49 protein-coding genes and 1 riboswitch (1 of these 50 only partly in view) are annotated in these 56,004 nt (G+C 71.0%); of the genes, 17 read left to right on the forward strand and 32 right to left on the reverse strand.

Going from position 1 to position 56,004, the window contains the following annotated elements; genetic code table 11:
* Positions 1-200: 200 nt before the first annotated feature.
* From ABZV42_RS14585 to ABZV42_RS14605, 5 genes are all read right to left on the reverse strand, one after another.
* Positions 201-1,154 carry an ROK family glucokinase gene (locus ABZV42_RS14585; protein WP_355989371.1) on the reverse strand — a complete coding sequence of 318 codons (954 nt, stop codon included), beginning with the start codon at positions 1,152-1,154 and terminating at the stop codon, positions 201-203.
* A gap of 54 nt (positions 1,155-1,208) precedes the next feature.
* Positions 1,209-1,694 (reverse strand): DUF5304 domain-containing protein, encoded by a 486-nt coding sequence (locus ABZV42_RS14590; protein ID WP_355989373.1) that lies wholly within the window; start codon positions 1,692-1,694, stop codon positions 1,209-1,211.
* A gap of 92 nt (positions 1,695-1,786) precedes the next feature.
* Entirely contained in the window at positions 1,787-2,956 is a 1,170-nt protein-coding gene (locus ABZV42_RS14595; protein ID WP_355989376.1) for an ArsA-related P-loop ATPase, read from the reverse strand.
* Between the two features lie 598 nt (positions 2,957-3,554).
* Positions 3,555-3,995, reverse strand: coding sequence for an SRPBCC family protein (locus ABZV42_RS14600; RefSeq protein WP_355983698.1), 441 nt, complete (start codon positions 3,993-3,995; stop codon positions 3,555-3,557).
* A 124-nt stretch (positions 3,996-4,119) separates the two neighbouring features.
* Positions 4,120-4,917 (reverse strand): metallophosphoesterase, encoded by a 798-nt coding sequence (locus ABZV42_RS14605; RefSeq protein ID WP_356052103.1) that lies wholly within the window; start codon positions 4,915-4,917, stop codon positions 4,120-4,122.
* A 296-nt stretch (positions 4,918-5,213) separates the two neighbouring features.
* Here ABZV42_RS14605 and ABZV42_RS14610 point away from each other — a divergent pair, with 296 nt between their 5' ends.
* Positions 5,214-7,010, forward strand: coding sequence for an AMP-dependent synthetase/ligase (locus tag ABZV42_RS14610; RefSeq protein WP_356052105.1), 1,797 nt, complete (start codon positions 5,214-5,216; stop codon positions 7,008-7,010).
* Positions 7,011-7,400: 390 nt separating this feature from the next.
* Here ABZV42_RS14610 and ABZV42_RS14615 read toward each other — a convergent pair whose 3' ends face one another.
* Entirely contained in the window at positions 7,401-8,543 is a 1,143-nt protein-coding gene (locus ABZV42_RS14615; protein WP_356052107.1) for a glycosyltransferase family 4 protein, read from the reverse strand.
* A 144-nt stretch (positions 8,544-8,687) separates the two neighbouring features.
* On the opposite strand from ABZV42_RS14615, the gene ABZV42_RS14620 reads away from it, so the two are divergent.
* Positions 8,688-9,929, forward strand: coding sequence for a glycosyltransferase family 87 protein (locus ABZV42_RS14620; protein ID WP_355983694.1), 1,242 nt, complete (start codon positions 8,688-8,690; stop codon positions 9,927-9,929).
* Here the strand turns inward: ABZV42_RS14620 and ABZV42_RS14625 are convergent.
* Positions 9,890-11,209: an MATE family efflux transporter gene (locus ABZV42_RS14625; RefSeq protein ID WP_356052239.1), complete on the reverse strand. Its 1,320-nt coding sequence runs from the start codon at positions 11,207-11,209 to the stop codon at positions 9,890-9,892. The genes ABZV42_RS14620 and ABZV42_RS14625 overlap by 40 nt on opposite strands.
* A gap of 253 nt (positions 11,210-11,462) precedes the next feature.
* Between ABZV42_RS14625 and ABZV42_RS14630 the strand changes: the two genes are divergently transcribed.
* Complete coding sequence (locus tag ABZV42_RS14630) at positions 11,463-12,005, forward strand: PadR family transcriptional regulator (RefSeq protein ID WP_355983693.1); 543 nt, start codon at positions 11,463-11,465, stop codon at positions 12,003-12,005.
* Positions 12,006-12,068: 63 nt separating this feature from the next.
* On the opposite strand, the gene ABZV42_RS14635 is transcribed toward ABZV42_RS14630, so the two are convergent.
* The 5 genes from ABZV42_RS14635 to ABZV42_RS14655 all read right to left on the reverse strand — a co-directional run bounded on the left by ABZV42_RS14635 (position 12,069) and on the right by ABZV42_RS14655 (position 17,661).
* A complete protein-coding gene (locus ABZV42_RS14635) occupies positions 12,069-13,265 on the reverse strand; it encodes a hypothetical protein (RefSeq protein WP_356052109.1) in 1,197 nt (398 codons plus the stop codon).
* A gap of 76 nt (positions 13,266-13,341) precedes the next feature.
* A complete protein-coding gene (locus tag ABZV42_RS14640; RefSeq protein ID WP_355983691.1) occupies positions 13,342-14,364 on the reverse strand; it encodes an NlpC/P60 family protein in 1,023 nt (340 codons plus the stop codon).
* A 238-nt stretch (positions 14,365-14,602) separates the two neighbouring features.
* Positions 14,603-15,637, reverse strand: a complete 1,035-nt coding sequence (locus tag ABZV42_RS14645) for an NlpC/P60 family protein (RefSeq protein WP_355983690.1) — start codon at positions 15,635-15,637, stop codon at positions 14,603-14,605.
* A gap of 399 nt (positions 15,638-16,036) precedes the next feature.
* On the reverse strand, positions 16,037-17,386 hold the full coding sequence (locus ABZV42_RS14650; RefSeq protein WP_356052111.1) for an NYN domain-containing protein: 1,350 nt from the start codon (positions 17,384-17,386) through the stop codon (positions 16,037-16,039).
* 35 nt (positions 17,387-17,421) lie between these two features.
* Positions 17,422-17,661, reverse strand: coding sequence for a hypothetical protein (locus ABZV42_RS14655; RefSeq protein ID WP_261706939.1), 240 nt, complete (start codon positions 17,659-17,661; stop codon positions 17,422-17,424).
* A 153-nt stretch (positions 17,662-17,814) separates the two neighbouring features.
* Between ABZV42_RS14655 and ABZV42_RS14660 the strand changes: the two genes are divergently transcribed.
* Entirely contained in the window at positions 17,815-18,570 is a 756-nt protein-coding gene (locus ABZV42_RS14660; RefSeq protein WP_355983704.1) for a rhomboid family intramembrane serine protease, read from the forward strand.
* A gap of 42 nt (positions 18,571-18,612) precedes the next feature.
* Positions 18,613-18,894, forward strand: a complete 282-nt coding sequence (locus ABZV42_RS14665; protein ID WP_326788250.1) for an Lrp/AsnC ligand binding domain-containing protein — start codon at positions 18,613-18,615, stop codon at positions 18,892-18,894.
* A 39-nt stretch (positions 18,895-18,933) separates the two neighbouring features.
* On the opposite strand, the gene ABZV42_RS14670 is transcribed toward ABZV42_RS14665, so the two are convergent.
* The 6 genes from ABZV42_RS14670 to ABZV42_RS14695 all read right to left on the reverse strand — a co-directional run bounded on the left by ABZV42_RS14670 (position 18,934) and on the right by ABZV42_RS14695 (position 26,173).
* A complete protein-coding gene (locus ABZV42_RS14670; RefSeq protein WP_356052113.1) occupies positions 18,934-20,295 on the reverse strand; it encodes an aminotransferase class V-fold PLP-dependent enzyme in 1,362 nt (453 codons plus the stop codon).
* A 190-nt stretch (positions 20,296-20,485) separates the two neighbouring features.
* Positions 20,486-20,602: riboswitch (SAM riboswitch) on the reverse strand.
* Positions 20,603-20,720: 118 nt separating this feature from the next.
* A complete protein-coding gene (gene trpD / locus ABZV42_RS14675) occupies positions 20,721-21,785 on the reverse strand; it encodes an anthranilate phosphoribosyltransferase (protein ID WP_355983687.1) in 1,065 nt (354 codons plus the stop codon).
* Positions 21,786-21,968: 183 nt separating this feature from the next.
* Positions 21,969-23,609 carry a cytochrome bc complex cytochrome b subunit gene (locus ABZV42_RS14680; RefSeq protein ID WP_355983686.1) on the reverse strand — a complete coding sequence of 547 codons (1,641 nt, stop codon included), beginning with the start codon at positions 23,607-23,609 and terminating at the stop codon, positions 21,969-21,971.
* Positions 23,606-24,682: a Rieske 2Fe-2S domain-containing protein gene (locus tag ABZV42_RS14685; protein ID WP_355983685.1), complete on the reverse strand. Its 1,077-nt coding sequence runs from the start codon at positions 24,680-24,682 to the stop codon at positions 23,606-23,608. Before ABZV42_RS14685 ends, ABZV42_RS14680 begins: the two co-directional genes overlap by 4 nt.
* On the reverse strand, positions 24,679-25,488 hold the full coding sequence (locus ABZV42_RS14690; protein ID WP_355983684.1) for a c-type cytochrome: 810 nt from the start codon (positions 25,486-25,488) through the stop codon (positions 24,679-24,681). The genes ABZV42_RS14685 and ABZV42_RS14690 overlap by 4 nt, the downstream gene beginning before the upstream one ends.
* A 64-nt stretch (positions 25,489-25,552) precedes the next feature.
* A complete protein-coding gene (locus ABZV42_RS14695; RefSeq protein ID WP_339128935.1) occupies positions 25,553-26,173 on the reverse strand; it encodes a heme-copper oxidase subunit III in 621 nt (206 codons plus the stop codon).
* A 202-nt stretch (positions 26,174-26,375) separates the two neighbouring features.
* On the opposite strand from ABZV42_RS14695, the gene ABZV42_RS14700 reads away from it, so the two are divergent.
* Complete coding sequence (locus ABZV42_RS14700; protein ID WP_356052115.1) at positions 26,376-26,777, forward strand: hypothetical protein; 402 nt, start codon at positions 26,376-26,378, stop codon at positions 26,775-26,777.
* A gap of 64 nt (positions 26,778-26,841) precedes the next feature.
* Here the strand turns inward: ABZV42_RS14700 and ABZV42_RS14705 are convergent, their stop codons facing one another.
* The 4 genes from ABZV42_RS14705 to coxB form a co-directional block, all read right to left on the reverse strand.
* Entirely contained in the window at positions 26,842-28,113 is a 1,272-nt protein-coding gene (locus ABZV42_RS14705) for an Ig-like domain-containing protein (protein ID WP_356052117.1), read from the reverse strand.
* Positions 28,114-28,243: 130 nt separating this feature from the next.
* Positions 28,244-28,642, reverse strand: coding sequence for a cytochrome c oxidase subunit 4 (locus ABZV42_RS14710; RefSeq protein WP_355983681.1), 399 nt, complete (start codon positions 28,640-28,642; stop codon positions 28,244-28,246).
* Entirely contained in the window at positions 28,639-30,375 is a 1,737-nt protein-coding gene (gene ctaD, locus ABZV42_RS14715) for a cytochrome c oxidase subunit I (protein WP_355983680.1), read from the reverse strand. Before ctaD ends, ABZV42_RS14710 begins: the two co-directional genes overlap by 4 nt.
* Complete coding sequence (gene coxB / locus ABZV42_RS14720; protein WP_355983679.1) at positions 30,372-31,337, reverse strand: cytochrome c oxidase subunit II; 966 nt, start codon at positions 31,335-31,337, stop codon at positions 30,372-30,374. The genes ctaD and coxB overlap by 4 nt, the downstream gene beginning before the upstream one ends.
* Positions 31,338-31,646: 309 nt before the next feature.
* Between coxB and ABZV42_RS14725 the strand changes: the two genes are divergently transcribed.
* Positions 31,647-33,029 carry an aminotransferase class V-fold PLP-dependent enzyme gene (locus tag ABZV42_RS14725; protein ID WP_355983678.1) on the forward strand — a complete coding sequence of 461 codons (1,383 nt, stop codon included), beginning with the start codon at positions 31,647-31,649 and terminating at the stop codon, positions 33,027-33,029.
* 197 nt (positions 33,030-33,226) lie between these two features.
* Here ABZV42_RS14725 and ABZV42_RS14730 read toward each other — a convergent pair whose 3' ends face one another.
* Entirely contained in the window at positions 33,227-34,201 is a 975-nt protein-coding gene (locus ABZV42_RS14730) for a carbohydrate kinase family protein (RefSeq protein ID WP_355983677.1), read from the reverse strand.
* 133 nt (positions 34,202-34,334) lie between these two features.
* Here ABZV42_RS14730 and ABZV42_RS14735 point away from each other — a divergent pair, with 133 nt between their 5' ends.
* Together ABZV42_RS14735 and ABZV42_RS14740 are read left to right on the forward strand one after the other, a co-directional pair.
* On the forward strand, positions 34,335-34,556 hold the full coding sequence (locus tag ABZV42_RS14735) for a hypothetical protein (protein ID WP_355983676.1): 222 nt from the start codon (positions 34,335-34,337) through the stop codon (positions 34,554-34,556).
* Between the two features lie 208 nt (positions 34,557-34,764).
* A complete protein-coding gene (locus ABZV42_RS14740) occupies positions 34,765-36,777 on the forward strand; it encodes a hypothetical protein (protein ID WP_356052119.1) in 2,013 nt (670 codons plus the stop codon).
* A 191-nt stretch (positions 36,778-36,968) separates the two neighbouring features.
* Here the strand turns inward: ABZV42_RS14740 and erpA are convergent, their stop codons facing one another.
* Entirely contained in the window at positions 36,969-37,325 is a 357-nt protein-coding gene (gene erpA / locus ABZV42_RS14745) for an iron-sulfur cluster insertion protein ErpA (protein ID WP_355983703.1), read from the reverse strand.
* A gap of 334 nt (positions 37,326-37,659) precedes the next feature.
* On the opposite strand from erpA, the gene nadA reads away from it, so the two are divergent.
* Complete coding sequence (gene nadA, locus ABZV42_RS14750) at positions 37,660-38,844, forward strand: quinolinate synthase NadA (RefSeq protein ID WP_356052121.1); 1,185 nt, start codon at positions 37,660-37,662, stop codon at positions 38,842-38,844.
* A 156-nt stretch (positions 38,845-39,000) separates the two neighbouring features.
* On the opposite strand, the gene ABZV42_RS14755 is transcribed toward nadA, so the two are convergent.
* From ABZV42_RS14755 to ABZV42_RS14775, 5 genes are all read right to left on the reverse strand, one after another.
* Positions 39,001-42,132: an efflux RND transporter permease subunit gene (locus tag ABZV42_RS14755; protein ID WP_355983673.1), complete on the reverse strand. Its 3,132-nt coding sequence runs from the start codon at positions 42,130-42,132 to the stop codon at positions 39,001-39,003.
* Positions 42,133-42,287: 155 nt separating this feature from the next.
* Positions 42,288-42,968 carry a response regulator transcription factor gene (locus tag ABZV42_RS14760; RefSeq protein ID WP_356052123.1) on the reverse strand — a complete coding sequence of 227 codons (681 nt, stop codon included), beginning with the start codon at positions 42,966-42,968 and terminating at the stop codon, positions 42,288-42,290.
* Positions 42,965-44,239: a histidine kinase gene (locus ABZV42_RS14765; protein WP_355983671.1), complete on the reverse strand. Its 1,275-nt coding sequence runs from the start codon at positions 44,237-44,239 to the stop codon at positions 42,965-42,967. The genes ABZV42_RS14760 and ABZV42_RS14765 overlap by 4 nt, the downstream gene beginning before the upstream one ends.
* Before the next feature lie 426 nt (positions 44,240-44,665).
* Positions 44,666-44,944, reverse strand: a complete 279-nt coding sequence (locus ABZV42_RS14770; protein ID WP_355983670.1) for a hypothetical protein — start codon at positions 44,942-44,944, stop codon at positions 44,666-44,668.
* 30 nt (positions 44,945-44,974) lie between these two features.
* Positions 44,975-45,769 (reverse strand): PspA/IM30 family protein, encoded by a 795-nt coding sequence (locus ABZV42_RS14775; protein ID WP_355983702.1) that lies wholly within the window; start codon positions 45,767-45,769, stop codon positions 44,975-44,977.
* 246 nt (positions 45,770-46,015) lie between these two features.
* Between ABZV42_RS14775 and ABZV42_RS14780 the strand changes: the two genes are divergently transcribed.
* Together ABZV42_RS14780 and ABZV42_RS14785 are read left to right on the forward strand one after the other, a co-directional pair.
* Complete coding sequence (locus tag ABZV42_RS14780; RefSeq protein ID WP_355983669.1) at positions 46,016-46,642, forward strand: DUF3043 domain-containing protein; 627 nt, start codon at positions 46,016-46,018, stop codon at positions 46,640-46,642.
* Between the two features lie 83 nt (positions 46,643-46,725).
* Positions 46,726-47,427 (forward strand): methyltransferase domain-containing protein, encoded by a 702-nt coding sequence (locus ABZV42_RS14785; protein ID WP_355983668.1) that lies wholly within the window; start codon positions 46,726-46,728, stop codon positions 47,425-47,427.
* Between the two features lie 131 nt (positions 47,428-47,558).
* Here ABZV42_RS14785 and ABZV42_RS14790 read toward each other — a convergent pair whose 3' ends face one another.
* Positions 47,559-47,771, reverse strand: a complete 213-nt coding sequence (locus tag ABZV42_RS14790) for a hypothetical protein (protein ID WP_355983667.1) — start codon at positions 47,769-47,771, stop codon at positions 47,559-47,561.
* 113 nt (positions 47,772-47,884) lie between these two features.
* On the opposite strand from ABZV42_RS14790, the gene ABZV42_RS14795 reads away from it, so the two are divergent.
* Positions 47,885-49,084 (forward strand): bifunctional adenosylcobinamide kinase/adenosylcobinamide-phosphate guanylyltransferase, encoded by a 1,200-nt coding sequence (locus ABZV42_RS14795; RefSeq protein WP_355983666.1) that lies wholly within the window; start codon positions 47,885-47,887, stop codon positions 49,082-49,084.
* A 128-nt stretch (positions 49,085-49,212) separates the two neighbouring features.
* Here ABZV42_RS14795 and ABZV42_RS14800 read toward each other — a convergent pair whose 3' ends face one another.
* Complete coding sequence (locus tag ABZV42_RS14800) at positions 49,213-50,280, reverse strand: class I SAM-dependent methyltransferase (RefSeq protein ID WP_355983665.1); 1,068 nt, start codon at positions 50,278-50,280, stop codon at positions 49,213-49,215.
* 122 nt (positions 50,281-50,402) lie between these two features.
* Here ABZV42_RS14800 and cobT point away from each other — a divergent pair, with 122 nt between their 5' ends.
* The 3 genes from cobT (at position 50,403) to ABZV42_RS14815 (ending at position 54,569) form a co-directional block, all read left to right on the forward strand.
* Complete coding sequence (cobT, locus tag ABZV42_RS14805) at positions 50,403-51,605, forward strand: nicotinate-nucleotide--dimethylbenzimidazole phosphoribosyltransferase (protein WP_356052125.1); 1,203 nt, start codon at positions 50,403-50,405, stop codon at positions 51,603-51,605.
* Between the two features lie 422 nt (positions 51,606-52,027).
* Positions 52,028-53,824, forward strand: a complete 1,797-nt coding sequence (locus tag ABZV42_RS14810; RefSeq protein ID WP_356052127.1) for a phosphatidylglycerol lysyltransferase domain-containing protein — start codon at positions 52,028-52,030, stop codon at positions 53,822-53,824.
* Between the two features lie 43 nt (positions 53,825-53,867).
* Positions 53,868-54,569 (forward strand): hypothetical protein, encoded by a 702-nt coding sequence (locus ABZV42_RS14815; protein WP_355983662.1) that lies wholly within the window; start codon positions 53,868-53,870, stop codon positions 54,567-54,569.
* Here the strand turns inward: ABZV42_RS14815 and ABZV42_RS14820 are convergent.
* Entirely contained in the window at positions 54,506-55,273 is a 768-nt protein-coding gene (locus ABZV42_RS14820) for a hypothetical protein (protein ID WP_355983661.1), read from the reverse strand. The genes ABZV42_RS14815 and ABZV42_RS14820 overlap by 64 nt on opposite strands.
* A 60-nt stretch (positions 55,274-55,333) precedes the next feature.
* Here ABZV42_RS14820 and ABZV42_RS14825 point away from each other — a divergent pair, with 60 nt between their 5' ends.
* Positions 55,334-56,004 carry the 5' portion of an adenosylcobinamide-GDP ribazoletransferase gene (locus ABZV42_RS14825; protein ID WP_355983660.1) on the forward strand. 124 nt of this gene lie beyond the right edge of the window, so the window shows 671 of its 795 coding nt (coding positions 1-671); its start codon is at positions 55,334-55,336; its stop codon lies beyond the right edge, outside the window.

Below are 56,004 nucleotides of genomic sequence, written 5' to 3' on the forward strand. Positions count from 1 at the left end.
TGAACACCACGCCTGGCCCCAGGCCACCCGCACCGGCACCGCAGCCATCCTCATCACAAGACCCCAACCCACAGACCCGTAATGCAACGGCATTGGCCCTAGGGGGTGTCACGCGCCGCCCCGGGGAAGCGGGCCGGACACGGCGGCGCCCGCCGTCCTGTGCGGGTGCGGCGGGCGCTGCCGTGCGAGATGTGCCGGACCTACATGATCGGGTCGGGCTCCCGGGCCAGGTCGGCCGCTCCGACGAGACCGGCCTTGTTGCCCAGCTGGGCGGCGATCACATCGGCGACCGGGCGCCAGTTGCCGCCGACCAGCCAGCGCTTGTACGACTTGCGGATCGGGTCGAGGACCAGTTCGCCCTCGTCCGAGAGACCGCCGCCGACGATGAAGGCGGACGGGTCGAACAGCGAGGCGAGGTCCGCGAGACCCGCGCCGGCCCAGCGGGCCAGCTCGCGGTAGGAGTCCACCGCGACGTGGTCGCCCTGGCGGGCGGCCATGGAGATGTGCTTGCCCTCGATGCCGTCCGGGGTGCCGTCGCCGAGACCCAGGAGGATCTCCGCCGCCTCCGGGGTCGCGTTGGCGCGCTGCTTGGCGTAACGGACGAGGGCGCGCCCGGAGGCGTACTGCTCCCAGCAGCCCTGCGAGCCGCAGCCGCACAGCAGTCCGTCCGGCACCATCCGGATGTGGCCGAACTCGGCGGCCACGCCGAAGTGGCCGCGGCGCAGCTTGTTGCCGATGATGATGCCGCCGCCGAGGCCCGTGCCCAGGGTGATGCAGATGACGTTGCGGTGGCCCTTCCCGGCGCCGAACTTGTACTCGCCCCAGGCGGCGGCGTTCGCGTCGTTCTCCACGACGACCGGCAGCCCCACGCGCTGCTCGACCTCGGCCTTGAGCGGCTCGTTGCGCCAGTCGATGTTCGGCGCGAAGTAGACCGTCGAGCGCTGGCGGTTCACGTATCCGGCGGCACCGATGCCGACGCCCACGATGTCGTGGCCGGCACGCGCGCCCTCCACGGCCGAGGCGATGGCGTCCACGATGGCCTGCGGCGTGGTGGGGGTCGGCACCTTGTGGGTCGAGAGGATATTGCCTTCCTCGTCGACCACACCGGCCGCGATCTTCGTGCCGCCGATATCGACGCCGATGGTGAGTCCCATGAATCCCTCAGTTTCGGTCGAGCCCCGCTACGGCCAACCGTACCCGAGGGGTGATTAGTCCAAGTCGATGTGTTCGCCGGGACCGGACTCGTCGTCGCGGGAATCGGTGCCCCGAGCGGTCCAGCGGCGCTCCTGGTTCTCGACGGCCGAGCGGTACGCGGCGAGCAGTTCGGAGCCGGCGGCGGCGAGGTGGTCGAACACCTCGGGATTGCGCTCCAGCACCGGTTCCACGGCGGCCTTGGCCTGCTGCACGACCTGGTTGACCATCTGCTGGGCCGTACCGCCGGCCACCGCGCCGAACAGCGGGGACTGGAGCCCGGAGAACTTGTCGGCGACGGCGTCGAGGAGTTTGCGCAGTTCCTCGGCGGCCGAGCCGGGCGGCGGACCGTGCTGGGCCCGGCGGCGGGCCTTCTCCTCGGCGAGGTCCTCCGCGCAGGCGGTCGCCCAGGCGTCGGCGTCGGTGGCGTGCGCTTCCTCGAAACGCACCTCGTCGGCCGTCTCCTCCTGAGCGGCGTCGGGTGTGGGGCGCTCTTCGCTCATGGCGGACTCCTGCCTACGTTTTTTCGTGCTTTCGACGTTACCCGAACGGGGGTACCCGGTTCACCGTGCCGGGTACCCCGGACGGCGCAGGGTCACCTCTCGCGCGGCCACAGTCCGGGATCCGGCGTGAACCGGACGCGCAGCTCGCCCTCGCGCAGCGCGGCTCCGGCCACCGTGCACCGGCGCAGCGCGGACGGGAGCGGGACGATCCTGCGGAACTGGCCGACGGTGACGACGAGTTCGTCGCCGCGCCGGACGAGGTCGAGTTCGTCGCGTATCGCGCCGGGCAGCGGAATGTTCCACACGAGCACGCCGTCGTCGGCGAGACGGTCGGTGACGGGCCACTCGACCGGGGTGGGCGCGGTGTTGACGCCGGGCACGGGGAGCGCGGCGAGGTCGTCGGTGCCGCGCGGGTCGTGGCCTCGGTGCGGTACCTCGTGGACCGCGAACGTCTCGCGCCACTCCTCCAGGGCCTTGCGCTGCTGGGCCGCGAGGGCTCCCAGCCAGGCGTCGTGGGTGGCGGCGGGCAGTACCCGGTTCGCGATCAGGCCGTCGACGGGCAGGCCGCGCAGGGCGAGGGCGAGGGCGGCGGTGCGGACGGCGTCGGCGCCGGCCGGTCCGGGCTCGGCGACCAGCCGTACGGTCGTGTCGCGGTCCTCGACGACGCCCTGCACGGCGGCCAGTTCGATGTCCCAGCGCCCTGCGGTCTCGTACAGCCACTCGGCGGGCATGGGGACGCCCGCGAGCCGCCCGAGGACCGGGCGCAGGGCCCGGGCCGCCTGGCGTTCCGGCGGCAGCAGGCGGCGCAGATAGCGGCGGAGTTCCTCGGGCAGGGCGAGCAGTGCGAGCGCCTGCGGGGTCGGGGGCAGGTCCACGACGAGCAGGCCGTACGCCTCCGACAGCGCCGCGTCGCGCAGGGCGCGCAGCAGGGCGAGTTCGTCGGCGCCGGGGAGCGGGGTGACTTCCTCGGCGTCCAGGCGGGAGGCGCCGAGGAGGTCGAGGGCGGTGGTGGCGCGGCGCTGGAAGGCGGTGAGGTCGTCGCGGAAGCGGGCGGCGGCGTCGGGGCGCCAAGCGGTGAGGCCCGGGGCGGCTTCCACGGGGTCGGGGCCGGTGGGGACGCCGAGGACGGCGCCGAGGGTGTCGGTGCGGTCGGCGGTGAGCACCAGGGTGCGGGTGCCCTCCCTCGCGGCGTTCAGCGCGGTGGCCGCGGCGACGGTGGTACGGCCTGTGCCGCCCTGGCCGGTGATCAGGATGGTGCGCATGGGGGTGAACGCTACCGGGGCGCTGCGCCGGCGTTTGCGGTGCGGGTGCGCTGCGTCGCGTCGCGTCGGCGTCGCGGGCCGGGTTCGGTGGGTGGGTCGGGGCCGCGCCGGTACATCCGCCCGCATCCGAACGGATCCCACCGGCGTTCCGAAGCGCGGGTGGGTGATGATCCGTCCGGCCTGCGGGCATTTGATGTACCGGCCCGTCCCCTCCCGCCGGATCCCGGCTGCGGGAGTGCGGTGGCTCGGGTGCGGCCCCTCCCGCCGGATGCCGACTGCGGGTGTGCGGCGGCTTGGGTCCGTCCCCTCCCGCCAAATCCCGGCCGCGGGTGTGCGGTGGCTTGGGTGCAGCGCCTGACGGGCGTGACTCTCGGGGCCTTCGGCCCGTCCTTCGCCGGAGGGGGTGCATTTCCCCCGGCCAGGGGAAATGCACCCCCTCCGGCGTTTGAGGAGCGGGGGTTGGGGCGGAGCCCCAGGTGCGATGGGGGTCCCCCCTGGTCGAGCGAAGCCGAGACCTTGGGGGAGGGTAGGGGCGGAGGGGCGAGAGAGGTTGTGGCTCGGGAGGAGGGCGTCCGGGGGAAGCTGGTCCCGGGGCCGGTCAGGCCGTTTCTTCGACGCGCTTCTTCAGGCCGGCCAGGGCACGGTCGATGATGACCTTCTCGGCCTTGCGCTTGATCATGCCGAGCATGGGGATCTTGACGTCGACGGTCAGCCGGTAGGTGACCTCGGTGGCGCCCTTGCCAGCGGGCTTGAGGAGGTACGAGCCGTCCAGGGAGCGCAGCATCTGGGACTTGACCAGGGTCCAGGAGACCTCGTGGTCGCCTGTCCAGGTGTAGCCGAGGGTCTGGTCGTCCTTGATGGCGCCGGCGTCCATGACGAGCCGTACCTGCTCGGCGCGGCCGAGCTCGTCCTCCTTGAGGACCTGCGCCTCCTTCACCTCGCCCGTCCAGTCCGGGTAGCGGGCGAAGTCGGCGATCACCGCCATGACGTCATCCGGCGCCGCCTCGATCGTGATGCTCGAACTGGTGTGTTCCGCCATCGCGGTGGCTCCTCGAGATGCGGTCCGGTGAGGGAGGATGGTGCGCACGTGTGTGCAGCGTGAAGGCTACCGCGCACGGCCGCGGGCACCGTCACCCCACCTGGCCTTCAGCACTGTCGCCGCGTCACCAATCCAGCACGAAGGGTCGACCCGTCCCCGCGAAGTGCCCCACATTGACACATTCCGTCGCCCCGACACGCATCCGTCGGACGAGTGGCTGATGGACGTGACCGAAGAGCGCGTAACGGGGGCGCGTGCGCCGGATCGCGTCCAGCAGTGCGCGGGAGCCCCGCTCGAAGCGGCGCGCCACGGTGTCGTACACCAGCTCCGGCACCTCCGGCGGGATGTGCGTGCACAGCACGTCGACCTCGCCGACCGCCTCGATCTTGGCCGCGTACTCCTCGTCGCTGATCTCGTAAGGCGTCCGCATCGGTGTCCGCAGCCCCCCGCCGACGAACCCGAACACGCGGCCGCCGATCTCGGCCCGCTGCCCGTCGAGGACGGTCGTGCCGGGTCCGGCGTACTCCGGCCACAGGGTCGGCATGTCGACATTGCCGTAGGTCGCGTACGTCGGTGTCGGGAAGGCCGCGAACAGCTCGGCGTACTGCCTGCGGACCGCCTTCTCGATCGCCGCGGCCCGGTCGGTGCCGATGCCCGCCCAGAGCCTGGCGCCGAACGCGCGCGCCTCCTCGAAGCGGCGGGCGGTGCGCAGCTCGACGATGCGGTCGGCGTTCTCCACGCCGAAGAGGTCGGGGAAGATGCCGCGCGTGTGGTCGGCGTAGTCGAGGAAGAGGACCAGGTCACCGAGGCAGATCAGGGCATCGGCGCCTTCGCCGGCCCTGGCCAGGTCCCGGGCGTTGCCGTGCACGTCACTGACGACATGAATGCGCGTCTTCCGACGGCCGACCGGTGTGGATGCCATGACGATCAAGCGTAGGCCGGTGTGGCAAACGTGAACAGAGGCGGCCGGACCTGCGATTACTGGCACCCCCGGAAGGGCGTGGACTACTGTGCGCGAAGGCACGTCAACACGTGTGACGCATGGAACATCTCACCGGGACCCCCTGTCGAAGAGGCCATACCGGCGGGTAACGTCCGGGCAGTCCAGTCGTACTCGGGATTTCAACAAGTGATCTCTTGAGTACTTGCCCGAGCCTTGGACCGCATCGTCGCATCACACAGAGTCGTGGCGTCGGCGCCTTATGAGGAGCAGCAGTCTTGCGCGAGTTCAGCCTTCCGGCTTTGTACGAGGTCCCCGCGGACGGAAATCTCACCGACATCGTCCGCCGAAACGCCGCGCAGCATCCCGACGTAGCCGTGATCGCCCGCAAGGTGGGCGGTACCTGGACGGACGTCAGCGCCACCACCTTCCTCGCCGAGGTGCGGGCCGCGGCCAAGGGCCTGATCGCCTCGGGCGTGCGGCCCGGTGACCGGGTCGCCCTGATGTCCCGTACCCGCTACGAGTGGACGCTGCTCGACTTCGCGATCTGGAGCGCCGGCGCCGTCACCGTGCCGGTGTACGAGACCAGTTCCGCCGAGCAGGTGCAGTGGATCCTCGGCGACTCGGGCGCGACGGCCTGCATCGTGGAGCTCCCCGCTCACGCGGCTTCCGTCGAGTCGGTGCGCGACCGGCTGCCCGCCCTCGAGCACGTCTGGCAGATCGAAGCCAGCGGAGTCGAGGAGCTGGGGCGTCTGGGAGCGGACGTCAGCGACGACGCCGTCGAGGAGCGCAGCTCGCTCGCCAAGGCGGACGACCCGGCGACCATCGTCTACACCTCCGGCACCACCGGCCGGCCCAAGGGCTGTGTCCTCACCCACCGCGCCTTCTTCGCGGAGTGCGGCAACATCGTGGAGCGGCTGCGCCCGCTGTTCCGCACCGGTGAGTGCTCCGTCCTGCTGTTCCTCCCGCTCGCGCACGTCTTCGGGCGGCTCGTGCAGGTCGCGCCGATGATGGCGCCGATCAAGCTGGGCTGTGTCCCGGACATCAAGAACCTCACCGACGAGCTGGCCGCGTTCCGGCCGACGCTGATCCTCGGTGTGCCCCGCGTCTTCGAGAAGGTCTACAACTCGGCGCGCGCCAAGGCCCAGGCGGACGGCAAGGGCAAGATCTTCGACAAGGCCGCGGACACGGCGATCGCGTACAGCCGCGCGCTGGACACCCCCTCGGGGCCGTCACTCGGTCTGAAGATCAAGTACAAGACGTTCGACAAGCTCGTCTACAGCAAGCTGCGCGCGGTGCTCGGCGGTCGCGGCGAGTACGCGATCTCGGGCGGCGCACCGCTCGGTGAGCGGCTCGGCCACTTCTTCCGCGGCATCGGCTTCACGGTCCTGGAGGGCTACGGCCTCACGGAGTCCTGCGCGGCCACGGCCTTCAACCCGTGGGACCGTACGAAGATCGGCACGGTCGGACAGCCGCTGCCCGGCTCCGTGATCCGCATCGCCGACGACGGAGAGGTGCTGCTGCACGGCGAGCACCTGTTCCAGGGGTACTGGAACAACGAGGCCGCGACCGCCGAGGCGCTCGCCGACGGCTGGTTCCACACCGGTGACATCGGCACTCTCGACGAGGACGGCTACCTCCGCATCACCGGCCGCAAGAAGGAGATCATCGTCACCGCGGGCGGCAAGAACGTCGCCCCGGCCGTGATCGAGGACCGCATCCGTGCCCACGCGCTGGTCGCGGAGTGCATGGTCGTCGGCGACGGGCGTCCGTTCGTCGGCGCGCTGGTCACGGTCGACGAGGAGTTCCTGGGCCGCTGGGCCGAGGAGCACGGGAAGCCTGCCGGCTCGACCGCGGTGTCGCTGCGCGAGGACGCGGACCTGATCGCGGCCATCCAGGACGCGATCGACGACGGCAACGCGGCCGTGTCCAAGGCGGAGTCGGTGCGCAAGTTCCGTATCCTCGCGCACCAGTTCACCGAGGAGTCGGGGCACCTCACGCCGTCTCTGAAGCTCAAGCGCAACGTGGTCGCGAAGGACTACGCGAACGAGATCGAGGCACTTTATCGGGGCTGATGCCCGAGCGACCGGACTCTGCCCCGGCCCGGGCTACCTGCCCGGCCGGGGCCCGGCTTTTCCCGGGTTCCACCCGGCCGGGGCCCGGCTTTTCCCGGGTTCCGCCCGGCCGAGGTCCGGATTCCGCCCGGCCGGGGCCCGGCTCTTCGGGGTTCCACCCGGCTCGGGTCCTGCTCGCGCCGCGTTCCGCCGTAGGGGTGGGTGTTCGGTCCGGGCCGACCCGCCGTCGTGGTTGCTCGCGCAGTTCCCCGCGCCCCTGAACGACCGCCCTACGGGCGCCCGTCAGGGGCGCGCACGTCGGGGGCGCGGGGAACTGCGCGGCCAGGCCCTGGCGGCCCGCAGGCGCCGGACGTCGGCAAGGAGCTCCCCCGTAGGCGAACCCGGTGGCGGCTAGAGCAGCTCCCGCAGGCGTTCGGCCAGTAGGTCCCAGCGCCATTTCTCCTCGACCCAGGCCCGGCCGCGTTCGCCCATGCGGCGGCGCAGTTCGGGGTCGCCGAGCAGGGTGACGATGCGGTCGGCGGCCTCCTCGGCGGAGCCGCCGCGGACGACCCAGCCGGTCTCGCCGTCGAGCACGGCGTCGGGCGCGCCGCCGGAGTCGCCGGCCACCACAGGAAGGCCCGTCGCCGACGCCTCCAGGTAGACGATGCCGAGCCCCTCGACGTCGAGCCCGCCCCTGCGGGTACGGCACGGCATCGCGAAGACGTCGCCTGCCCCGTAGTGCGCGGGCAGCGCCGACCAGGGCACCGTCCCGGTGAACCGGACGGAGCCCGCGACCCCGGTCTCGTGCGCGAGCTTGCGCAGCTCCTTCTCGTACGGCCCGCCCCCGACGATCAGCAGCACCGCGTCCGGCTCCTTGGCGAGGATCCGCGGCATCGCGAGCACGAGGGTGTCCTGGCCCTTGCGCGGGACCAGGCGGGACACGCAGACGACGACGGGCCGGTCCGTGAGGCCGAGCCCGGCCCGGACCTCGGCTCCGCCCGACCCGGGGTGGAATGTCCCCTCGTCGACGCCCGGCGGCAGCTGCACCATGCGCGCGGCCGCCTCGGGGGTCAGCGCGGAGGCGATCCGCGAGCGCGTGTACTCCCCGAGATAGGTGATCGTGTCGGTGGACTCACCGATGCGGCGCAGCAGCGTCCGGGCGGCGGGCAGCTGGGCCCAGCCGGCCTCGTGGCCGTGGGTGGTCGCCACGATGCGTCGCGCGCCGGCTCTGCGCAGCGCCGGGGCCATCAGGCCGAGCGGTGCCGCCGCCCCGAACCACACCGACGTACAGCCGTGTTCACGCAGCAGGCCGGCCGCCCGCCGGGTGGCGCCCGGCGTCGGAAGCAGCATGGTCGTACGGTCCCGTACGACGGTGAAGGGCTGCTCGGCGTCGAAGGCGGCGGTGGCCTCGGCGCCCTCGTGGCCGCGCTTCCAGGTCGAGGCGTAGACGACGAGCTGCCCGGGGTCCAGGCGCAGCGCCATGTTGTGCAGAAAGGCCTGGATGCCGCCGGGGCGGGGCGGGAAGTCGTTCGTCACGATCAGGGTCTTGTGCATCGTGTTCGACACTATCGAACCTATACTCACAGCTCCGCACGGCCGCGCTTGACGGCTCGCACACAGACCGGTGCGTCACCCTGATTCCGCGAAAAGACGCGGCGGCGAGGCAGACGGATTCCGGACGACGAGGGCCAGGTGGGCATGACGGGGGCACGGAGCACGAGGTTCCCGTTCGGCGTGGCCGCACTGCTGGGAATCTGGGGCCTGACCAGGCTGGTGCTGCTGCTCTACGTCGCCAAGGTGTACATCTTCCCGGGTCCTGACGTCACCAGCGACGTCTCGGTGATCTACCACGGCTGGTACGACGTCCTGCGGCACGGCGGCTTCCCGCTGCACGACGTCACCTGGCAGTATCCGCCGGCCGCCTCGCTGGCGATTCTCTCCCCCGGTCTGCTGCCGTTCCTCGACTACCCGCACGCCTTCTTCGTACTGGCCTTCGTCGCCGACCTGATCGTCTTCGGACTCCTCCTGTACGCGGGCTCGCGCTCCGGCAAGACCCTGCGCGGCGCCTGGGTGTGGGCGATCGGGGTTCCGCTGCTCGGACCGACCGTGTACGCCCGCTACGACGTGATGGTGACGGCCGTCGCGGTCGCCGCGCTGCTCGCCGGTGCCCGCCGCCCGCGGCTGATGGGAGTGCTCACGGGCTTCGGCGCGATGGTGAAGGTGTGGCCGCTGCTGCTGCTTCTGGGCGCCGTGCGCCGCCGGGCCTGGGTCTCGGCGGCGGCGACCATGGCCGGGATCGCGGCGCTGTTCTGGATGACGATGCCGGGCGCGTTCGCCTTCCTGACCTTCCAGCGCGACCGCGGCACGGAGGTGGAGTCGCTCGGCTCCCTCGTCTTCCACGTGGCCCGGCACCACGGCTGGAACGGGCAGGTGCTGCTGAACTACGGCTCGGTGGAGTTCGTCGGCCCCTATGTCGACCTGGTGAGCACGGCGGCCCTGATACTGACCGCGCTCGCCTTCGGCTGGCTGCTGCTGTGGCGGCTGTGCGCCAAGCGGTTCCTGTCGCACACGCTCGCCGACGCGGCGTTCGTCGCCGTCCTGATGTTCACGACCACCAGCCGGGTCATCAGCCCGCAGTACCTGGTGTGGCTGGTCGGGATCGCCGCGGTGTGCCTGTGCTTCCGCGCCAGCCGGATGCTGGTGCCCGCCTGCCTGGTGCTGGTCGCCTGCTTCGTGACGGTGCTGGAGTTCCCGGTCTGGTTCGCGGACGTCGTGGGCAGCACCTGGCTGGGCGTCACCCTCCTGGTCCTGCGCAACGGCCTGCTGGTGATCGCCTCGGTGCTGGCCGCCCGGGAGCTGTGGCGCGGTACGGTCTCCCGGCCGGCGCCGGAGCTCCCCGCTCAGGCGGCCCGCGCCAAGGAGACCCTGGCGTCCTCCTGACGTACGGCCCGGCGGGCCCACAGCCACAGGGCCGCGCACTGCACGGTCATGGACAGCGCGAGGGCCAGGCAGATGCCCGGCAGCCCCAGTCCTGACAGGGTGAGGGCGAGCGGCAGCTGGACCGCCGTGCCGGTCAGCGTCACGGGCAGCAGCACCGGCGCTCCCCCACTGCCCTCGAAGACCCCGCCGAGGGCGATGACGCAGGCCATCAGCAGCAGGTAGGGGCCGACGCAGCGCAGGAACAGCACGCCGTCGTGGGCGACCGCGGGGCCGGCGCCGAAGGCCCGCACGATCCAGGGCGCCAGGGCCGCGAGCAGCCCCGCGGCGAGCAGTCCTACGGTCCCCGAGACGAGGACTGCCTGCCGTCCGACGGCGACCCGCTCGTCCCGGCCCTCGCCGCGGGTGTGCGCGGTGTGGATCGAGGCGGCCTGGCGGACCGAGTAGAACGCCATCGTGGCGATGTACATGACCTTGTAGGCGATCGCGTAGGCCGCCACCGCCGTCGTCCCGAGCCGGGCCACGATCGCGACCAGCACCAGAGCGCCGCCCTGCCTCACCGTGAAGTCGGCGGACATGGGCAGACCGGTGGTGAGGGTGCGGCGCAGGGCCGCGCCGGTGCCCTCGGCGGGCGGCGCGCAGGCCGCCTCCGACAGCAGGGTGTTCCGGCGCAGGGCACGCAGTCCCGCGATGAGGGCCACCGAGCGGCACAGCACGGTCGAGAGGGCGGCGCCCGGGACGCCGTACGCGTGGATGAGGAACGGGTCGAGGCCGAGGATCAGGCCGTTGGCCAGCAGGGCCAGGCGCATCGGGGTGCGGGTGTCGCCGGTGCCCTTGAGGATGCCGTCGACGAGGTTCTGCGCGAAGAAGACGGCGATGCCTGGCAGGGACACGGCGAAGTACTGGACGGCGAGGGTCAGCGCGCGTCCGTCGCCGCCGAGCACCAGCCGGGCCAGCGGTTCACGCAGCAGGAAGCCGCCGAGGGCGATCACCGGGGTGACCGCGGCGCACAGCGCCCAGCCGCCGCGTACGGCCGCCCGTACCGCTCCCGGGTCGTGGGCGCCCCTGGCGTGCGCCACCAGGACGGTGGTGCCGGAGGCGAAGACCAGGGCGACGCCGAGCAGCACGTTCTCGGTGTTCGTCGCGACGGCGACGGCGGCCACGGCGGCGCCGCCGAGCCGGGAGACCCAGACGGTGTTGATGATTCCGGCGGCGACGGAGGCGAGCAGCGAGAGGTAGACGGGGTGGGCGAGTGCTGTGAGCTGCTTGCGGTGGGCGTTCACGAGGCCTTCCTCGGCGCTGATGTCGTCGGCACGAGCCGTCATGCCGTCGTGGTCCCCCGGCCTGAGCTACCTCGATACGAGCTACCTCGTTTCGAGGTAGCTCGATAAGAGGTACCATGGGCGCTTCGAACCCCGCAAGCACCGGGACGGGCAGACCGCGCGGGCCGCCGGGCGGAGGCGGGAAGCGGGAGAGCGAGCGGTCGTACGGCAGACGCGCCGTGCGGCGACGGGCCACGAGCGAGGAGCCGACCGGATGCTGGAGCTGTCGATCCTGGGCTTCCTCCACGAGGAGCCGCTGCACGGCTACGAGCTGAAGGAGCGCATCAAGGCACTCAGCGGCCACGTCCGGCCGGTGAGCGACGGCGCCCTCTACCCGGCGATCACCCGGCTGGTCGACACGGGCCTGCTCGACCAGCACACCGAGCCCGGCAGCGGCGCGGCCCCCCGGCGCGTCCTCGCGCTCACCGACAAGGGGCGCGAGAGCCTCCTGGAGCGGCTGCGGCACCCCAAGCAGGCCGAGATCACCGACCAGGTCCGCTTCAACACCCTGCTGGCGTTCCTGCGTCACCTGGGCGACCCCCGTGAGCAGGCGGCGGTGCTGCGCCGCCGGCTGGACTTCCTGGAGACCCCGGCCAGCTTCTTCTACGAGGACGGGCGGCCCGTGCGCGCCGAGGAGGCCGGCGACCTGTTCCGGCAGGGCATGCTGCGAGTGGCGCGGGCCACCGGCCAGGCCGAGCGGACCTGGCTCGCGGAGGCGATCCAGCAGCTGAAGGGGGCTCACCCACTGAAGGGGTGACGCGGAGGTGTGGATCAGAAGGGTGAACAGCTCCGCTACCGGAGGGGTGAACAGCCCCGCGCGTCAGCCGAGTTGGTCCCTGAGGTACTGCTGCCACAACCGGGTGAACTCCTCCGGCGTCGTGTGCAGCACCTCCCGCAGCGCGCCCTCGACCGCCCCCGCCCGCTTCCCGTGGTCGCCCACCGCGCGGTAGAACTCGTTCAGCCGGACCTCGCCCCAGTGGTCCGCGATCAGCCGGCAGGCCATCCAGCCGCCCTCGTAGGCCCGCGCCAGCGCGCCGGCGTCCCCGGCGAACCCGAAGTCCCGGTCGTCGGGCAGCGCGGCCGGGACCTGCCCCTCGGCCACCGCGCGCTGCAATTCCGGCGCGACCTGTCCGGGCGTCCGTCCGCTGCCGCGATAGCCCGCCCAGTCCGCGTACCCCTCGGAGATCCACAACGGGGTGGCGGCCGTGGTGTGGGAGCGGGTGGCGACATGCGTGGTCTCGTGGGTGAGCACGACCTGCTTGCCGAGATCGCCGAGGACCCCGTACGCGTCCGGGTTGACGATGATCCGGTCCGCGGGCGCCCGCGCCGACCCTCCCGCCTCCCCGGTGGTGACCGCCGCGATCCCCCGGTACCCGGACGCCGGAGACCCGAGCAGCCCCGCCATCCCCTCCAGCGACTTCGGTACGAGGACGACGACGTGCCGCGACCAGTCCGTGCCCCAGGCGTCCGACACGGCCGGCACGGCACGGTCCGCGAGACCCGCGAAGGAACGCAGCCGCTCCCCGGACTGGCCGACCCCCAGGACGAGACTGTGCTCACCCCGTACGGCCGTCACGGTCCCCTCGTCCCACAGCTGGTCGCCGCCCTTGCCGGACGGCTTGTCGGAGGTGACGCGCCAGGTTCCTCCGCTACGGGTCAGCCCGAGGGTCCGGTCCACCTTGACCGGCGCGGCGTCGTAGCCCGCGATGCGGTAGCGCAGTTCGGCGCGGGCGGTGGCGCGGTCGCCCGAGCGGTTCAGGCCGGCCAGACGGTAGGACCAGCCGGACAGCGGAACGTCCCGCAGGTTCGCCAGGCCGGTTCCGGCGCCGGCCGCCGCGCCGGTGGCACGGAACGCCGCCTCGTCCCGGTCCAGGACCGCGGCCGCCCGCCGGTCGAGGACCCGCCGCACGTCGGCCGCCGCGGTGTCGGGCGCCGTCCGGCCGCCGCAGCCGACGAGCCCGGCGAGCAACAGCACCAGGGAGAGCCCCGCTCGCGACGCACACCTTCGACCAGCCATTCTCCCGATCGTACGGTGCCCGCGCCCGCCCGCCGGAACGCTCGCCCGGCCCGTACGGCGCCGGCCGCGCGGCCCGTCAGACGCGGGTGACGGACGAGATCGGCATCATCCCGACCGGGTCGTAGCGCACCGGGGCTCCCGGGTAGGGCGCGTGGATGACCTGGCCGTTGCCCACGTACATCGCGACATGGCTGGCGTCGGACCGGTAGGTGACCAGGTCACCGGGCCGCGCCTCGGAGAGCGGGATCCGCCGTCCGGCGAACCGCTGGGCCTGCGAGGTGCGCGGCAGACCGACCCCGGCGTGCGCGTAGGACCACTGCATGAGGCCCGAACAGTCGAAGCCGCCGGGCCCGTTGGCGCCCCACACGTAGGGGCGGCCGAGTGCCGAACGGGCCGCGGCGAGGGCGACGGCCGCGCGCGAGGAGGACGCGACGGAGTCGCCGAGGCCGGGCAGGTCGCCACGCGCCGAGCGCGACGACCGGCCGTAGGCGGCGCGGTCGGCGTACGGCAGTGAGTCGAGCAGTTGCCTCGCCCTGGCCAGTTTGCCCTCGATGACCCGCTTGTTCCGGGCCACCGCCGTACGGCTGCGCTCCAGTTCGGCGAGTTTCCCGTGGGCCTCCTCGCGTTCCTGGGCCAGGTCGCGCAGGGCGAGCTGGAGGTCCTTGAGTTCGCCGGCCTGGCGGGTGTTGATCCGGTCGAGCGCGGAGGCCTTGTCGAGATAGTCGTCCGGGTCGGTGGAGAAGAGCAGCGCGAGGGACGGGTCGATGCCGCCCGAGCGGTACTGCGCCCCGGCGAGCGAACCGAGTTCGTCCCGCATGGTGTTGACGCGGTCCTGCTGCCGGGCGATCTCGTCCTGTGCCGTGCCGATCTGCTCGCGCAGCGCGTCACCGCGTTCGTCGGCCTTGTCGTACGCCTCGGTGACCTTCTCCGCCTGGGCGTAGAGGCGGTCCACCTCGGCCCGGGTGTCGTCCTGCGGCGCCGCGGAGGCGGGCAGCGTGCCGAGTGCGGCGGCCGCCGCGGACATCACGCAGGCGGCGACACCGAAGGCGCCGGCGCCCCGGTCGAAGCCGCTCGGTGCAAGGCGGCGATGGAACCCCACGGGTGACCGCACTCCCTTCCGCTGACGTTCCCCCACCGTCGGGGCAACGCGGCAGACAGTAACCGCGCGGACACGCACCGGCCAAAGACCCCCGCGGGCACGCACAGTGACGCCCCGCCGGAGACGCAGGTCACCGACGGGGCGTGGGGTCAGCGCGAGTTGTCGCAATTCGCCCGTTTGGGCGGAGCTGCGGGAGAGCGCCGAGGGCGGGCGCCGGATCCGGGCCCGCCCCTGCGGATCAGATCCGGACGCCGAACTGGAAGGGCATGTTGCCGATCGCCTCGTAGCGGACGACCGCGCCGGTGTGCGGGGCGTGCAGCACCTGGCCGTTGCCTGCGTAGAGGCCGACGTGGTGCTGGTCGCCGTAGAAGATGACCAGGTCGCCGACCTGGAGATCGCTCTGCGAGTAGATGCGGGTGCCCGCGTTGGCCTGGGCCTCCGAGGTGCGGGGTATGGTCACGCCGGCCTGGGCGTACGCCCAGGAGGTGAGGCCCGAGCAGTCGAACGAGCTGGGGCCGGAGGCGCCGTAGACGTACGGCGAGCCGATCACGCTCTGGGCGGCGGCGAACGCGGCGCCGGCACGGCCCGAGGCGGCCTTGGTGGTGCCGAGGTCGACGCGCTCGCTGGCGCGGGTCGCCCGCTCCTGCTCCTGGGACGCCAGCGCCGCCTTCTCCTGCGCCGTCAGCGAGTTCAGGAGCTTCTGCGCGGAGCCCAGCTTGCTCTGGACTTCCTTCTTCTTCTTGGCGAGCTCGGCCCGGGTGTCGGCGAGGTCCTTGAGCTTCGCGGAGGCCTCGGCACGCTGCTGGGCGAGCGAACGCTGCTTCTCCTGGACCTTCTTGAGCGACCCGACCTGCTGGGCGCTCAGCTGGTCCATGGCCGAGGCCTTGTCCAGGAAGTCGTCCGGGTTCGAGGAGAGGAAGAGGGCCACGGAGGGGTCGATGCCGCCGGTGCGGTACTGGGCACTGGCCATCGAACCGAGACCGTCACGCAGGTCGTTGAGCTCCTGCTGACCGCGGGCGACGTTGTCCTGGAGAGCGCTGATCTGCTTCTGCAGCTTCTGCTGCTTCTCCTTGGCGCCGTCGAGCTTCTCGGTGGCCTGCTCGGCCTCCTGATAGAGCTTGTCGACCTTGGTCTTGACCTCGTCCTTGTTGGGCTTCTCGGACGGGGCCGCGTTGGCGGCGTTGGCGCTGAGCACAACGGCAGCAGCTGCGGCGGTGGTGAGCACGGTCACACGGGTGCGGCTCGGCTGCTTGGGTCGACGGTGGGACGCCACGAAGGCGAGCTCCTTCTTCCTCCAGCCGCCTGCCGAAAACGCCGACGGGCGGTGCCCCTCCACCGTCACTCCTCATGAGTGATCACCCTAGTTGGAGGTTCGAGCCACGACCCTAGTGACCTACTTGTGATCAGTTCAAATCCAAACCTGAAAATTCTTTGTCACCGAGCGCATTCTTTGCCATCAACTCACCTGCAGTGATGTCCGCTTGACACTACGTCGTGTGAAGGTCCGACCAATTCGGTCATCAGCGCCCACAGGTTGCGCATGGTGCGTACGCGGCTCATGCGACTTAGGCCGCGGATCGCCGGGCACGTGAAGACCGGGGCCTGGAGGGCGAGATGGGGCTCTCGAACGTGAAGGAAAGGCGCAATCCGGACGCGAGGGAAGAGGCGTCGCTCAGCCGCGCGAGAAGCGCTTGAGGAGCACCACGGACGCCACCGGCCGGGCGCCCGCCTTGGCGATCCCGTCGGCCACCTCACGGTCGGTCGACACGACGATGACCGGCCGGCCGGGCGGCTCGGCGCGCACCAGCTGACGGATCAGCTCGTCCGCCGTGACTCCGGGCTTGGAGAACAGCACCCGCACCCCGCGCGGGGGCGCGAGGAGCACCGGCGCGGCCAGTTCGGCCCCGTCGAAGACACAGGTGACCTCGGCGCCGGTCTGCGCGGCCAGTTGCGAGAGCTGCCCCAGCAGCCGCAGCCGCTGCTTCTCCAGAGGCATCTGGGGATAGCCGGTCTTGGTGACGTTGTAGCCGTCGACGACCAGATGCGCCTGGGGCAGCGCGAGCAACTGGTCCAGGATCGCGGGGTCGTTCTCGGACAGCGCGCGGGTGGCGATGTCCTTCGGGGTCATTCGTCCCGGTTCGACCGCTTCCACCGTCTCCGCGGGCCGCACGGAGACGGGGGGCAACGCCAGTTCCCGGCGCAGCCCCTGGGCCGCTTCCAGCACCGTGTCCAGCAGCAGTCGCACCCGCATGTCCTCGACGCTGCGCCCCTCGCGGGCCGCCTTGCGGGTGGCCTCCAGGGCGGCCTCGGCCTCCGCGAGACGCGCCTTGAGCCGCCGCGTCTCGCTCTCGGCCGCGGACACCTGGGCCTGGCTCTCCGCCCTCGTCCCGTCCGTCTCGGCCTGGAGCTTGCGCAGCGCCGCCTCGCCGCGCTTGACGTCGCTGAGAGCCCCGCGCAGCTTGCGGTGAAGCGATTCCGCTTCCTTCCGGGCCGATTCCAGCTCCGTGCGCAGCCGTTCGGTCTCGGCCCGCGTCTGCCCGCGGGCCTCCGCGAGTTCCGCGCGCAGCCGGTCCAGCTCGACGCGGCTCTCCTCGTCGGCGCGCTCGGCGTCCGCCCGCAGGGCCTCCTCGCCGGCGGCGGTCACGAGCTTCACCCAGCCGGGGGGACGCACGACATAGGCCGCGGCCGCCACGTCCAGCGGGTCCGCGGCCGGGGGCGGCGCGCCCGAGTCGAGAGCGCCGACGAGCTCGGGCTGGGTCTCTCTGAGCTTCTCGGCGATGCGCTGTCTGAACAGCGGGTCCGTCTCCAGCGCCGTCGCCATGGCGTTGCCGGCGAACTTGGCGCGGCGATTCGGGGCGAATCGGGCGTACTGCCGCAGTTGTGCGGGCAGTTCGGACACCGTCAGGCCGCCGAAGCCGTCCGAGACGATCTGTACGACGCGTCGACGCACGCCGTCGGGCAGCGGACGGTCGAGCACCTCGGCGGTGCCGTCGTCCGGCTCCCCGCCTGTGGTCTCCACCATCCGTTCACCCCAATATCCGTGCGGGGCCCGCTCCGTCAGGAGCCGGCGCCCGGCCTGTCCACGAGTTCGACCTGATCCACCGCGTTGCACCAACGGCACCGCACCGACTCGATGGTCTCACTGACCACCTCGCGCTCCTCGACCTTGGGCTCTCCGGCCAGGTCCAGGTGCACATACTCGACGACCTTCGACGAGCGGGTCACGTCGAAACGCGTGAGGTTGCCGCAGAGGGCGCAGCGCCAGCGGGTCTTGGCGTCGGGCAGGGGAACCGTCATAGGGCAGCCGCATTCCTTCTAGTGTCCGTCCGGCCCCGGATTTCCCGGTGCTTTGGCTCGTAACCCTACGGCCTGGCGGGTACTCGACGCTCGGCTGTCCATGGCGGCGAGGCGGTCTGTGTGCATGGGTCCGGTTGCGTCATGCTCTGGACCATGATCGGCAATTGGAGTGCGACGGTCGGCAGGGCGCTGCGGGGCCGGTCGGCGCCGGTGACGTACGGACTGATCGTCCTGTGCTGCCTGATCTTCGTGATCGGTCCCGCCTCGGGTCTGGATCCCGCGTACGGCACCGGGGACGGGCTGCTGGTCGCGCAGCGGGCGTACTTCCGCCGCTGGGGCGTGGTGCCGGCCGGCCTGTTCGGCGGGGCGCCGGGCGAGGCGCTCACTCCCGCGACCGCCCTGTTCATCCACGGCAGCTGGCTCCACCTCCTGGGCAACATGCTGTTCTTCTACGTCTTCGGGCTGATGACCGAGGAACGCATGGGGCACGTGGAGTTCGCCCTCTTCTACCTGGGCTGCGGGTATCTGGCCCTCCTCGGCTACGCGGCCGCCAACGCGAGCTCGCAGCAGTCCCTGGTCGGGGCCTCCGGGGCGATCTCCGCGGTGCTCGGCGCGTTCCTCTACCTGTTCCCCAGGGCCCGGGTGACCAGTCTCTTCCCGTTCCTGTTCTTCCTGCCGCTGCGGTTCCCGGCCTGGGTGGTGCTGCCGTTCTGGTTCACGCTGCAATGGCTGGCGGCGGGCCGCAGCTCCTCGGGCCCCGGGGTCGCCTACCTGGCCCACCTGATCGGCTTCTCCCTGGGTTTCGCCTACGCCTGGGCGCGGTTCCGCGGCCGCCCGGCGATCGTGCCCCTCCGCGGGGTGCTGCCGGGGCCCCCGGTGGAGCGGCCGGGCCGGGTGGACCGCGAGTAGGGTGAGATCCCCAGCAGCGGCCCCCTAGGGAGAGAACCAGCCGTGATCACCGCGATCGTCCTCATCAAGACCAGCGTGGACCGGATCCCCGAGATCGCCGAGTCGATCGCGTCACTGGAGAGCGTCAGCGAGGTCTTCTCCGTCACCGGCACCTACGACCTGATCGCGATGGTCCGGGTCAAGGCCCACGACGATCTCGCGGACGTCATCCCCGGCAAGATCAGCAAGATCCCGGGCGTCGAGGCGACGGACACGCACGTGGCGTTCCGTACGTACTCCCAGCACGACCTGGAGGCGGCGTTCGCGATCGGTCTCGACTCCTGACCGACGCGGCACCGCCTCCGGGCGGAACCGTTCTCGGCGTCAGAACGCGGGGACGCAACGGCCGCCCTCGGTGCGGTACTGCCAGCGCGCGCCGTCCCTGACGAGCTCGCGCACCGCGCGGACGAACCGCTCGACGTGCTCGTCGGGGGTGCCGGCCCCGAAGCTGACGCGGATCGCGTTGAGGGACTTCTCGCCGGGGGCAGCCTCGGGGGCTCCGCACTCCCCCTGGGTCTCCGGCGCGCTGCCGAGCAGCGTGCGGACGAGCGGGTGGGCGCAGAAGAGGCCGTCGCGGACGCCGATGCCGTACTCGGCGGAGAGCGCCGCCGCGAAGTGCGAGCTGTTCCAGCCCTCGACGACGAAGGAGATGACGCCGACCCGCGGGGCGTCGTCGCCGAAGAGGGACAGGACCCGGACCTCGGGGACCTCGGCGAGACCCTCACGGACCGTGCGGATCAGACGCTGCTCGCGGGCGAGAAGGTTGTCGAAGCCCTCCTCGGTGAGGGCCTTGCAGGCCGAGGCGATCGAGTAGGCGCCGATGACGTTCGGCGAGCCGGCCTCGTGCCGGGCGGCGCTGTCGTGCCACTCCACGTCCACGCCGCCGTCCGCGCGCCGGGTCACCTTGCGGCTGGCGCCGCCGCCCGCGAGGTACGGGTCGGCCTCGCGCAGCCAGTCGGAGCGGCCCGCGAGGACACCGGAACCGAAGGGCGCGTACAGCTTGTGCCCGGAGAAGGCGACCCAGTCGACGTCGAGGTCCTGGACCGACACCGGGTGGTGCGGGGCGAGCTGCGCGGCGTCGAGGACGATACGGGCGCCGTACGCGTGCGCGGCGGCGGCCAGCTCCCGCACCGGCCACAGTTCGCCGGTGACGTTCGAGGCGCCGGTGACGCAGACCAGGGCCGGTCCGTGGGGGTCGCGGCCGGCGAGGGCTCGCTCCAGGGTGTCGACGGCCTCGCCCGGGGTGCGCGGGGCGTTCAGGTAGGTGACGCGGGCGTCGCGCCAGGGCAGCAGCGAGGCGTGGTGCTCGGTCTCGAAGACGAAGACCTGGCAGTCGGCGGGGAGCGCGGCGGCGAGCAGGTTGAGCGAGTCGGTGGTGGAGCGGGTGAAGACGACCTGGTCGCCGGCGCGGCAGTCGAGGAACTCCTCGACGGTCCTGCGGGCGTTCTCGAAGAGGTCGGTGGAGAGCTGCGAGAGGTAGCCGGCGCCCCGGTGGACGCTGCCGTAGTACGGCGCGTACGCGGCGACGTCGTCCCACACCCGCTGGAGGGCGGGCGCGCTGGCCGCGTAGTCGAGAGCCGCGTAGGTCACCTCGCCGCCGGTGACGAGCGGGACGGTGACATCCCGGCCCAGAACGGCCAGAGGGGCACAAAGGGACTGGTCGGCGGCAACGGTGGAGACAGACATGGCGAGCTCCTGTGAGAGGCAGGCGGGATCACCGCGCGAGCCGGCCGCCCGAAGGCGTGGCTCAGCGCGGGAAAGGGTGAAAAAGGGTGTGCGGGGGCGGGGCTCTACGCCCTATCGCATTCGCTTGCTCACAGAAGGCTCCCTCGTACGACCAGGACCCCTGGTTGCGTCCGCCCGAGGGGGCGGGAGGGGTCCGCGCTTGCCGTAGGCCTCGCTGCCTACGACCTGGTCCTCACCCGGGGCACCCCGCCACGGACGGAGGGTTGCCGGACAGCCGGCCGGGGCCTGATGGCTGTCACTCATGACCTGATACAGCATCTTGCCAGAGGATCTTCCACGCGCAAGGCGCAGTCCAGGATCCGGACTGCGCCTCGCTCCGTGTCAGGGGCGGATCAGCGGGGCGGGTTCCCGAACCCGTGGCCCGTTCAGGCGTTGCTGGCCGCCACCCAGCGGTCCAGGGTCAGCCTCGCGGCACCCGAGTCGATCGCCTCGGCCGCCTTCTCCATGCCGGCGCGGAGCTGGTCGGCGAGCGACGCGCCGGTCGGCGACAGGGCCACCAGCGCCGCGGCCGAGTTCAGCAGGACCGCGTCCCGTACGGGCCCGGTCTCGCCGTCCAGCACCCGCCGGGCGACCTCCGCGTTGTACGAGGCGTCGGCGCCGCGCAGGGCCTCCACGGGGACGATGTCGAGCCCGACGTCGCGCGGGTCGAAGCGCTCCTCGGTGACCGCGCCGTCGCGGACCACCCAGACGTGGGAGCCCGCCGTGGTGGTCAGCTCGTCGAGACCGTCGTCACCGCGGAAGACCAGCGAGGAGTTGCCGCGCTCCGCGAACACGCCCGCCACGATCGGCGCCATCCGGGCATCGGCGACGCCGACCGCCTGGGCCTTCACCCGCGCCGGGTTGGTCAGCGGTCCGAGCACGTTGAAGGTGGTCCGGATGCCCAACTGGCCGCGGGCCGCCGCCACATGACGCAGCGCCGGGTGGAACTTGACCGCGAAGCAGAAGGTGATCCCGGCCTCCTCGGCCACCGCGGCGACCCGGCTCACCGGCAGTTGGAGATTGACGCCGAGCTTCTCCAGGACGTCCGACGCCCCGGACGCGGAGGACGCCGCCCGGTTGCCGTGCTTGACGACCTTGGCGCCGGTGCCGGCCACCACGATGGAGGACATCGTGGAGATGTTGACGGTCTTCGCGCCGTCGCCGCCCGTTCCGACGATGTCGACGGTGTGCCCGGGCACTTCGATCACATTGGCGTGCTCGTACATCGCCCGGACGAGTCCGGCGATCTCCTGGACGGTCTCGCCCTTGGCCCGCAGGGCGACCACGAACCCGGCGATCTGCGCGTCGGTCGCCTCGCCGCGCATGATGCGGTCCATCGCCCAGGCCGTGTCGTCCGCGCTCTGGTCGCGGCCTTCGAGCAGTCCGTTCAGTACGGCGGGCCAGGAACGGCCCGCCGCGGTGTCGCCTCCAGCGGGGTTCACAGCGCTCATGGTCGCTCCTGGGTTCGTAGGTCACACGGTCGCGGGTGACCCGGTCGTGGGTGACGCGGTCGCGGGTGACGCGGGGTGGATCGCCCCGCACCACCGGGTGAGTCCACCCTATCCAGCCCGGAGACGGCGAAGAGCCCCGTCCAGTGCATGGACGGGGCTCCTGCCGTGGCGGACTGCCGGGGATCAGTGGTGGCCGTGGCCGCTCGCGATCTCCTTGTACTCCTCGACGGTGGGCTTGGGGATCTGGCCTTCCTCCCCGTAGAAGCCCTCGCTCATCTTGGCGCGCAGCTTCTGCGCGCCCGAGACCTTGCGCTCGACACCGTTCTCGTCGACCGTCGGGCCGATCTCGGCCGGCTTGTACTGCTCGTGCGCGGTGAGCGTGTGCAGCGCGTCCTGGCTGAGCGGCTCGTGCACCTCGATGAACTCACCGTGCGGCAGGCGCTTGATGATGCCCGACTCGCGGCCGTGCAGCACCTTGTCCCGGTCCCGGCGCTGGAGGCCGAGGCAGATCCGCTTGGTGGCGATGAAGGTGAGCACCGGCACGACGAAGAAGGCGATCCGCACGAACCAGGTGATCGAGTTGATCGCCAGGTGGAAGTGCGTGGCCCAGATGTCGTTGCCGCCGCCGACGAGCAGGACGAAGTACCAGCTGATCCAGGCGGCACCGAACGCGGTCCGGGTCGGGACGTTGCGCGGGCGGTCCAGGATGTGGTGCTCGCGCTTGTCGCCGGTGACCCAGGACTCGATGAACGGGTAGACCGCGATCGCGACCAGGACCAGCGGGAAGATCACCAGCGGGATGAACACGCCCAGGACGAGCGTGTGACCCCAGAGGTTGATCTCCCAGCCCGGCATGACACGGATCAGGCCTTCGGAGAAGCCCATGTACCAGTCGGGCTGGGCGCCCGTGGACACCATGTCCGGACGATACGGACCCATCGACCAGATCGGGTTGATCGAGGCGATCGCCGCGATGGCCGCGATGACACCGAAGACCAGGAAGAAGAAGCCTCCGGCCTTGGCCATGTAGACCGGCAGCAGCGGCATGCCGACGACGTTGTTGTTCGTCTTGCCGGGACCCGCGAACTGCGTGTGCTTGTGGTAGAAGACCAGGATCAGGTGGCCGACGACCAGGCCGAGCATGATGCCCGGCAGCAGCAGCACGTGCACCGAGTAGAAGCGGGCCACGAAGTCGCCGCCCGGGAACTCGCCGCCGAACAGGAAGAACGACAGGTACGTGCCCACGATCGGCACGGACAGGACCGCGCCCTCCATGAAGCGGACGCCGGTGCCGGAGAGCAGGTCGTCCGGGAGCGAGTAACCGGTGAAGCCGGTGAACATGCCGAGGACGAACAGCAGGAATCCGAAGACCCAGTTGATCTCACGGGGCTTGCGGAACGCACCCGTGAAGAACACGCGCATCATGTGCACGAACATGCCGGCGAGGAAGACCAGCGCGGCCCAGTGGTGGATCTGCCGGATCAGCAGGCCACCGCGCACATCGAAGGAGATGTGCATGGTCGAGTTGAACGCCTCGGACATCAGCTGTCCCTGCAGGGGGACGTAACTGCCGTTGTACTGCACCTCGTTCATCGACGGGTGGAAGAACAACGTCAGGTACACACCCGTGAGGATGATGATGATGAAGCTGTAGAGGCAGATCTCACCCAGCATGAACGACCAGTGGTCGGGGAAGATCTTGCGCATGTTGGACTTGGCCAGGGAGTAGATCCCCAGACGGCCGTCGGCCCAGTCTGCGACCCGCTCACCGGCGGGCGCCTTCTCGCGCGAGGGGCGCGAGTCGGAGGTGGTGGTAGTGCTCATCCGCGCTCCCAGAATGCAGGACCGACGGGCTCTTCGAAGTCGCTGAGCGCTTCGAGGTAACCCTCAGCGTTCACGCCGATGCGCAGCTGCGGCAGGGCGTGACCGGCCGGGCCGAAGATCACCCGGGCGCCGTCGGAGAGGTCGAAGGTGGACTGGTGGCACGGGCACAGCGCGTGGTGCGTCTGCTGCTCGTACAGGGAGATCGGGCAGCCGACGTGGGTGCAGATCTTCGAGTACGCCACGATGCCCTGGTAGGACCACTCGAGTTCCTGCTTGTCCTTGATGTCGTCCGGCTGGAGCCGGATGATCATCAGGGCCGACTTGGCGATCTCCTTCTGGAAGTCCTCGTCGTCCTGCTCCAGGCCCTCGGGCTTGGCGAAGGTGAGCGAGCCGACGGCCACGTCCGAGGGACGCAGCGGCTCGTTCGTGTTCATGTTGACGAGGAGCTTGCCCTTGGACCACAGCGTGTGGCGCAGCTTCGTGCCGGGCAGCGGGCCGAGGTCGCGCAGCAGCACGACGCCGGAGAGCGGGAACAGGGCCAGCGCGCCGAACATCGTGTTGCGGATCAGCTTGCGGCGGCCGAGCGCGGACTCCTTGGCGCCGTCCCGGAAGTCGGCCAGGACCTTCGCCTTGACGTCGGGCGCGGCCTCGATCGGGTGACGCTCGTCGGCGATCTCGACGTCGGACATCAGGGTGCGGGCCCAGTGGACCGCGCCCGCGCCGATCGAGAACAGCGCCACACCGAGACACATGCCCAGCGCGAAGTTCAGCGCGCCGATGTGCCCGAGCGGGAACACGAAGATCGACTTGTCGTTCGGGATCGCCACGTACGAGGCGATGAAGCCGACGGTGGCAACCATCGACAGCACGAACAGCATGGCGACCAGACGCTCGGACCGCTTGGCGGCCTGCTCGTCGATGTCCTGGATGCGGTGCTCGTGGGGCGGCAGCCCCGGGTCCGCGAACGGGTTCTGCTCGTCCGCGACGGCTACCGGACCGTGACCGTGACCGGCGTGGTCGTCGGAGGCCCGCTCAGCGGGCACGTTCTCTTCTGGAATGTCTTGGCTACTCATGACTTCTTGGCCTTTGCGGTCCGAGCGGCGACCCAGACGGCGACGGCGACCAGGGTTCCGAGACCGAAGACCCAGCCGAACAGGCCTTCGCTGACCGGCCCGAGGCCGCCCAGCTCGAGTCCGCCCTGGCTCACGGTTTCGTCACCGTTGACCGCGTCGAGGTACGCGATGATGTCCTGCTTGTTCTTCTCCGTCAGCGTCGTGTCGGGGAAGGACGGCATGTTCTGCGGGCCCGTCTGCATGGCCTCGTAGATGTGCTTCGGGTCGACACCCTCAAGGCTCGGCGCGTACTTGCCGTGGGTCAGCGCGCCGCCCTTGCCGGTGAAGTTGTGGCACTGGGCGCAGTTCGTGCGGAAGAGTTCACCACCGTTGGCGATGTCCGCGCCGCCGGGGCTGACCTGGTTCTTGGTCGGGATCGCGGGGCCGGCGCCGAGCGAGGCGACGTAGGCCGCGAGCTGGTCGATCTCGGCCTGCGAGTAGATGACCTTCTTCTTCGGGATCTGAGCGCCCGGCTGCTGGGCCGGCATACGGCCGGTGCCGACCTGGAAGTCGACCGCGGCTGCGCCGACGCCCACCAGGCTCGGACCGTCGGAGCTGCCCTGACCGCCGGATCCGTGGCAGCTTGCGCAGCCCACGGAGTACAGCTTCTGGCCCTCGGTGATACCGAGGGACTGTGCGGTTTCGTCGGCCTGCGCCTTGCCCGCGGGTGCGAACGCGGCGTACAGCCCCCCGGTGGCCGCCAGCGCGAGGAGTAGGACGACGACCGCCGCCAGCGGATGGCGTCGTCGTGCGGAGAGCTTTTTCACGGATTACCCCGGTGTCAGGATCTTCTGCGTCGGTGCTTCTGGATGTTTCGGGCGGTGCGCCCGATTACTTGATCAGGTAGATCGTGGCGAAAAGGCCGATCCAGACGACATCGACGAAGTGCCAGTAGTAGGACACGACGATGGCTGCGGTCGCCTGCTCGTGAGTGAACCTCCGAGCCGCGTAGGTGCGACCGAGGACCAGCAGGAAGGCGATGAGTCCGCCCGTCACATGCAGTCCGTGGAAGCCGGTGGTCAGGTAGAACACCGAGCCGTACGGGTCGGAGGAGAGCGAGAGCCCGTCCTTCTTGACCAGTTCGGTGTACTCGAAGACCTGACCGCCGATGAAGATCGCACCCATGATGAAGGTGACGATGAACCACATCCGGAGCTTCTTCACGTCCCCGCGCTCGGCGGCGAAGACGCCGAGCTGACAGGTCAGGGAGGAGAGCACCAGGATCGTGGTGTTCGTCGCGGAGAACGGAAGGTTGAGATGGCTTGCCATCTCCTTCCAGTGATCCGGCCCGGTCACCGATCGCAGGGTGAAGTACATCGCGAAGAGGGCCGCGAAGAACATCAGCTCGGAACTCAGCCAGATGATGGTTCCGACGCTGGTGAGGTTCGGCCGATTGACCGACGGGTGCGCGTGCCCGGTTTCTACTGTCGTTGCTGTCGCCACGACCGACATTATGTCGGTCGCTTATCCCGCCCTCACGCCGGGGGGTGCCGTTCGGGGTGTTGACCGGGTGTGTCCAGCCCGTATGGACCATCGAAGCCGTGTCCGAACCGGTGCTGACGAGGTGTTCAAGGGAGTACCATCCGCGCATCGGGCCGGGGACGATCAGCCCGATCGCACGATGTCCGTACGACGCTGACGTCTCGGAGGAAGAATGCAGCCGACCGCCACGGTGCTGGTCTACAGCGACAACTCCAACACCCGCGCGCAGGTGCGGCTCGCCACCGGGCGCAGGCCCGCCCCGGACGTGCCGCTCGTCGAGTTCATCGAGTGCGCGACGCCGGCAGCCGTCATCAAGGAGCTCGACAAGGGTGGCATCGACGTCTGCGTGCTGGACGGCGAGGCGGTGCCGATGGGCGGCATGGGGGTGTGCCGGCAGATCAAGGACGAGATCTTCAACTGCCCGCCCGCGCTGGTGCTCATCGGGCGCCCGCAGGACGCCTGGCTGGCCACCTGGAGCCGCGCGGACGCCGCGGTGACCCTGCCGGTCGACCCGGTGGAGTTCGCCGCCTCACTGGCCTCCCTGCTCCGTCGCAGGAACCTTCTCAGCGCCTGAGGACGAGGTGGACCCGCGCCCCCGCGAGGGGCGCGGGTCCGGTCCGTCCGGCTCGCTGGGCGCGTCACGCGCTCTCGGGGCGCAGTCTGGCGCGCTGGGCCGGGCTCGGGGCGTCCGGGGACCCGGCCACCAGCGCGCTGCCCTCGCGCCAGTTCTTCCAGTCCATGTTCCAGTCGCCGAAACCGTTGCCGAACGCGTCCATGGTCTTGCCGTCGGAGTTGACGACCTTGACTATGTCTCCGGCGTTGAACGTGTTGAAGAACCACTCGGCGTTCGCGGTGCTCATGCCGGTGCAGCCGTGGCTGACGTTGGCGTACCCCTGGGAGCCGGTCGACCAGGGCGCGGCGTGGACGTACTCGCCGCTCCAGGTGACCCGGGTGGCGTAGTACACGGGCAGGTCGTAGGAGTCCGCACTGCCCTCGGCGATGCCGACGGTGGTTCCGCGCATCCGTACGAGGTACTCCTTCTCGAGCACGACCTTGACGCCGTTGCGCGTGTCGAAGCCGGGCTTGCCGGTGGTGACGGGGATCTCCTTGATGTCCTCGCCGTTGCGGTAGACGGTCATGGTGTGCGAGCCGGCGTCGGTCAGGGCGAGCATGCTGTCCCCTGTGGTGATCTTCACGGGCTTGGCGTCGCCGCCCCACAGCCGTTCGCCGACCCTGACGCCGGAGAGGTTGCTGTGGGCCGTGATGGTGGCGTGGGCGGGCCAGTACTCCTTGGGGCGGTAGTGGAGCGTCTTGTCGTCGACCCAGTGCCAGGCGCCGTCCACCGCGGGGGTGGAGTCGACTCTCAGGGCGCGTTCGACGATCGTGCGGGCCGCCTTGTCCTTGACGGGGGCGCTGAGTACGGCGGTGACGGGCTGGCCGACGCCGTACTTGCCCGTCTTGGGCCCGAACTCGACGTTCAGCAGCTTCTTCGTCTTGGGCGTGCTGGTGTCGAAGGCGATGACCTTGCGGCCGGGGGCGCCGTCCGTGTCCTCGGTGCTCACGTGCACCGTGTAGTGGGCGCCTGCGGCCAGGGGCGAGGTGCTGTGCCACCGGGTGCCGTCGGCGGACAGTTCGCCCGCTACGTAGCGTCCTGACGCGTCCGTGGCGGTCACGTCGGTGATGCGCCCAGCGTCACTCTCGGTGGTGATTTCCAGGGGCTTGTCGGGGTCGATCCGGGTCTGCTTCTTGCTGTCCTCGGAGAGTCCCTTGAACGAGATCTGTCCCGCCGCGTCGTACGGCTTCGCCGAGAGCGGGTGGTCGTCGGAGCCGCAGGCGGCGGCGCCGGCACCGAAGGCGACCACCAGCCCGGTGCAGCTGACGACCGTGCGGATTCGCGGTGAGTGGTTCATGAGTCCACGCTATGAACGCCCGTCAAGCACGGCGCGCCGGGTGGGCCGAGCGAGGGACGGAAGACGCGGCAAACGAGGGAGCCCGGACTCTCCTGACGGAGTGTCCGGGCTCTCACGTGTTCAGCGCGTGCTACTGGGTGCGGTTCTCACCGTGGTAGTACTCGAAGACCCAGCCCCACAGGCCGAGCATGATGAGCGGCGCCGAGAAGTACAGCAGCCACCAGCCGAAGACGACGCCCAGGAAGGCGAGCGCGCCACCGGTGCCGAGCGCGAGCGGCTGCCAGCTGTGCGGGCTGAAGAAGCCCACCTCGCCGGCCTCGTCCGCGACGTCGGCCTCCTTGTCGTCCTGTGCCAGGGCGTCGACCCGCCGGGCCGTGAAGGCCAGGTAGTAGCCGATCATCATGCTCAGGCCGAAGCCCATGAAGAGGGCCGTGGTGCCGGCCGGCTCCTTGGACCAGACGCCGTAGACAACCCCCATGATGAGGATGAACAGCGCCAGCCAGATGAACATCTTGCCTTGGACCTTCACTTGCCGGCCTCCTTTCCACCAGGAAGGGCCGACGAACCGTGACCGGCGGTCTCGAGCTGGTCGAGAGCGGCGATCTCCGGGTGGTGCAGGTCGAACGCCGGGGATTCACTGCGGATCCGCGGCAGGGTGAGGAAGTTGTGCCGCGGCGGCGGGCAGGAGGTCGCCCACTCCAGCGAACGGCCGTAACCCCACGGGTCGTCGACCTCGACCTTCTTGCCGTACTTCGCCGTCTTCCACACGTTGTAGAGGAACGGCAGGATCGACAGGCCCAGCAGGAACGAGCTGATCGTCGAGATCGTGTTCAGCGCGGTGAAGCCGTCGGCCGCGAGGTAGTCCGCGTAGCGACGCGGCATGCCCTCGGCACCGAGCCAGTGCTGCACCAGGAACGTGCCGTGGAAGCCCACGAACAGCGTCCAGAAGGTGATCTTGCCGAGCCGCTCGTCGAGCATCTTGCCCGTCATCTTCGGCCACCAGAAGTGGAAGCCGGAGAACATCGCGAACACCACGGTGCCGAACACCACGTAGTGGAAGTGCGCCACCACGAAGTAGGAGTCGGACACGTGGAAGTCCATCGGCGGCGAGGCCAGGATGACGCCGGTCAGACCACCGAAGGTGAAGGTGATGAGGAAGCCGACCGCCCAGAGCATCGGTGTCTCGAAGGACAGCGAGCCCTTCCACATCGTTCCGATCCAGTTGAAGAACTTCACGCCGGTCGGTACGGCGATGAGGAACGTCATGAAGGAGAAGAACGGGAGCAGAACGCCACCGGTGACGTACATGTGGTGCGCCCACACGGTCACGGACAGACCGGCGATCGCGATGGTCGCGCCGATCAGGCCCATGTAACCGAACATCGGCTTGCGCGAGAACACCGGGATGACTTCGGAGATGATGCCGAAGAACGGCAGGGCGATGATGTACACCTCTGGATGGCCGAAGAACCAGAAGAGGTGTTGCCAGAGCAAGGCTCCGCCGTTGGCCGCATCGAAGACGTGCGCCCCGAATTTTCGATCCGCCTCCAGGGCGAACAGGGCCGCCGCGAGAACGGGGAAGGCCAGCAGCACCAGAACCGCGGTGAGCAGGACGTTCCACACGAAGATCGGCATACGGAACATCGTCATGCCGGGAGCGCGCATGCAGATGATCGTGGTGATGAAGTTGACCGCGCCGAGGATGGTGCCGAAGCCGGAGAAGGCCAGACCCATGATCCACATGTCCGCGCCGATGCCCGGCGAGCGGACCGCGTCCGACAGCGGGCTGTAGGCGAACCAGCCGAAGTCGGCCGCACCCTGCGGGGTGAGGAAGCCGCCGACCGCGATCGTCGAGCCGAAGAGGTACAGCCAGTACGCGAACATGTTCAGCCGCGGGAACGCCACGTCGGGCGCGCCGATCTGGAGCGGCATGATCCAGTTCGTGAAACCGGCGAACAGCGGCGTCGCGAACATCAGCAGCATGATCGTGCCGTGCATCGTGAACGCCTGGTTGAACTGCTCGTTCGTCAGGATCTGCAGACCCGGACGAGCCAGCTCGGCGCGCATGAGCAGCGCCATGACGCCGCCGATCACGAAGAACGCGAACGACGTGACCAGATAGAGCGTGCCGATGGTCTTGTGGTCAGTGGTGGTGAGCCACTTGATCACGACACTGCCGGGCTGCTTGCGCCGTACGGGCAGCTCGTTCTCGTAAGAGTCTTCGGCTGCGTCGGCACCCTGGGGTTCGTTGAGGATGCTCACAGGTTGTTCGTCTCCCGGTTCTTCTCGTGGCCCGTCTGCTCAATGCCGGCCGGGACGTAACCGGTCTGTCCCTTGACCGCGAGCTCCTTGAGGTGGGCCTCGTAGCGCTCGGGGGAGACGACCTTCACGTTGAAGAGCATCCGGGAGTGGTCGACGCCGCAGAGTTCGGCGCACTTGCCCAGGAAGGTGCCCTCACGGTTCGGGGTCACCTGGAAGGAGTTGGTGTGCCCCGGGATGACGTCCTGCTTCATGAGGAACGGCACCACCCAGAAGGAGTGGATGACGTCACGCGAAGTGAGGACGAAGCGGACCGTCTTGCCCTTGGGGAGCCAGAGGGTCGGACCCGGGTTGCCCGTCTGCGGGTTCCGCGAGGCGGGAGTGCCGACGTCGTAGACGCCGCCGGCGTTCGCCGGGAAGTCCTTCTTGAACCGGTCCGGAATGGCTGCCAGGTTCGGGTCCGTCTTGGCGTCACCGGAAGAACCGGGGACGTTCTCGACGTAGTTGAAGCCCCAGCTCCACTGGAAGCCGACCACGTTGACCGTGACGTCGGGCTTCGGGCTGAGACTGAGGAGCTTCGTCTCGTCTCGTGCGGTGAAGTAGAACAGCACCGAGACGATGATGAGCGGGACCACCGTGTACAGCGCCTCGATGGGCATGTTGTACCGGGTCTGCGGAGGAACTTCGACCTTGGTCCGGCTGCGCCGGTGGAAGATGACGCTCCACAGGATCAGGCCCCAGACCAGCACGCCCGTGGCGAGCGCGGCCGCCCACGAGCCCTGCCAGAGGGAGAGGATCCGCGGAGCCTCCTCCGTGACCGGGGTGGGCATACCAAGGCGGGGGAAGTCTTCCCAGTTGTACGAGCAGCCAGTGGCCGTCGCCAGGACCAGGCCCGCAGTCATTGCCTGCAGCAGCTTCCGCCGCATCGGGCGCCGCGGCGAGCGGTCGGAGCCGTTGGGACTCACGTAGCGCCTTCCCGAGAGTCTCGCCCGCGCTGTTGGCTGCGGCCTTCTCGCTGGTCGGTCGCCGCCCTGCGTCGGGCAGGGGTTTGGATGTTTATGCGGACCAAACCCTACTGGACGCTATTTGGGGTCGCGCGGGGAGGGTGCCCAACGCGCCGCCCGACTCCCCGAAGGAGTGCTGTTTCGCCTGCAAGGCCTTGTCAGAGCACCTGGAATGCCCCGGTCCGGATGGCTTCTGACGCCCCCTTGGGAGGTCCGGCGGCGGGGCTCGCGACGGGCAAACGTTGCCTGCCGCGGGACTAGCGTGGGGGCGTGTCCTACTTCGACGCCGCGTCCGCGGCCCCGCTGCATCCCGTCGCCCGGCAGGCCCTTCAGGTCTCGCTCGACGAGGGGTGGGCCGATCCCGCCCGCCTCTACCGCGAGGGAAGGAAGGCCCGGCTGCTTCTCGACGCGGCGCGCGAGGCGGCGGCCGAGGCGGCGGGCTGCCGCCCCGACGAACTGGCCTTCACCACCTCCGGCACCCGCGCGGTGCACTCCGGGATCGAGGGTGCGCTGGCGGGCCGGCGGCGCGTCGGACACCACCTGATCGTGTCAGCCGTCGAACACTCGTCGGTACTCCATTCGGCGGACCTCCACGAGGCGTCGGGCGGTGCGGTGACCCGCGTTCAGGTGGACCGCTCCGGACGGGTGTCCCCTTCTTCCTATGCCGAGGCCCTGGCACCCGGCACCGCGCTGGCCTGCCTCCAGTCCGCCAACCACGAGGTGGGCACGGAGCAGCCGGTGGCCGAGGTAGCACATGCGTGCCGGGAGGCAGGGGTGCCGCTGCTGGTGGACGCGGCGCAGTCGCTGGGCTGGGGACGGGTGGAGGGCGCCTGGTCCCTGTTGACGGCGAGTGCCCACAAATGGGGCGGCCCCTCGGGCGTCGGACTGCTCGTCGTACGCAAAGGGGTCCGGTTCGCGCCCCAAGGGCCCGTGGACGAGCGGGAGTCGGGACGCGCGGCCGGGTTCGAGAACATCCCGGCGATCGTCGCCGCGGCGGCCTCGCTGCGGGCCGTCCAGGCGGAGGCTGCGGTGGAGGCGGCACGGCTGCGTGAGCTGACGGAACGGATCCGCGCGCGGGTGCCCGCGCTGGTGCCGGACGTCGAGGTGGTCGGCGACCCGGTCCGCCGGCTCCCGGGGCTCGTCACCTTCTCCTGTCTCTATGTCGACGGAGAGACTCTGCTGCACGAACTGGACCGCGCGGGCTTCTCGGTCTCCTCGGGCTCGTCCTGCACGAGCAGCACCCTGACCCCCAGCCATGTCCTGAAGGCCATGGGTGTCCTGAGCGAGGGCAACGTGCGGGTGTCGCTGCCGCCCGGCACCGAGGAGAAGGACGTCGACCGCTTCCTGTCGGTGCTCCCGGGTGTGGTCTCGGGAGTGCGCGAGAAGCTGGGGGCACCGACGGCGGTGACGAAGGTTCCCGCGTCGCTCGACACGCTGGTGGTCGACGCGCTGGGCAGGCGCTGCCCGATCCCCGTCATCGAGCTGGCCAAGGTCATCGGGGACGTGCCGGTCGGCGGCACGGTCCGGGTCCTGTCCGACGACGGGGCGGCACGGCTCGACATCCCCGCGTGGTGCGAGATGAGGGGCCAGGAGTACGTCGGCGAGGAGCCGGCGGACCGCGGCTCGGCGTACGTCGTCCGCAGGCTGTCGTAACACCCGCGCCCAAAGCCTGGCCGGACCCCGGCGGGAACGAGACGGCCCGACCTGCGCCGGACCGGGCCGACCCCGACCTCAGCCGTACCGGGCCGGGCCCATGCCCCTCGGACCGGGCCGGGCCCATCCCCTCGAACCGGGCCCGGCCCGCCTCCGTAGAACGGAGACGGGCCGGGACCTCGGTCGGCTGCGGGGATCTAGGCGAGGTACGCCCGGACCTCCGTGGCGGCGTCGTCGCCGTACGCCTTGGTGAAGCGGTCCATGAAGTGGGCTCGGCTCAGCTGGTACTCCTGCGTGCCGACCGTCTCGATGACCAGGGTGGCGAGCATGCAGCCGACCTGGGCGGCGCGCTCCAGGTCCACTCCCCAGACGAGACCTGAGAGGAAGCCGGCGCGGAACGCGTCACCGACACCCGTCGGGTCCGCCTTGAGCTCCTCCTCGGGGCAGCCGACCTCGATCGGGTCGTGGCCGACGCGCTCGATCCGGACACCGCGCGAGCCGAGCGTGGTGACCCGGTGGCCGACCTTGGAGAGGATCTCCTCGTCGTTCCAGCCCGTCTTGGACTCGATGAGCCCCTTCTCGTACTCGTTCGAGAAGAGGAACGTCGCACCGTCCAGGAGGACCCGGATCTCGTCGCCGTTCATGCGCGCGATCTGCTGCGAGAAGTCGGCGGCGAAGGGGATCGCGCGCGAGCGGCACTCCTCGGTGTGGCGGAGCATCCCCTCGGGGTCGTCCGCGCCGATCAGGACGAGGTCGAGACCGCCGACCCGGTCCGCGACGGCCTTGAGCTCGATGAGGCGGGCCTCGCTCATCGCGCCCGTGTAGAAGGAGCCGATCTGGTTGTGGTCGGCGTCCGTGGTGCACACGAAGCGCGCCGTGTGCAGCACCTCGGAGATGCGCACGGAGGCGGTGTCGACGCCGTGCCGGTCGAGCCAGGCGCGGTACTCGTCGAAGTCCGAGCCGGCCGCTCCGACCAGGATCGGCCGGGTGCCGAGCTGGCCCATGCCGAACGCGATGTTCGCGCCGACCCCGCCCCGGCGGACATCGAGGTTGTCGACCAGGAAGGAGAGGGAGACCGTGTGCAGCTGATCGGCGACCAACTGGTCGGCGAATCGGCCGGGAAAGGTCATGAGGTGGTCGGTGGCGATGGAGCCGGTGACTGCGATACGCACGGCTAGGACACGCTCCTGCGAGGGGAGGGGATTGACAGTTAACGCTACCGGGTCCGCACGCGACCCCTGAAGGGCCAAAACTACCCGATAGTAGATCTTTCTTCGTGACGGCAACGGTGCATACGGTTCCGGTATGACGAACCTCAAGGTCCATGGCACCGCTCCGCTCGGCCCGGTCGGCGACCTCGAAGGCGATCTGGCGTCGCTGCGCGGCGACTGCGCCCGGATGGCCGGTCACTGGCTGGCCCCCGCACCTGTCCCTCCCCTGCATGTCTCTCCTTCCCTCATCCATGGGGTGACCGTTCCGCCCGCCTCGGCGCGGCTGCTGGACGCGATGTCCGACTACGGCGACTGACCGGCGGCCTCCGCTCGGCGCCGCCGAACGGGTGAGAGCCCCGGCGGCGCCGAACGGGTGAAAGGGAGTGCGCCGGCAGGGAACCGTGCGCTCCCCCGCTGCGTCCCACCGCTGTCCCCCGTGAAGGGGATGCGCCATACGACCCTGGAGTGCCCGTCATCGACAGGGCCGGGTCATGGGACAGCAGTGGAGCCGAAGGAGCGATGCGGTGAGCACCGAGCGACCCGACAACGACGCGACCGACCCCGCCGGGGGTCACGCCAGGGGTCCCGTCGAGAGCGCCGCCGACGACGCCGTCACGGATTCCCCCGGCGACGCGGTGGCGACTCCCGCCGGGGACGTCGTCGCGATTCCCGCCGGGAACCCGACCGGGGAGCCCGACGGGAACCAGGTCGAGGGTCCCGACGAGAGCGCGCCGGAGAGGGCACAGAGGACCGCGGAGTCCGACGCCGGCCCGGCCGAGAGTCGCGCCGAGGGTCCCGTCGAGGACACTCCGCAGGCACCCGCCAAGGAAGCGGCCCTAGCGCCCACCAAGAAGACAGCGCAGGCCCTCTCTGAGGTAGCAGCCGAGGAAGCGGCCCACGAGACGGTGGAGGGTGGTGCGGGCGCGACCGCATCCGGTGTGCCCGGCACCGTCACGGGTTCCCCCGAGGGAGTCGGCGCCGGCACCGCGGAAGACTCCGGCGCGGGCCACTACGCAGACTCAACTGCAGCAGGTCCCGTCGAGGGTGCCGGGGCCGGTGGAGGGCGGCGGCGGACCCCCGTGGTCGTCGCCTCGGTCGTCGCCGCCGTGCTGCTCGTCGGGGGCGGCGGCGCGTACTTCGCCGCGACGGCGTCCGGCGGCGGCAGTGCCACCACCCCCGGAGCCGACGCCACTCCCCCGCGGCTGGCCCTCGACGGCTACGTCGCGAGCACCGGGACCACGGGCGGCACCGCCGGTATCGCGCCCGGCGAGCCCGACCCCTACGGCACGACCTACCGCGCGAACGGCACGCTCCCCTCGGGTCCCGGCTCGGCGCATGTGCGGTGGGCCGAGGGCAGGGTGACCCGGGCCGAGGTGGCCCGGCTCGCGAAGGCCCTGGGCCTGGCGGGCACACCCCGGCTCGCCGGGGACGCCTGGACGGTCGGCAGCGTCAAGGACGGAAGCGAACCGAACCTTCGGGTCACCGCGGACGCGCCGGGGACCTGGACGTTCAGCTCCTCCCTGCCGGGAGGCGACAACTGCGCCAAGGTCACGATGTGCCCGCTCGCCGGCTCCGTCTCCCCGTCCGATTCCGCGCCGGGCCCGGTGAGCGAGTCGGCGGCGAAGAAGGCGGCGGCGCCCGTGCTGAAGGCGGTGGGCCAGGACGACGCGAAGCTGGACGCCGGCCAGCTCATGGATCGGGTGCGGGTGGTGAACGCCGACCCGGTGCTCGGCGGACTGCCCACGTACGGGTGGACGACCGGCCTGCGGATCGGCACGGACGGTCATGTCATCGGCGGCAGCGGCCGGTTGAAGACACCGGTGGAGGGAGACGCGTACCCGGTCGTCGGCGCGCGCAAGACGCTGGACCTGATGAACGGGCAGGCGTCGGCGACGGGCGGCAGGCGCATGGGCATCGGCGGCTGCGCCAGCCCCGTACCGCTGAAGGACCGGGACGAGATGCCGTGCGAGCACCCCTCCCCGGCGAAGCCGGAGGCGGTGACCGTCGAGAAGGCCGTCTTCGGACTGGCGGCGCAGCGCGCGAACGGGCGCCAGGCACTGGTGCCGTCCTGGCTGTTCGAGGTGCGCTCGCCCGGCGCGCAGGACACGTACACCGTGACGCATCCGGCGGTCGACCCGGCGTTCCTCGCCTCGCCGGAATCGCCCGCGCCGCCGAGCGCCGATCCGACCGTGCCGGTGCCGTCCGGCCGGCCGTCCTCGCCCGCGGCGACACGTGATGTCGGTGTCCAGGGCTACACGGCCCACGGCAGGGATCTGAGCGTCGACTTCACCGGCGGGGTGTGCGCCGACTACACGGTGTCGGCGAGCGAGAGTTCCGGCAGGGTCACCGTCACCGTGACGGAGAAGCCCTGGAAGAACAAGGTCTGCATCATGATCGCCAAGATCTACGAGAAGACCGTGCGCCTGGACGCGCCGCTCGGGGACCGCGAGGTCGTGGGCAGCGACGGCAAGGCGGTCCACCACGGGCGCTTCGGTGTCCCCGAGACCTCCAAGGCCTCGTCGGCGGGGCGCAGCTAGCGGCGCCCGGTCCCGGACACGCGAAGGCGGCGTCCCCGCGAGGGGGACGCCGCCTTCGTCCGTACTGGCGTGTACACGCGTGACCGGCCATGGCCGCGCGCCGTGGGGTCGGCCGCCCGACGACGCTCGAAGCCGGCCGGACACGGTCCGGGTGGCTTCGGGCCCGGTCGTCCGGGCCCGTCGGTCCGCGACTAGCTGAAGGAGTCGCCGCAGGCGCAGGAGCCCGTCGCGTTCGGGTTGTCGATCGTGAAGCCCTGCTTCTCGATGGTGTCCACGAAGTCGATCGAGGCGCCGCCCAGGTACGGGGCGCTCATGCGGTCGGTGACGACCTTCACACCGTCGAAGTCCTTGACGACGTCGCCGTCGAGCGAGCGCTCGTCGAAGAAGAGCTGGTACCGCAGGCCGGAGCAGCCGCCGGGCTGAACGGCGACGCGCAGCGCCAGGTCCTCGCGGCCTTCCTGGTCGAGCAGGGCCTTGACCTTGGCCGCGGCGGAGTCGGACAGCTGGATGCCGTCGCTCACGGTGGTGGTCTCGTCCGATACGGACATCTGCTTCTCTCCCGGGTTGTACGGAGACTGCTTGCCGACGGTTGCAACCGGCGGGGCCGCGGATTCATTCCGGGCCGTGCTCATGTCTTGTGCGTTCTCTCTTCATGCTCGCACATACGCCCGCGCACGAACACCGGCCTGTGGACAACCCCACGGACACCCGGGTGTCACCCGCCGGAGAGGCGACCGGGATTCACGTCACATGGACGCTATGGCCATCGTCAACGTGACGTGAAGCGGTTATGATAGATAGCGTCAAATAGACGAAAAGGCATCGTACCGCCGGACGCTCCCTACGAGCCCGGCGACCCGCAGAACAGAAAGGGTGCGTGTCGTGACCACCGCCCAGACCCAGGAGCTCGACGTACAGCCGACGCCCCTCGCCCTGCTGCTGCTCGGCCGCCAGGCCGATCCGAAGAGCGAGCGAGGTGTCGAGTGCCCCGGCGACCTGCCCTCGCCGTCCGACCCGGACCTGGTCGAGCGCGCGCGGGCGGCCAAGGAGAAGCTCGGCGACAAGGTCTTCGTGCTCGGCCACCACTACCAGCGCGACGAGGTCATCCAGTTCGCCGACGTCACGGGTGACTCCTTCAAGCTGGCCCGCGACGCGGCGGCCCGCCCGGAGGCCGAGTACATCGTCTTCTGCGGTGTGCACTTCATGGCGGAGTCCGCCGACATCCTCACCGGCGACGCCCAGAAGGTCGTCCTGCCGGACCTCGCCGCGGGCTGCTCGATGGCCGACATGGCCACCGCCGAGCAGGTCGCCGAGTGCTGGGACGTGCTGACCGAGGCCGGCATCGCCGAGCAGGTCGTACCCGTCTCGTACATGAACTCCTCCGCGGACATCAAGGCGTTCACGGGCAAGCACGGCGGCACGATCTGCACGTCGTCGAACGCCAAGCGGGCCCTCGAGTGGGCCTTCGAGCAGGGTTCGCAGGTGCTGTTCCTGCCCGACCAGCACCTCGGCCGCAACACCGCCGTCCGCGACATGGGCATGTCCCTGGACGACTGCGTGCTCTACAACCCGCACAAGCCCAACGGCGGGCTGACCACGGAGGAGCTGCGCAACGCGAAGATGATCCTGTGGCGCGGCCACTGCTCGGTGCACGGCCGCTTCAGCGTGGACTCGGTGAACGACGTACGTGAGCGCATCCCGGGCGTCAACGTCCTCGTACACCCCGAGTGCAAGCACGAGGTCGTCGCGGCGGCCGACTACGTCGGCTCCACGGAGTACATCATCAAGGCCCTGGAGGCCGCCCCGGCCGGCTCCAAGTGGGCGATCGGCACGGAGCTGAACCTCGTACGGCGCCTCGCGAACCGTTTCGCTCCCGAGGGCAAGGAGATCGTCTTCCTCGACAAGACGGTCTGCTTCTGCTCGACCATGAACCGCATCGACCTGCCCCACCTGGTGTGGACCCTGGAGTCCCTCGCCGAGGGGAACCTGGTCAACCGCATCGAGGTCGACAAGGAGACCGAGGCGTTCGCGAAGCTGGCGCTGGAGCGGATGCTGGCGCTGCCGTAACCGCCGCCCCGCCGCACGCGACATCGAAGAGGCGCCCCTCGTGACCGAGGGGCGCCTCTTCGCATCTACGTCGCTCAGCTCCGCCCGGCCGGAAAAGGCACACGGCCCCCGTCCAGGCGCGTGAACGCCGGGACGGGGGCCGTGTGCCGAACCGGATCAGACTCCGGCCGGCTCCGGGGACTTGTCCTCGTCGCCCACGGCACCAATGTCGGCGCCGGACTTCGCCTCCCGCTTGGCCGCCCGCTTCTTCGCCCGGCGCTCCTTGCGCAGTTCGAGCATCGCGTAGAGCGTCGGGACGAGCAGCAGCGTCAGCAGCGTCGACGAGATGAGGCCGCCGATCACGACCACCGCGAGGGGCTGCGCGATGAAGCCGCCCTCACCGGTCACGCCGAGCGCCATCGGCAGCAGCGCGAAGATCGTCGCCAGCGCCGTCATCAGGATCGGGCGGAGCCGGTGCCGGCCGCCCTCGATCACGGCCTCGACCACGCCGTAGCCCTGCGCCCGGTACTGGTTGACGAGGTCGATCAGCACGATCGCGTTCGTCACCACGATGCCGATGAGCATCAGCATGCCGATCATCGCGGGGACACCCATCGGGGTGCCCGTGACGACGAGCAGGCCGATCGCGCCGGTCGCCGCGAACGGGATCGACACGAGCAGGATCAGCGGCTGGACCAGCGAACGGAACGTCGCCACCAGCAGCATGAAGACGATCGCGATCGCCGCGAGCATCGCCAGGCCGAGGTTCTTGAACGCGTCGCTCTGGTCGGACGAGACACCGCCGATCGCCGCAGTGGCACCGGCGGGCAGCTTCAGCTTCTTGAGCTTCGCCGTGAGATCCGCGCTGACCGCGCCGGTGTTGTCGCCGGTCGGCTTGGCGGTGATCGTGGCGGCGCGCTGGCCGTCGATCCGGGTCATCGCGACCGGCCCGTCTACCAGCTTGACGTCCGCGATGTCACCGAGCTTCACCGCGCCGAGCCGCAGCGCGCGCAGCTCCTCGATCGTGGTGACCGGCTTCGCGGACTTGATGACGACGTCCCGCTCGGTGTCGTCCAGGATCGCCTTGCCGGTGGTCGTGCCGCGGACCGCCTGGTTGACGGCCGCTCCGAGCGTGGCCTCGTTGAAACCGGCCGCGGCCGCCTTGGAGTTGGCCGTGACCGAGATGCGCGGCACGCTCTGGGAGAGGTCGCTCGTGACGTCGGTGACGTCGTCGAGCTTCGCGACCTCGTCGCGGACCTGGCCGGCCGCCTTGCGCAGCACGTCCGCGTCCGCCGCCTTCACCACGACCTTGAGGTCCTGGCTGCCGAACCCGTTGCCGGCCGCGACCGTGAGGGTGCCGGCGCCGGTGAGCCTGCCGAGCCCCTTCTCCACGCGGGCCTGGACGTCCTTGGAGGACGCGGAGTCCTCCAGCATGACCTGGTACGACGCCTGGTTGGTGTCCGTACCGCCGCCGAAGGCCGCCATGAAGCCGGAGGAACCGATGGTGACCTGGTAGTCCTTGACGCCCTTGACGCCGCCGAGGAACTCCTCGACCCGCTTCGCCTGCACGTCGGTCGCCGCCAGGCTGGTGCCCGGCTTCAACGCCTGCTTGACGGTGAGGACTTCCTGCTCGCCCTGGTCGAAGAAGTTCGTCTTCAGCAGGGGCGCCATGCCGAACGTGCCGACGAGGACCGCGGCCGCGATGAGCACGCTGGTCAGGCGGCGGCGGGTCGCGAAGCGCAGGACGGGGACGTAGAAGCGCTGGAGACGGCTGCGCTCCTCCTTCTCCTCGGCCTTGCGGCGGGCCTCGTCTGCGTCCGCCGGGGTGCCCTTGGGCGCGCGCAGGAACCAGTACGAGAGCACCGGGACGACCGTCAGCGAGACGAGCAGGGACGCGAGCAGCGCGGCGGTGACCGTCAGGCTGAAGGAGCCGAACAGTTCGCCGACCATGCCGCCGGTGAGCCCGATCGGCAGGAAGACGGCGACCGTGGTGAGCGTCGAGGAGGTGACCGCTCCGGCCACCTCGCGGACCGCGGTGAGGATCGCCTCCTGGCGCTCCTCGCCGTATCCGAGGTGCCGCTTGATGTTCTCCAGGACGACGATCGAGTCGTCGACGACCCGGCCGATCGCGATGGTGAGCGCGCCCAGCGTGAGCATGTTGAGCGACAGGTCACGGGTCCACAGCACGACCAGGGCCAGGACCACGGACAGCGGGATGGACACCGCGGTGACGAGCGTCGAGCGGACCGACGCCAGGAAGAGCAGGATGACCAGGACCGCGAACAGCAGGCCGAGGGCGCCCTCGGTGGTCAGTCCGTGGATGGACTTGGACACCGCCGGACCCTGGTCGCTGACGACGGTGATCGCCGATCCCTTGCCCAGGTCGGCCCGCAGGCCGGGCAGCTTGTCCTTGACCGCGTCCGAGATGGCGACGGCGCTGCCGTCGTGGGCCATGGTGACCATCACCGCGAGGCTCGGCCGGCCGTCGGTGCGCGTGATGGAGTCGGCCTTGGCCTGCTCCTGCGCGACGGTGGCGACGCTCGCGAGGCGCACCGGCTTCTTGCCGGGCTGCCCCACGACCATCAGGTCCTGGATCTGGCGGAGCGAGGTGAAGCCGCCGCCGACCCGCACGGTGCGGTTGCCGCCGTCCTGGTCGAAGGAGCCGGCCGGGACGGTCGCGCCGCCGGCCTGGAGCGCCTGTCCGAGGGCGGCCGGGGTGAGTCCGGCCTTGGCGAGCTTCTTGTCGTCGGGCGTGACGGTGACCTGGAGGTCCCGCACACCGGTGACCGTGACCCGGCCGACGCCGTCGATGCCCTCGAGGGCGGGGACGGCGGTGCGGTCGAGCCGGTCGGCCAGCGCCTGCTGGTCCTGGCCGGAGGTGACGGCGAGGACGACGGTCGGCATGTCGTCGGTGGAACCGGCGATGACCTGCGGGTCGACCGAGTCCGGCAGCTGGGACCGGGCCCGGTTGACGGCCTGCTGGACATCGGCGACGAGCTGCTTGGTGTCGTTGCCGTAGTCGAAGGACGCCATGATGACGGCGTTGCCCTCGCTCGCGGTGGACGTGACACCGGTGATGCCGTCGACGGCCTGGAGGCTGTTCTCGACGGGCTCGACGACCTGCTTCTCGACCACATCGGGAGACGCGCCCTGGTACGGCGCGAGCACCGACACCACGGGAAGTTCGATGGTGGGCAGCAACTGCTGCTTGAGCTGGGGGATCGCTATCGCCCCGAAGACGAGCGCGATGATCGACATCAGCCCTATGAGGGCCCGCTGCGCGAGGCTGAACCTGGACAGCCAGGACATGGGTAGTGGGTCTCTCTTCCGTGGTTCGAGCGGACACGGTGGACGGGGGAACCCCCTACGTCACACCCTGGGCCATGGACGGGCGGTGATCCGTAGCCCCTGGGTCCATTTCCTTACCCGGAACCTACTCCAGGCGCAGTACGCGCGGGTAACGCTCAGTCCACCCTCGGGCGGACCAGACCCGACTCGTAGGCGATGACCACCAGCTGGGCCCGGTCGCGGGCGCCGAGTTTGGCCATGGCCCGGTTGACGTGTGTCTTCACCGTGAGCGGGCTCACTTCGAGCCGTTCGGCGATCTCGTCGTTGGACAGGCCCGCGGCGACCTGGACGAGCACCTCGCGCTCGCGCCCGGTGAGCGCGTCGAGCCGCGCGGAGCGGGCGACACCCGGTCCTTCGTCGTCGCCGCCCTGCGCGAGGAACCGGGCGATGAGGCCCTTGGTCGCCGCCGGGGACAGCAGAGCCTCGCCGCCCGCGGCGATCCGGATGGCGCTCAGCAGTTCCTCGGGCTCGGCGCCCTTGCCGAGGAACCCGGACGCTCCGGCCCGCAGCGACTGCACCACGTACTCGTCCACCTCGAAGGTGGTCAGCATCACGACCCGTACGTGCGAGAGGCCCGGGTCGGCGGTGATCAGCCGGGTGGCGGCGAGTCCGTCGGTGCCCGGCATCCTGATGTCCATCAGCACCACGTCCGCCCGCTCGTCCCGGGTCACCGTCACGGCCTCGGCGCCGTCGGACGCCTCTCCCACGACCTCCATGTCGGGCTCCGAGTCGACCAGTACGCGAAAGGCGCTGCGCAGCAGCGCCTGGTCGTCGGCGAGCACGACACGGATCGTCATACGGGGTCTCCCAGGGCAGAGGCACGGTTCTTGACCGGCAGGATCGCATGGACGCGGAAACCGCCTCCGTAGCGGGGACCGGTCGTGCAGCTGCCGCCGATCGCGGTGACGCGCTCGCGCATGCCGAGCAGCCCGTGTCCGCCGCCCTCCTGGAGCCCGGCGTCCGCTCCGGGGCCGTTCTCGGGTCCCGGGCCGGCGTCCGATGCGGTTCCGGTGTCCGGTGCGGGGCCGTTGTCGAGGACGGTCACCTCCACCACCGGCCCGACCCGGACCACGCTGACCTCGGCCTTCGCTCCCGGGCCGGCGTGCTTGCGCACATTGGTCAGTGCCTCCTGGATCACCCGGTACGCGGCGAGGTCGGCGGCCGCGGGCAGCGCCGTGCCGGAGTCGGAGCGGGCCACCTCGACGGGGAGTCCCGCGTTGCGGAAGGTGTCCGCGAGTTCGTCGAGCCGGGCCAGCCCGGGGGCGGGCTCGGTCGGGGCCTCGGGGTCGCCGGACTGGCGCAGCAGGCCCACGGTGGCGCGCAGTTCGTTCAGTGCGGACCGGCTGGCCTCCCGTACGTGGGCGAGCGCCTCCTTGGCCTGGTCGGGGCGCTTGTCCATCACATGGGCGGCCACTCCGGCCTGCACGTTGACGAGGGCGATGTGGTGGGCGACGACGTCGTGCAGATCGCGGGCGATCCGCAGCCGCTCCTCGGCGACACGGCGGCGTGCCTCCTCCTCGCGGGTGCGCTCGGCCCGCAGCGCGCGTTCCTTGATCGCGTGCACGAAGGCGCGCCGGCTGCGGACGGCGTCACCGGCCGCCGCCGCCATCCCGGTCCACGCGAAGACGCCGAGATTCTCCTGGGAGTACCAGGGCAGCGGCCCGGCGAGCATGGCGACCGCCGTCAGAAGCGTCATGGTGAGCAGGCCGACGCGCCAGGTCGTGGGGCGGTCGGTGGCCGAGGCCACGGTGTAGAGGGCGACGACCGCGGACATGGTCACCGGGGCGCGGGGGTCGGCGGTCACCAGCTCCACCAGGGAGACGGCGACGGTCGCCGCGAGGACCTTCATCGGGGCGTGGCGGCGGAAGACCAGGGCCGCGGCTCCGAGGACCATCAGGGCGAGGCTGAGGGCGTCCGGGGTGCGGGCGCTCCAGGTCGTGCCGTCGGCGCCGTGCGAGTCGACGAAGGAGCCGGCCACCATGGCGAGGAGGACGCCTGCGGCGAGGGCGGCGTCCAGGGCGAGGCGGTGGTCCCGCAGCCAGTCCCTCATGCGCTCCAGGGTGCTCATCCGGTCCACGGTACGGGGCCCTGCCGGGCTTGGGACCGGCCGGTACGCCACGACTCCGCACCGACTCCGCACCGGGGTTGTCTCCCGTCCGGTGCCCCGGCGGCGCGCCCGGGAACCGGACGGTGGCCCCGGGGCCGAGGCGGAACTCGTTCGCCTGCCGCGTGCTCGGGAACCCGAGGCGGTACCTGCGCGCGGTGACGTGCTCGGGAGCCGAGGCGGGTACCCGCGCGCCGGTGTCGCACTCGGGGAACGCGAGGCGGTCCGTGCCGCATCAGCCCCCGCATGTCCCGGTTCGAAGCCCCGTCGGGCTTCCACCTCGCCGGCACGGCACTGCGCGACGCGGTGCGGCCGGGCCCCGTGTCCGCCGGTGCCCCGGCTTCCGGGTCCGCGGGCCGTGGGGCCCTCGGCTCGGCGGCCGGGGAGGGGTCAGCCGGGGATCAGGCCGTCGTCGCTCAGCATCGCGCGGACCTCTTCGAGGGTGGCGTCCGCGGACGGGAGGATGAGCTCCGACGGCTCCAGCGAGTCGTCGGGAAGCGGGGTCCCCGCACCGCCCACCGCGTCCAGGAGGGCTTTCAGAGTGCGGCGGAAGCCGGACTCGTCACCCCTCTCCATCTCGGCGAGCAGCTCGTTGTCCAGCTTGTTCAGGGCGGTGAGGTGGCTGTCGTCCAGCCTCACCTGCCCCTCCCCCATGATCCGTACGATCATGTCGCCCTCCTCAGGCATGGGCCCGCCAGGTCACTGCTTGTCGAAGCGCGGAGTGTCCTGCGGCTGAGACGACTGGGACTGGCCGTTGCCGCCCTCGATCGCCTGCTGCTGCGACGAGGAGCCGCCGGCCAGCTCGGCCTTCATGCGCTGCAACTCCAGCTCCACGTCCGAACCGCCGGAGATCCGGTCCAGCTCGCTCTGGATGTCGTCCTTCGCCAGCCCGGACTGGTCGTCGAGGGCTCCGGAGGCGAGCAGCTCGTCGATCGCGCCGGCCCGCGCCTGAAGCTGCGCGGTCTTGTCCTCGGCTCGCTGGATGGCAAGCCCCACGTCGCCCATCTCCTCGGAGATGCCGGAGAAGGCCTCCCCGATCCGGGTCTGTGCCTGGGCCGCCGTGTACGTCGCCTTGATCGTCTCCTTCTTCGTACGGAAGGCGTCGACCTTGGCCTGAAGACGCTGCGCGGCGAGGGTGAGCTTCTCCTCCTCGCCCTGGAGCGTCTGGTGCTGCGTCTCCAGGTCGGTGACCTGCTGCTGGAGCGCGGCACGGCGCGACAGCGCCTCGCGGGCGAGGTCCTCGCGGCCGAGCGCGAGGGCCTTGCGGCCCTGGTCCTCCAGCTTGGAGGACTGGTTCTGGAGCTGGTTCAGCTGAAGTTCGAGACGCTTGCGGCTCGTCGCCACGTCGGCGACACCGCGCCGGACCTTCTGGAGCAGCTCCAGCTGCTTCTGGTAGGAGTAATCGAGGGTTTCGCGCGGGTCCTCGGCCCGGTCAAGGGCCTTGTTCGCCTTCGCGCGGAAGATCATCCCCATACGCTTCATGACACCGCTCATGGGCTTCGCGCGCCCCCTTCTGACGGACTCCGGCTCCAGGTACTGCAACAGGACCCACAGTACGGGCCCCACATCCATTACCGCACTGTTCGGGGACGGATGCGCTCATCCCCAAGGACGATCGTGCCCGCCGCCGCTCCGGCGCAAGGAGTAGGTGGCACCCGGGGTGGACCCCCAGGGCGACGTCCCCCCTGTCCAGCACAGACGCACGGTGTTGCCGGATCGTTCCCCACTCGATCGACGTCCATGCTCGCGGACCCCGTACCCTTGGGTTTTGTGTTCCGTAGCCGTGCGAAGGAAGAGAAGGCCCCCGCCGACAAGGCGCAGGTGACCGACTCCAAAGTGACCCGTGACCCTCAGGCCCCCAAGGGCCGGCCCACGCCGAAGCGCAGTGAGGCCCAGACCCAGCGCCGCAGCGTCGCCCAGACGCCGACGACGCGCAAGGAGGCCGCCAAGCGCCAGCGGGACGATCGCCGTACGGCGATGGAGCGGCAGCGCCAGGCGCTCGCCAGCGGTGACGAGCGCTATCTGCCCGCGCGTGACAAGGGCAAGGTGCGCCGGTTCGCGCGCGACTTCGTCGACTCGCGGCTCTGCGTCGCCGAGCTCTTCCTGCCGCTGGCCGTGATCATCCTCATGCTGAGCGTGGTGCCGGTGCCCGTGCTCAAGAACGTGGCCCTGCTGCTGTGGCTGGTCATCATCGTGATGATCGTCGTCGACTCGGTCCTCATCTCGATGCGCCTGCGGAAGCAGCTCGCCGCGCGCTTCCCGGGCGAGAACACCAAGGGCGCGGTCCGCTACGCGCTCATGCGCACCCTCCAGATGCGTCGACTGCGGCTGCCGAAGCCGCAGGTCAAGCGCGGAGAGCGGCCCTGAGCACTACGTCGTTCTCCGGGGGCGCGGCGGATGCCTGGCTGAGCAGGCTGGGCGGGCTGCGGGATGTCGTACGGCAGGAACTGGTGGCCCGGCAGCTCGACGAGCAGATAACCGGGCGCTATCCGGTGGGGCGGCGCCTGCGGGTGCTCGACGTCGGGGCGGGCCAGGGCACACAGGCCCTGCGCCTGGCCCGGGCCGGTCACCAGGTGACCGCGCTCGAACAGGACGCCACGATGCTGGCCGTGGCCCGTGAGGCGCTGGCCGCCGAGCCCGAGGGCATCCGGAGCCGGGTGCGTCTCATCGAGGGCGACGGCCACGAGACAGGCGTGCACTTCCTGCCGGGCAGCTTCGACGTCGTGCTGTGTCACGGCGTCCTGATGTACGTCCAGGAGCCGGACGCCCTGCTGGCGGGGCTGGCGCGGATGCTGGCCCCTGGCGGGCTGCTCTCGCTGCTGGTGCGCAACGCCGACGCTCTGGCCATGCGGCCCGGGATCGGCGGGGACTGGGCGGCGACGCTGGCCTCGTTCGACACGACCGCGTACACGAACCGGCTCGGTCTCGATGTCCGCGCCGACCGGCTCGCCACGCTGACCGGCGCACTCGCCGGGATCGGGGCTCCGCTGCACTCCTGGTACGGGGTACGCGTCTTCACGGACACGGCGGCCGACGGCGCGCCGGTGCCGCCGGACGCGGAGATCCTGCTGGCCGCGGAGGAACGCGCCGGCCGGACCGACCCCTACCGCCAGGTGGCGGCGCTCCTGCATCTGTGCGGAGTGCGGGGCTGAACGACTGCGGGCCGCTGATCGGCCCGAAACCGCCGATGTCGACCGCACGGGTGCCGTGGCGGTCGGCGGCGGGTTGCCGGGGTTGGTCGGCGGCGGGTTGCCGGGGTGCGTCCCCGGCAACCCCTACCGGCCTACTCCGCTTCGGCGTGCAGGCTCATCGGGCCGTAGATCTGTGTGCTGTCCTCGGAGAGGAACACCTGGTCGGCGCCCCCCTCCACAAGGTCCTTCCACACCTCGCCGATCCAGGACTCGGCATCGCCCTGGGTGGTGAACTCCTCGGGCTGCACCGCGGGTTGGACCTCTGTCCCGTCGGACTTCTCGAACCGCCACGTCCATGCCGCCATGTACGCCTCCAAGGTGTGAGCACACTGCACAGCGGAAGCCGGACAAGATCCGCCTTCCGCCCGAAGCCTAGCCGGACGCGCAAGACGTGCGGGGACACGGAAAAATCGTCGGCGTGGAACTGACTCTGCTCGGCACCGGTGCCCCCGCGGGCCTGCCCCGCCCCGACTGTCCCTGCGCTGCCTGCGCGAGCGCCTTCGGCGAACAGGCGCGGGCGGCGACCTCACTGCTCGTGGACGGCACGCTGCTGCTCGACCTCACCCCGGGCGCCGCGTTCGCGGCGGCCCGTTCCGGACACTCGCTGGGCGGCGTACGGCAGGTGCTGCTCTCCCATCCGCACGACGGGCCCGCCCTGGAGGTGCCGGCCGGGCTGCCTCAGCCCGGCCGGGTGCCCGACGGACAGGAGTTGGCGCTGCTGACGGGTCACCGGGTGCGGGCGGTGCCGATGGACGCGCCCGGCACGGGGTACGCGGTGACGGGCCCGGCCGGGCAGCGGCTGCTGTACCTGCCGCCTGGCGCGGCGCCCGCGGGTCTGGACGAGAAGGGCGACGCCTATCACATGGTGCTCCTGGACGTGGTGGGACGCCCCGACGCCCTGGCGAGGCTGCGCGCGGCCGGCGCGGTCGACCCGACGACGGACGTGATCGCGGTGCACCTGGACCACGACGTGCCCCCGGGGGCCGAACTGCGCAGGCGGCTCGCCGCCGCGGGGGTGCGGGCCGTGCCCGACGGGACGACGCTCGACGTGGGCGTCTACGAGGACGTGCCCGACGTGCCGCGCCGGACACTGGTGCTCGGCGGAGCGCGCTCGGGCAAGTCGGTGGAGGCGGAACGGCGCATGGAGGCCTTCGCCGACGTCCTGTACGTCGCCACGGGAGGCACCCGCGGCGGGGACTCCGAATGGGCGCAGCGGGTCAGCACCCACCGTGAGCGGCGGCCCGGCTCCTGGCGGACCGTGGAGACCTGCGACCTGGTCCCGCTCCTGGCCGAGGAAGGCCCGCCGCTGCTCGTCGACTGTCTCTCGCTGTGGCTGACGGACGCCATGGACACGGTGAACGCCTGGGACGACGCCGAGTGGTCGGGGGGCGGCGAACGCGCCCTGCGCGCCCGCGTGGAGGAGCTCGTCACCGCGGTCCGCCACACCCGCCGTACGCTCGTCGCCGTCTCCAACGAGGTCGGCTCGGGCATCGTGCCCGCCACGGCCTCCGGACGCCGCTACCGCGACGAACTCGGGCGGCTGAACGCGGCGTTCGCCGGGGAGTGCGAGCACGTACTGCTGGTCGTGGCGGGACAGGCCCTGACACTGCGGGGCTGACCAGGCCCGCTCCCCGCCGGTGCGCCGCGGCCGACGGCCGACGGCCGCGAGTGCCGCGAGCCGGGATCGCGTGCTCGGGGGCTGCGGGCGACCGGACGTGGCTGCGGGCGACGGGCCGGGGCTCGGGCTCAGTCCTCCTTGCGGGCGACGACGCGGTACGCGTTCGAGAACCGGGTGCGGCGCAGCAGAGGTGCCAGCAGCCGGTCCAGCACGGCGGCCGCGGCGAGGAGCGGGGCGGACGCCCGGCCGAGGGCCAGCCGCGCGGTGCGCTGGAACGAGGTCGGCGCCGCCGGGCGCCAGGGGGCGTCGGGACCGGGGAGGACGCGCCCGAAGGCCAGGGCGAGAGCGCCGGAGAGGTCGTGGGGGATGTGCGGTTCGCGCCGGTCCGTGGCGACGACCACGCAGCCGAGGGACTCGAGTTCGCCGAGCAGATTGGGCAGCGGCATGAGGTGCAGATGGCGCGGCTGGCCGTACGCCGGCCACCACTTGCCGAGCAGCGCGCCGAACGCGCTGTCCGGGTCGGGCACTTCGACCAGGAGGTGTCCGCCGGGTCTCAGCACCGCGAGCGCGGCGCGCAGTTCCGCCCGCGGTTCGGGCGTGTGCTCCAGGTGGTGGAACATGCTCACGACGTCGTAGCGGGCTCGTAGCCGTTCCGCGATCCGCGGGTCGGTGAGCCGTCCGACGTGCGCCTCCTCCACCCGTCCCGCCGCCCGCGCCCGCTCCACGCGCCGGGTCGGGTCGAGCCCGTCGAACGACGTGTACGGGTGGACCTCCTTGGCCGCCGCCGGGAAGTGCCCCTGCCCGGTGCCGATGTCGAGCCAGCTCTCCGGTTCCGCGAAGGGCAGCAGGGCCCGGGCCGCCGCGAGGTGGCGTCCGGATCGGCCCGGGTGGGCGAGCAGCCGTTCGGCGAGGCCGTCGTGGGCGTCCTCGCGCGGGTCCCGGTGGTAGAAGGCCAGCCCCTCCGGGGTGAGCCGGGGGTTCTGGAAGGCGTGGGCGCAGTCCCCGCACTCGTCGACGACGAACGTTCCGGGCTTGCGCTGCCGCAGGTCCGGCGCACGCAGCCGGGTGCGCAGACGCTTCGAGCCGCACCAGGGGCAGTCGGAGCGGCGCGGTTCGTGGAACCTGGCGGTGCCCTGGGCGAGTTCGGCCGAGTAGGCGGCACGGCGTTCGGCGATCTGCTGCGGGGTGTGCGGCATGGACGCTCCTGTCGTGTACGAGACGTACGACAATCCGATACAAACGGTACGTATGTGATGGGTATCCGGAGTGCAACGACGTGGCGCGGACGCGTTCGATCAGTGCCGGTACTGTTCGGCGAATGAGCTCGCTTAATCTCGACGACTTCACCGATCTGATCGAGCGTCCCGACGGAGGCGTACGCCGTGACGCCGAGGCGTACCGGGAGCGCCGGATCGTTCCGCCCGGGGCCCTGGGCCGCCTCGACGGCCTGGGTGAATGGCTGGCGGCGGCGCAGTCCGCGGTGCCGGTACGGCCGATCGAGCACCCGCGTGCCGTGCTGTTCGCGGGCGACCACGGGGTCGCCGCCCTCGACGTGTCCGCGCGTCCCGCGGGCGGCGCCGGCCTACTGGTGCGGGCGGTCCTGGACGGCGCGAGCCCCGCTTCGGTGCTGGCCCGCGGGCTCGGCGTACCGGTGCGGGTGATCGACATGTCGCTGGAGGCCGACCCCGAAGGGCTGCCCGACGAGGTCGTACGCCACCGGGTCAGGCGCGGTTCGGGGCGGATCGACGTCGAGGACGCGATGACGCTGGAGGAGGCGGAGGCCGCGTTCCGGGCCGGAGTGGCCATCGCGGACGAGGAGGCGGACTCCGGCACGGATCTGGTCGTGCTCGGCGACATCAGCGTGGGCGGGACGACGGCGGCGGCCGTCCTGGTCGCGGCGCTGTGCGGGACCGACGCGTCCGTGGTGACCGGGCGGGGCGGGCAGGCCATCGACGACCTCGCGTGGATGCGCAAGTGCGCCGCGGTGCGCGATTCCCTGCGGCGGGCCCGGCCCGTGCTCGGGGATCAGCTGCAACTCCTGGCGACGGTGGGCGGGGCCGATCTGGCGGCGATGACCGGCTTCCTGTTGCAGAGCGCGGTTCGCAAGATGCCGGTGATTCTCGACGGGGTCGTGTCGGCCGCGTGCGCGCTGGTCGGCCAGCGGGTCGCCTTCCGGGCGCCGGACTGGTGGCTGGCCGGGCAGCGCAGTGGGGAGCCGGCGCAGGCCAAGGCGCTGGACCGGATGGCCCTCGAGCCGTTGCTCGACCAAGGGGTGACGGTGGGTGAGGGGGCGGGGGCGCTGCTCGCTCTGCCGCTGGTGCAGGCTGCGGCGCGGCTCGCGGCGGAGCTTCCGGAGGCCGTTTCCCCGGCGGCGGTGGAATCCCCGGACGAGCCCGCCGAGCCCGAGCCGGACACCGACTCCGGCGCCGCTTCCGAGTCCGAGTCCGACTCAAGCTCCGCTTCCGAGTCCGAGTCAAGCTCCGGATCCGCTTCCGAGTCCGGCTCCGGCTCCGGCGTGTAACTCCGGCCCAGGTCCCGGCCGGAGCCCGAGCCCGACTGGGGCTCCGGCTCCGGCTTCGGGCGGCCCGGCATCACCACGGCCTTCTCTCGCCCCCTCCGCCCCTACCCTTCCCACCCCTGGGGCTCCGCCCCAGACCCGCTCCTCAAACGCCGGAGGGGCTGAAACGCACCCCGCAGCCGAAAGGCAGGCCGGAAGGGGAAATTTGGCCCGCGGCCGAGAGGCGGGCCGGAGGGGCTGAGAGACACGCCGGGGAGGGGTGTGCCCAAGGCGCCGCACACCCGCAGCCGGGATCCGGCCGGAGGGGCTGGAATCTCGCCGCAGCCTGAGGCGTGACGGTGGGTGCGTGTGGGTGTCGGGGGCTGCGTGAGGCGTCCGCGTTGGGTCCGCTGTTGGGGGCGTTACGACCCATATCATCGCTCTTTATGGGAGATGCCCGAATTGCCGCTGACCAGGAACGGGCGTCGGCCCGCCGGAGTGACGGGGACCGGCGGTCCACGGCTGCCTCCCGGCGGTCCGCCGCCTTCGCCGTGTGGTACCTGCGCGCGGTCACGTTCATCAACTTTCTGAGCGCCGCCTGGGTCTCTCTCGGGCAGGACGTACGACGGCACAACACCGAGAACTACTTCACGCCCTATCTGCTGACCGCGGGCTTCGCCTCCGGTGTGTTCACGATGTTCCTGGCCATCACGATGAGGCGGCGCAAGCGAGCCGCGTGGATCCTCAACTCCGTTCTCAGCGGGCTGTTCCTGCTGCTGTTCGGCGTCGCGATGGCGTTCACCGAGATCCGCCAGTACACGCAGAACTGGGTCTCCCTCGTACTGACCGCGGCCTTCGTGACCTCGCTTGCCGTCGGCCGCCGGGAGTTCTACGCCAAGGGCGACCGGTCCAACCCGAAGCTCGCCGCGGCCGTCGCGGCAGGAGGGCTCCTGGTCACCTCGCTGCTCGCCGCGCTGCTGGTCACGGTCACCAACCACGCGCACGAGCCGCACCGTTCGACCTTCCTTGACCGCTGGCGCTACGGCACCCTGAGGCTCGTCTCGGTGACCGCCGACGACTCCCACTACCCCGGCATCGCGACGCCGAACTGGGTCAACGTCACCGTCAACGTGCTCAGCACCCTGCTGGTGCTCGCCGTCCTCTACGCCGCCTTCCGCTCCCGGCGCGCCGTCGACCCGCTCACCGAGGACGACGAGAAGCGGCTGCGCGCACTGCTGGAGCGCAACGGCGACCGGGACTCGCTGGGCTACTTCTCGCTGCGCCGGGAGAAGAGCGTGGTCTGGTCGCCCACCGGCAAGGCGGCGGTGGCCTACCGGGTGGTGGGCGGGGTCTCCCTGGCGAGCGGCGACCCCATCGGCGACCCCGAGGCATGGCCCGGCGCCATCGAGCCCTGGCTCGCCGAGGCCAGGGAGCACGGCTGGATCCCCGCGGTGATGGGCGCGAGCGAGGAGGCGGGCACCGTCTACTCCCGGCACGGCCTCGACGCACTGGAGCTGGGCGACGAAGCCCTCGTCGAGACCGCCGAGTTCACCCTCGAAGGACGGGCCATGCGCACCGTCCGGCAGGCCTACAACCGGGTCATGCGGGCCGGCTACCGGGTGCGCATCCGGCGGCACGAGGACATCCCGGCCGCCGAGCTGGCGTATCTGCTCCAGCGCGCGGACGACTGGCGCGACGGCGCGACCGAGCGGGGTTTCAGCATGGCGCTCGGACGGCTCGGCGACCCCGAGGACGGACGGTGCGTGATGCTCGAATGCACCGACTCCGACGGCGAGTTGAGGGCGGTGCTGTCCTTCGTGCCGTGGGGGCCGAACGGGCTCTCCCTCGATCTGATGCGGCGTGACCGCGACGCGGAGAACGGGCTCATGGAGTTCATGGTGATCGAACTCCTGCGCCGCGCCCGGGAGATCGGGATCACTCAGGTCTCGCTCAACTTCGCCATGTTCCGTTCGGTCTTCGAACGTGGGGCGCGCCTGGGCGCGGGTCCGGTACTGCGGCTGTGGCGGTCGCTGCTCAGCTTCTTCTCGCGCTGGTGGCAGATCGAGTCGCTGTACCGGGCCAACGCCAAGTACCGGCCCATCTGGGAGCCGCGGTTCCTGCTCTTCGAGAAGAGCGCGGATCTGCTGCGCATCGGGGTCGCGTCGGCGCGCGCCGAGGGGTTCCTGGAGGCGCCGGGGCTGCCGAAGTGGCTGCACCGCAAGCACCTGGAGTCGCACCGATGAGACCGGCGGGGGCCGGCGTGAGGAGAGCCGTGGGGACGACCGGATGAGCACACTCGCCCGCTGGGCCCGCGCCGAGTGGGGTCTGCTGTTCGCGACCGTGCGCCGGGCCCTGTGGGTGCACGGGTGGCGGGCGGTCCCGATGACCCTCGGCGCGGTGTGCCTGACGGCCGTCCTCCAGTTCGTCCAGAACCAGTCCTGGGGCTACCGGCTGGTGCAGAACACGGGCGCCGTGCGGGCCGAGGACCCGCTGTGGCTCGCCCTGCTGCGCACACCGCTCTCGCTGTTCGTGCCGGCGCTGGATCTGCCGGTGTGGGGCGCGCTCGCGCAGATCCTGGTGGTCTTCGGGATCGCCGAGATCTGTCTGGGCTGGTGGCGCACGCTCGTCGTCGCGTACGTCGCCACGCTGGCCGGGACGCTGTACGCGCGCGTCGGCATCGCGCTCGGCCCGCACCGTCCGCTGGGGCTGCCAGGGGCGGACTCGCTGGTCGTCGACACCGGCCCGTCGGCGGCCGTGGTGGGCCTCGCCGTGTTCCTCGGCTGGCGCTACCGGGCGTACGCGACGGCGGGGATCGTGATCGGGGCCATGGTGGCCGAGGCGATCGTCAAGGACAACCTGGCGGGCAACGAGCACCTGGCGGCGATCGGCGCGGTGCTGGTGGTGTGCTGTCTCTCGGCGGCGCATCACCGGTGTTCGGGCAGGGAGCGGGCGGGCGTCGGGTCGGGTTTGCCGCCGATCCACTCCTGAACCTTGCGGGCGGGGCCCGCCCAGCGGCGGTCGTGCCGGTAGGAGCGCAGCCTGGACCGGGCGCGGGCCCGCGGCCGGTTCCGGTAGAAGCGCTTGGCCCACGGCGAGGCGGGCTTGGCCAGCCTGACGGCGCCGATGAGGGCGATGAAGGGAACGATCACCCCGAAGATCGCCGTGCGGGCCTTGCCCTTGCTCAGGGTGAGCAGCGCGAAGAGGAAGTTCAGGGCGATGGTCACGATCACGCTGGCGCGGCCCTGCGCCTCCTGGTCGCTGACGTCGTTGACGCCGAACGGCGAGAAGCCGCTGAGCATCAGGCCGACCAGGGCCGCCGTGACCACCACGACCTCGACGCTCTTGCGTCCGTCCTCGGTCCAGTAGACGTCGTCGAGGTGCAGGATCAGCGCGAACTCGTCGAGCACGAGGCCTGTTCCGATGCCGAACACCACCGCGCTCACGCAGGGCCAGAATCCGTAGCGGCTGCCGGCGACCGCGCCGAAACCACCGATCACCGTGAGGACGACACCGGGCACGACGTGGTGGATGTGCAGATCACCGGCCTTGACGTTGCCGAAGGGCCCCTTGCCGGCGCGGATCATCCGCACGATGACGCGAGTGACCACGAAGGTCACGATGAACGAGGCCAGCGCCAGAAACAGGGGGAGTTTCCCGGGCTCGACGATGTTCCGATGCAACCAATGACCCATATGCGAACTTTATCCAGCACCGCTGTATCCGCCCTCCGGGCGTCCGGGTAGCCTGCGCCGATGTCCAAGACCGCCTCCGGCGCCTCGCTGCCCGACAGCCTCCGATTCGCCTTCGGCACCCTCACCGTGCTGCCCGTGAAGGTGACCCGCTGGGACCGTGACGCGGCGCGCGGCGGCATGCTGTGCGCCCCGCTGGCCGGTCTGGTGGCCGGGGCGGGCGCGGCACTGGCAGGCTCGGCGCTGCTGGCCATGGGCGCCGGCCCGCTGCTCGCGGCCGTGGCGACCGCCGCCGTACCGGCCGCGCTCACCCGGGGCCTGCACCTCGACGGTCTCGCCGACACCGCGGACGGTCTCGGCAGCGGGAAGCCCGCCGAGGACGCGCTGCGGATCATGAAGCAGTCGGACATCGGCCCGTTCGGCGTGATCACCCTTCTGTTCGTCCTGCTCGCCCAGGTGGCCGCACTCGCGCAGGCGTACGACGCCTCGTGGGGCCGGGGTGCCCTCGCGGCCGTCGTCTCGGCGGCCGCCGCCCGTCTCGCCCTCACACTCGCGGCCCGCACCGGGGTGCCCGCGGCCCGTCCCGGGGGTCTGGGCGCGGCGGTCGCGGGCACGGTGCCGGTGCGCGGCGCGCTGCTGGTGGCGGTGGCCGTGACGGGCGTGGCCGCGGGAGCCGGCGCGCTGGTCGGGACGTACGACATCGTGCGCGCCGCGGTGGCGGTGGGCCTCGCCTG

This window comes from Streptomyces sp. NPDC005281 (genome assembly GCF_040607495.1).
Classification (GTDB): domain Bacteria; phylum Actinomycetota; class Actinomycetes; order Streptomycetales; family Streptomycetaceae; genus Streptomyces.

What these genes read in the sequence shown, in the direction of transcription:
- ABZV42_RS14585 (WP_355989371.1), bottom strand. Translation starts at nt 1,154, where the DNA reads ATGGGACTCACCATCGGCGTCGATATCGGCGGCACGAAGATCGCGGCC.
- ABZV42_RS14590 (WP_355989373.1), bottom strand. Translation starts at nt 1,694, where the DNA reads ATGAGCGAAGAGCGCCCCACACCCGACGCCGCTCAGGAGGAGACGGCC.
- ABZV42_RS14595 (WP_355989376.1), bottom strand. Translation starts at nt 2,956, where the DNA reads ATGCGCACCATCCTGATCACCGGCCAGGGCGGCACAGGCCGTACCACC.
- ABZV42_RS14600 (WP_355983698.1), bottom strand. Translation starts at nt 3,995, where the DNA reads ATGGCGGAACACACCAGTTCGAGCATCACGATCGAGGCGGCGCCGGAT.
- ABZV42_RS14605 (WP_356052103.1), bottom strand. Translation starts at nt 4,917, where the DNA reads ATGGCATCCACACCGGTCGGCCGTCGGAAGACGCGCATTCATGTCGTC.
- ABZV42_RS14615 (WP_356052107.1), bottom strand. Translation starts at nt 8,543, where the DNA reads ATGCACAAGACCCTGATCGTGACGAACGACTTCCCGCCCCGCCCCGGC.
- ABZV42_RS14620 (WP_355983694.1), top strand. Translation starts at nt 8,688, where the DNA reads ATGACGGGGGCACGGAGCACGAGGTTCCCGTTCGGCGTGGCCGCACTG.
- ABZV42_RS14630 (WP_355983693.1), top strand. Translation starts at nt 11,463, where the DNA reads ATGCTGGAGCTGTCGATCCTGGGCTTCCTCCACGAGGAGCCGCTGCAC.
- ABZV42_RS14635 (WP_356052109.1), bottom strand. Translation starts at nt 13,265, where the DNA reads ATGGCTGGTCGAAGGTGTGCGTCGCGAGCGGGGCTCTCCCTGGTGCTG.
- ABZV42_RS14650 (WP_356052111.1), bottom strand. Translation starts at nt 17,386, where the DNA reads ATGGTGGAGACCACAGGCGGGGAGCCGGACGACGGCACCGCCGAGGTG.
- ABZV42_RS14655 (WP_261706939.1), bottom strand. Translation starts at nt 17,661, where the DNA reads ATGACGGTTCCCCTGCCCGACGCCAAGACCCGCTGGCGCTGCGCCCTC.
- ABZV42_RS14660 (WP_355983704.1), top strand. Translation starts at nt 17,815, where the DNA reads ATGATCGGCAATTGGAGTGCGACGGTCGGCAGGGCGCTGCGGGGCCGG.
- ABZV42_RS14670 (WP_356052113.1), bottom strand. Translation starts at nt 20,295, where the DNA reads ATGTCTGTCTCCACCGTTGCCGCCGACCAGTCCCTTTGTGCCCCTCTG.
- trpD (WP_355983687.1), bottom strand. Translation starts at nt 21,785, where the DNA reads ATGAGCGCTGTGAACCCCGCTGGAGGCGACACCGCGGCGGGCCGTTCC.
- ABZV42_RS14680 (WP_355983686.1), bottom strand. Translation starts at nt 23,609, where the DNA reads ATGAGCACTACCACCACCTCCGACTCGCGCCCCTCGCGCGAGAAGGCG.
- ABZV42_RS14685 (WP_355983685.1), bottom strand. Translation starts at nt 24,682, where the DNA reads ATGAGTAGCCAAGACATTCCAGAAGAGAACGTGCCCGCTGAGCGGGCC.
- ABZV42_RS14695 (WP_339128935.1), bottom strand. Translation starts at nt 26,173, where the DNA reads ATGTCGGTCGTGGCGACAGCAACGACAGTAGAAACCGGGCACGCGCAC.
- ABZV42_RS14700 (WP_356052115.1), top strand. Translation starts at nt 26,376, where the DNA reads ATGCAGCCGACCGCCACGGTGCTGGTCTACAGCGACAACTCCAACACC.
- ABZV42_RS14705 (WP_356052117.1), bottom strand. Translation starts at nt 28,113, where the DNA reads ATGAACCACTCACCGCGAATCCGCACGGTCGTCAGCTGCACCGGGCTG.
- ABZV42_RS14735 (WP_355983676.1), top strand. Translation starts at nt 34,335, where the DNA reads ATGACGAACCTCAAGGTCCATGGCACCGCTCCGCTCGGCCCGGTCGGC.
- erpA (WP_355983703.1), bottom strand. Translation starts at nt 37,325, where the DNA reads ATGTCCGTATCGGACGAGACCACCACCGTGAGCGACGGCATCCAGCTG.
- ABZV42_RS14755 (WP_355983673.1), bottom strand. Translation starts at nt 42,132, where the DNA reads ATGTCCTGGCTGTCCAGGTTCAGCCTCGCGCAGCGGGCCCTCATAGGG.
- ABZV42_RS14760 (WP_356052123.1), bottom strand. Translation starts at nt 42,968, where the DNA reads ATGACGATCCGTGTCGTGCTCGCCGACGACCAGGCGCTGCTGCGCAGC.
- ABZV42_RS14765 (WP_355983671.1), bottom strand. Translation starts at nt 44,239, where the DNA reads ATGAGCACCCTGGAGCGCATGAGGGACTGGCTGCGGGACCACCGCCTC.
- ABZV42_RS14770 (WP_355983670.1), bottom strand. Translation starts at nt 44,944, where the DNA reads ATGATCGTACGGATCATGGGGGAGGGGCAGGTGAGGCTGGACGACAGC.
- ABZV42_RS14775 (WP_355983702.1), bottom strand. Translation starts at nt 45,769, where the DNA reads ATGAGCGGTGTCATGAAGCGTATGGGGATGATCTTCCGCGCGAAGGCG.
- ABZV42_RS14780 (WP_355983669.1), top strand. Translation starts at nt 46,016, where the DNA reads ATGCTCGCGGACCCCGTACCCTTGGGTTTTGTGTTCCGTAGCCGTGCG.
- ABZV42_RS14790 (WP_355983667.1), bottom strand. Translation starts at nt 47,771, where the DNA reads ATGGCGGCATGGACGTGGCGGTTCGAGAAGTCCGACGGGACAGAGGTC.
- ABZV42_RS14800 (WP_355983665.1), bottom strand. Translation starts at nt 50,280, where the DNA reads ATGCCGCACACCCCGCAGCAGATCGCCGAACGCCGTGCCGCCTACTCG.
- cobT (WP_356052125.1), top strand. Translation starts at nt 50,403, where the DNA reads ATGAGCTCGCTTAATCTCGACGACTTCACCGATCTGATCGAGCGTCCC.
- ABZV42_RS14810 (WP_356052127.1), top strand. Translation starts at nt 52,028, where the DNA reads ATGGGAGATGCCCGAATTGCCGCTGACCAGGAACGGGCGTCGGCCCGC.
- ABZV42_RS14815 (WP_355983662.1), top strand. Translation starts at nt 53,868, where the DNA reads ATGAGCACACTCGCCCGCTGGGCCCGCGCCGAGTGGGGTCTGCTGTTC.
- ABZV42_RS14820 (WP_355983661.1), bottom strand. Translation starts at nt 55,273, where the DNA reads ATGGGTCATTGGTTGCATCGGAACATCGTCGAGCCCGGGAAACTCCCC.